Genomic DNA, 57,671 nt, shown 5'->3' with positions numbered 1-57,671 from the left:
GGCCGGACATCATGAGCGTCGCCAACGCCAAGTACGGCGGAGACGAGTTCTCTGAGGCCTCGACCAACGTCATCCAGGGCGCTCAGGTGCCCGTGCCCGACGTGCGTGGCCAGTCGACGGCGGATGCCCAGGCCGCGCTCGAGGGCGCCGGCTTCGAGTTCGCCGACGGCGGCGTGATCGACTCCGAGCTGCCCGCCGGCAGCGTGGCCCGCACCGACCCCGCCTCCGGCGCGTCGGCCGGCAACGGCGCCACGATCACGGTGTTCTCCAGCAACGGCAACCAGATCCTGCTGCCCGACGTGACCGGCCAGAGCCTCGATCAGGCCAGGGGAACGCTCACCGGCTTCACCGTGACGACCACCGACCAGGCCGTCACCGACCCCAACCAGAACAACAAGGTGATCGCGATGACCCCGACCGCCGGCACCCCGGCCTCCCGGGGCAGCTCGGTCGCCCTCGTGGTGGGCAAGATGGGAGCGGCAGGTTGAGCGCCGCACGCGCCATCGTCGCCTCCGCCGCCGCCGTGACCACGGCGGGGCTGGCGGCGTTCGCCTGGGGTTCCCTCGTGGAACGCCGCCGGTTCACCCTGCGTGAGGTGACGGTTCCGGTGCTCGCGCCCGGGTCCGACCCGATCACGGTGCTGCACCTCTCCGATCTGCACATGGCCCCGTGGCAGCGCGACAAGCAGGACTGGGTGCGCGGTCTTGCCGCGCTGAAGCCCGACCTCGTCGTGAATACCGGCGACAACCTGGGTCACGAAGACGGCATCGCGGGCGTTGAGTACGCCCTCGAACCGTTCAAGGGCATCCCGGGCATCTTCGTGAACGGCTCCAACGACTTCTTCGGCCCGCAGCCGAAGAACCCGCTGAAGTACTTCGGCGGCCCGTCGATGCTGCGCAGCCGGCACGTCGAGCTCGACACCGACGACCTGCACCGGGTGTTCGCCGACCTCGGCTGGACCGACCTGAACAACGCCGCGGAAGCGCTGGACATCAACGGCACCCACCTGGAGATCTTCGGGGTCGATGACCCGCACATCCGCCGGGACCGGCTCGACCTGATCACCGGCGCTATCGACGAGATGCGCGGCAACGACCCGCTCACCGAGGAGACCTGGCCGGACCCCGAAGAACCGGCCGGCCGGCGCTCGACGCTGACCGTGGGTGTGGTGCACGCCCCGTACCAGCGGGTACTCAACTCCTTCATCAACCACGGCGCCCAGCTGATGCTGGCCGGGCACACCCACGGTGGTCAGGTGTGCGTGCCGAAGTTCGGCGCTTTGGTAACCAATTGTGATATTCCCCGCCGTCAGGTGAAGGGGCTCAGCCTGTGGAGTGTGGGGCTGCGCACCGCGTACCTCAATGTTTCCGCGGGTTTGGGCACCTCGATCTACGCGCCGGTGCGCTTCGCCTGCCCGCCGGAGGCGACCCTGCTCACCCTCACCGCCGCGTAGCCACGACCCCCTTCTGGGGTGGCTTAGCTCGTCCGGGTCCCCCGGCGATCCCCTAGGCTCGCTCTTATGGGGGAAACCAAAAGAACTTTTTCCGGCGTCATCGGGGGACTCGTCGGATTCGTGGCGATGAGCGCGGTCGCCGGCCTGCTGATTGCTGTCGGGATCACCCCGGCGCTTGCAATCTCGAGTCTGGCCGCAAGCAGCACGATCAACGCCTTCGAAAACCTGCCGAATTACCTCAAGATCGACGAGCTGTCGCAGGTGAGCACCATCTATGCGGTGCCGAACAGCGGAGTCCCCTACGAGCTCGCCTCGTTCTACGACCAGAACCGGGTGGAAGTTCCTCTGGCGGCCATGAACCTGTTCGTGCAGGACGCCGTCGTCGCCGGTGAGGACCCCCGGTTTCGCGAACACGGCGGAATCGACCTGCAGGGCACCATGCGGGCGGCGCTGGCCAAGTTCACCGGCGGGCCCACCTCGGGCGGCTCATCGGTGACCCAGCAGTACGTCAAGAACGTGCTGGTGCAAAAGTGCGAGGTCATGCCCGACCCGGACGAGCTTCAGGCCTGCTTCGAGGAGGCCACCGACCCCACTGAGGAACGCAAACTCAAGGAGATGCGGCTGGCCATCGGGGTGGAGAAGGCGTACAGCAAGGACGAGATCCTGCAGGGCTACCTGAACATCACCGGCTTCGGGGGCACTGTGTACGGCATCCAGGCCGCGGCCGAGTACTACTTCTCGGCCACCGCCGCCACCCTCACCCTGCCGCAGGCCGCGAGCCTCATCGCGATCGTGAACAACCCTGAGAAGTTCCGCCTGGACGAGCCCGAGAGCGAGACCAACGGCGCCGCGAACGGGTACGCCGCCAACAAGGACCGCCGCGACTACATCCTGCGCGAGATGCTCAAGCACAAGAAGATCAACCAAGCCGACTACGACGCCGCCGTCGCCAGCCCGATCGAACCGGCCATCACCGAGCCCAGCACCGGCTGCCAGACCGCCGGCGGCGCCGCATACTTCTGCGACTACGTCACCTACCAGCTCAAGACCGATCCCACCTTCGGCGCAGACGAAGACACCCGCATGACGAACTTCCGTCGCGGCGGCTACCAGATCTACACCACCCTCGACATCGAGCTGCAGTTGGCGTCCGAGGCGGCCATCGCCGAGAACGTGCCGATGACGTTCGAGGACTGGGACGTGGGAGCGGTGGCGACCAGCGTGGAGGTTGGCACCGGCCGGGTGCTCACGATGGCGCAGAACAAGATCTACACCCAGTTGGAGGTTGCTCCTGGCCCGGAGTACACCGGCATCAACTACAACACCGACTTCAACCAGGGCGGCTCCCTGGGCTTCCAGCCCGGCTCCACCTACAAGGTCTTCACCCTGGCCGAATGGCTCAAGGAGGGCCATCCGCTCGGCGAACGGGTCGACTCGGCACGCAAGTCCAACTGGGGCACCTTCCAGGACTACTGCGACGGCCCGCAGAACTTCGGGGCCTACAACCCGCGCAACGACTCCAACGAGGCCGGCCGCAACTACTCGGCCCTGGAATCGACCATCGACTCGATCAACACCGGCTTCATGGGTATGGCCAAGCGCCTGGACCTGTGCAAAATCCGTGACACCGCCGAGTCCTTCGGCGTACACCGGGCCAACGGCGACCCGCTGGAGAAGGGCGCCTCCTCAGTGTTGGGCACCAACGAGATCGCGCCGCTGAGCATGGCCGTGGCCTTCGCCGGCATCGCCAACAAGGGCACCACCTGCACCCCCATCGTGATCGACCGGATCATCGGCGCCGACGGCGTCGAGATCCCAGCGCCGGTGTCGACCTGCACCGCGTCAGTGGAGCCCGAGGTGGCCGCCGGCATGGCGTACGCCATGGAACGGGTGATGACCCAGGGTTCCGCCGGAGTCTCCTATCGCAACACCTCCCCGCGCTCCCCGATGATCGGCAAGACCGGAACCACCGACGGCAGCAAGGACACCTGGATGAGCGGGGCGAGCACCAAGGTCGCCACCGTGGTGGGCGTGGTGAGCGTCACCGGCTTCGACACCAACCAGCGCAACGTGTACTTCGACAGCGGCCAGGCGGCTACCGCCCGGCACCGCATCTGGCCGGAGATCATGAGCGTGGCCAATGCCAAGTACGGCGGCGACGAGTTCGAGCAGGCCGCCAACAACCTCATCCGCGGGGTGCAGGTCACCGTGCCTGACGTGCGCGGCCAGAGCGTGGATGCGGCGCGCGAGACCATTGAGGCCGCCGGCTTCGGCTTCCTCGACGGCGGCGTGACCGACTCGGAGTTGCCGGCCGGTACCGTCTCACGCAGCGACCCAGCTGGCGGCGCCAGCACCAGCACCGGAGCCACCGTCACGGTGTACTCCAGCAATGGCTCCCAGATTCTGCTGCCGAACGTGGTCGGGCAGTCTCTCGACCAGGCAAAGGGCACGCTGAGCGGTTTCGGGGTGGTGGCCAGCGAGCAGCCGGTGACCGACGCGAGCCAGAACGGCAAGGTGCTCTCGATGGCGCCTGCCGCCGGCACCCCCACCGCCCCCGGCGGCACCGTGACCGTCGTCGTCGGCAAGTCCGCCGCCGCCCCGCCCGGCTAACAACCCCACCGCACCACACGTTGATCGAGCCCCACCGCTGATCGAGCTTGTCGAGATCCCGGGTCTCGACAAGCTCGACCGACGAGGTGGCTGAGCCGGACGGTCCGATGGGGTTATACTTGTCGAGGTCCACAGGACCATCGGGGTATGGCGCAGCTTGGTAGCGCGCGTCGTTCGGGACGACGAGGTCGCAGGTTCAAATCCTGTTACCCCGACAGTAATAAACCCCCACTCAAGCGAGTGGGGGTTTTTCTGTTCTCACCAGTTGCCGGCGTTGGAAAGGCCACGACATGACCGACTCCCCCGCATCCGCCCCAGACACCAAGGTGTCCCGCCGCGCCTGGCAGGCCCTCATCGTGCTGATGGCGGGCATGTTCATGGCCCTGCTCGACACCACGATCGTGAACGTGGCGCTGCCCAGCATCCGCACCAGCCTCAACGCCTCCGAGGCGACCTTGTCCTGGATCATCTCCGGCTACGCCCTGGCGTTCGGTCTGGCCCTCATCCCCGCCGGCCGCATCGGCGACCGGATCGGCCACAAGTGGGTATTCTTCACCGGTCTGGCGCTCTTCACCGTCGCCAGCCTGGCCTGCGGGCTCGCCCAGAACGACCTGCAGCTCATCATCGCCCGCGTCGTGCAGGGTCTGGCCGGCGGTATGTTCGTGCCCGCGGTCACGGCCGTCATCCAGCTGATGTTCCCGGCGGCGTCCCGCGGCAAGGCGTTCGCCATCATGGGGTCGGTCATCGGCGTCTCTACCGCGCTCGGCCCCATCGTGGGTGGCCTGATCATCGAGGCGTTCGGCGTGGAAGAGGGCTGGCGCCTGGTGTTCTGGGTGAACCTGCCGATCGGCATCGTCGCGCTGATCGCCGCCGCCATCCTGCTGCCCGCCGGCACCGGCACCGCCTCCGCGCCCGGCGCTCCTGCCGCGGCCCGCGTCGACGGGGTGGGCCTGCTGCTGCTCTCCGGCGGCCTGGTGGCCCTGCTGGTGCCGCTGATCGAGGGCCAGGACCGCGGCTGGCCGCTCTGGACCTACCTGGTGCTCGCCGCCGGGGTGCTGCTCATCGTGGCGTTCGGCGCCTGGGAGGTGGCCCTCACCAAACGCGGCAGCAGCCCGCTCGTGCCGCCGCACCTCTTCTCGCACCCGGCGTTCACCGGCGGCGTCATCCTGGCCCTGGTCTACTTCGCGGCGTTCACGAGCATCTTCTTCACCATCTCGATCCTCTGGCAGGCGGGCCTCGGCCACACCGCGCTGGAATCCGGCCTGGTCTCGATCCCGTTCGCGATCGGCTCGATCCTGGGCGCGTCGCAGAGCAACCGGCTCACCGAGCGCCTGGGGCGCACCGTGCTCGTCGGTGGTGTGGCCCTGGTCACGGTGGGTCTGATCTGGGTGTGGCTGGTGCTGCTGCTCACCGCCCCCGCCGATCTCACCAACTGGACCCTGCTGCCGCCGCTGTTCATCGCTGGCCTGGGCAGCGGTTGCTTCATCGCGCCGAACGTGGCGTTCATCGTCGCCACCGTCGACCCCACCGAGGCCGGCGCGGCCAGTGGTGTGATCGGTGTGATGCAGCGGGTCGGCAGCGCTGCGGGCATCGCCGTGGTGGGCAGTGTGTTCTTCGGCACCCTGGTGGTGGCCGGCCCAGGCGCGGATGCCGTCGCCGCCGGCTTCACCCACAGCGCCACCCTGGCCATGGCCGTCAGTGCCGGACTGAGCGTGGTGGCGCTGCTGCTGGTGTTTCTGCTGCCCAAGCGTGTCGACGTGGTCGACGGCCTCTGAGCCGCTCCGGCGCGTTCCCCGCCCTCCCAGCTTCGCCTCGCTAGGCTGGCAAACTCGGTCCATTACAGGTGATGAATCCCGCGATGAACCCCGCTGGAGGCCGTGCCCATCCGATTAGGGAGGTTACGTGAACGCTCTAGCCCACCACCGCCACGCCGCCCTCCGCCGGATCGCCGGCTGGCTCGCGGCCGCCTACCTGATGGCGCTCGCGCTCATCGCACTCTGGCCCACCCCCGTGGATCGTGCCGCGGCCGGAACCATCACGCGCATTCTGGTGTTTCTGCACGCTCACGGCGTGCCGCAGCGGTTGGACTACCCGCTGATCGAATTCACCGCGAACATCGCCCTGTTCGTGCCTGTGGGGCTACTGGGGGTGCTCCTGATGGGCCGGCGCCGCTGGCTGCTGGCCTTTCTGGTCGGTTTCATTGCGAGCTGCGCCATCGAGTTCGGCCAGTTGGTCCTTCTGCCGGCCCGGGTCGCAACCCCCGTCGACGTCATAGCCAATACCGCCGGCACCGCCCTGGGCGCGCTGCTGGCCTTGGCCCTGCTCGCCATCATCACCGCCCGCTCCCCGGCTCCCCAGGCGCAGCAGCCGTAACGCTCAGCCGGCCGCTTGCAGCTGCGGCACGACATCGACGAGAGTGTCGGTTTGGAACCCCCGCTGTACGAGCGCCAGCTTCTCCTGGTCGATGACTACGATCGACTGCCCGTCGGGTGACGTGCCGGTGCCGGAGCTCGGAAGCGTGAAGAACGTGACGTTGTTCATGCGCACCTCACGCAGCTCCACTCCCAGACCCGCCAGATAGGCAGAGTCAAGCCCTTCATCGACCGAAAGGTACGGCGCCACGGCTCCAACGACTCCGCTAAGCGTGGCCGGGTTGGTGAGCGTCTCAGCGGTCAGAATCTTACCCAGCACTGCCTTGATGAAGGCCTGTTGGTTGCGCACGCGTTGATAGTCGCCATCGGTGAACGCATACCGTTCACGAACGAACGCCAGCGCTTCGACACCGCCGAGGTTGTGGACTCCTGCCGCGAAGGTGTGCCCGGGGAGGTGGCTCGAATCAAAGGCCACCGGGTTGTCGATGTCGACTCCGCCCAGCGCATCGGTGACGCCCTTGAAACCTTCGAAGTCGATGATAGCCACGTGGTCCACGCGCACGCCCAGAAGGCTCTCCACAGTTTGTAGTGCGAGGGGCACGCCCCCGAGTGACAGCGCGGCGTTTATCTTGGCCTTACCCTCACCAGGGATCTCGAGCCAGCTGTCGCGCATGATCGACATAACGCTGATGTTGGCGCGGTCCGCCGGCACATGCACCACCATCATGGTGTCCGACCGCTGCCCGGTGAGATCGTCGATGGAGCCGTCGTTCTCCCCCCTGGTGTCGGACCCGAGGAGCAGAATATTCTGGGCCTGGGCCGCCACACCCTCCAGCACAGGCGGGCGGCTGGCATCGTCAGAGGGGAATATGTCCGGAAGCTTCGTGGTCTGGCTGTCAAAGGAGCTACTTAGGCTCCAGGCGAAAAACCCGGCGGCCCCCGCGACCAGGAGCCCGACACTCCCGACAGCGATAAGCGCGATCCACCAGCCACGCAATCGACGACGAGTCTTGGATCGGGTCTTAGTGGTTTCGTCAGTCATGATTGTGCCTCAGCTCCGGACCTGTGCCTCTAGGAGTCGGTGTGCAGTGTCGGAATGAGCTGATCGAGGAACCTCGCGGTGTCTTCCCAGTTTTCCACGGCGATGCAGTCGACACCGAGTGCCTTCACCGGGTAGTCGTTGCCGTTCTCGTCAAGCCGGTCGCCCACGAAGAGCATGTCCCCCAGCGGGATCCCGGTGAGTTCGGCCAGTCGCTTCATGCCGTACGCCTTGTCAATGCCCCTCCGGGTGATGTCCACCGACGTGGATCCGCCGCTGCGCACCTCGAGGTCGGGCAGCAGTGCCTGCACGGCCTCGCGCAGCGCCGTCTTCTTCGCACCGTCCGGATCCCACTGGGTTTTCGCCGCCACGGGCGCCGCCTGGCCGAGGGCCGAGAAGGTGATCTGCGAGCCTCGGTCTTCCAAGATCGCCCCCCAGGTTTCGCTCTCCCAGTAGCCCAGGTCGCGGGCGGTCGACTCCACGGCCGCCAGTGCATTCTGCTTCTGGTCGTCGCTGAGGTTCTCGGCGTAAACCTGCTCCCACTCCCCCGCCGCGTGGCGGTAGTACTGGGTGCCGCAGGTGGGCATCAGGTGCAGGCGACCAAGTGCGGCATCATCGACCCCGGCGAGGTTGTCTATGACCTGCATGGTGAACTGGGCGAACTGTCCACCCGAAATCACGCAAACTTCGACCGCGCCCAACAGCTGCACGAGAAGCGCGGCCATGCGGGGATCAATGGGCGACTTGGAAGGTGCCAGGGTGTCATCGAGGTCGAAAGCGACCAAACGAGGGTGGTTCAATGCCATTGTTAGGGACGGCCCATTCCGTAGTAGGTCCAGCCGGCGGCGCGCCATGCTGCTGAGTTGAGGGTGTTACGGCCATCGATGATGGTGCGCGTGTTCACCAGGCCGGCAGCCCATTCCGGGTCAATCGACTTGAAATCGGGCCACTCGGTGACAAGAACCACCGCGTCGGCGCCGCGCAACGCTCCCTCGATATCGGGCGAGTACGAGAGCTGGGGGTGGCGCGAACGGGAGTTCTCGATGGCCTGCGGATCGGTGGCCACAACGTCGGCGCCGAGACCGCGCAACTGAACGGCCACGTCGAGAGCCGGCGAATCTCGCACGTCGTCGGAGTGTGGCTTGAAGCTGAGGCCGAGCACGGCCACCTTGGCGGTGTGCACGGGACGGTCGAGCGCCGAAACGGTGAGGTCCACGACCCGCTGTCTACGGCGCAGGTTGATGGCGTCGACCTCTTTTAGGAACGCGACGGACTCACCGCGTCCGAGTTCCTCGGCCCGCGCAGTGAAGGCGCGAATGTCCTTCGGTAAGCACCCACCACCGAAGCCCACTCCGGCGTTCAGAAAGCGACGCCCGATGCGTGCATCGAAGCCGATAGCGTCGGCCAGCTGGGTGACATCAGCGCCGGACACCTCGGCAATCTCCGCCATAGCGTTGATGAAACTTATCTTGGTGGCCAGGAACGCGTTTGCCGCCACCTTCACGAGCTCAGCGGTGGCGTAGTCAGTGACGACGAGTGGCGTTTGAGTAGCCATCGCTGAGGCGTAGACCGAGTTGAGCTGGGCGACGGCACGCTCACCGGCCGGGCCCGCAGGAACTCCGTAGACCAGGCGATCGGGGGCGATGGTGTCCTGCACGGCGAAGCCCTCGCGTAGAAACTCGGGATTCCATGCCAGAGTAGCGCCGCTGCCCGACGCGTCGATGACCGCGGCGAGGCGGGCAGCGGTTCCGACCGGCACTGTGCTCTTTCCCACAACAAGGTCATCTGCGTTCAGATGGGGCAAGAGCGTCTCGACGGCCGCGTCCACATACCGCAGATCGGCGGCATGACTGCCCTTCTTCTGAGGGGTACCCACCGCGATGAAGTGAACCTCGGCGCCCTCAGCATCGGCGATGTCGGTGCTGAAACGCAGCCGCCCCGTCGCCAAAGCTGAGGTGAGCACCTCGGGCAGACCCGGCTCGAAGAACGGGGTGCGCCCGGCACTGAGGGCCGCGATCTTCGCCTCATCAATGTCGATACCGACAACCTCATGGCCAAGCTCGGCCATTGCCGAAGCGTGCACGGCACCGAGGTAGCCACAACCGATTACAGATATCTTCATACGTCATTACCCATGGTCCAGAGTCTATCGGCCATGCCACGAGGGTCCCGTGCGGCGGTGTGCTACCCGCAGCCGGGGGCATCCACAGCGACTGTGGTGGGGTTCAGCATCGGGGTAGTTCGAAGTTCTGGCGGAGCGTAGGTGGCCTCCGGCCCGGAGAAAGTGACCGCAACCTCACTGGTTTGCCCGGGGGCCAGCATGACAGTGAACTTCGCAACAGGCCTGCCCAGGTCGTCGGTAGTGGTGTCCAGGGAGGCTCCCGCGGCGGCGCCGGAGGAAACGTAAGTCGTTCCGGGAGGTCCGTAGACGTAGACCTCGGTGCGGAACAGATCTGCGCCCCAGTAGCCGCTAGCCACATAGGCTGGCAGGGTTTCCCCCACCTCAGGAGTCAGGGTGGAGTGGAGATTCACTGTCGTCGTGAAGGTCGGAGTCGCCGCAGTGCACACGTCGGTGCTGAGCGTCGCACCGGTCTTCAGATAGAAGTCCATCTTCGACGTCGACGTGTCGCGGAAGAAAACGCCTGCCGTTGTGGAGAGCTCGTTTGTCGTGGGCAGGATCCCCGCCAACGTGGTGCCTTCGATAACCTTCTGTTCTTCGGGGTGCGCGCTCCACGCCATGATGCGGTGCTCGTTCACGCCCTGAGTGATCGCGCTCAGCATCTCCTGTGGCTCGGCTGGGGAATTCGTCACGGCCCCGAACATCGTCTTCGCCGCCTCTGCGAAAAATGCGTCGGTTTGGTCTGCTCCGTCTTTGCCCTGGTATCGAAAGTAGATCTCGTTCAGTAGGAGTGCTACGGCGTTATCTTTCGAGAGAACATCACCGGTGCTCATAGTCACCGGACCGGTAGCGCCGAGCATATAGGCGAGGGCGGCGGGATCAATTGAGATGACGCCGTCGACGGTGCCGCCCACGTCGCGCTGCCAGAAGGCCCGGGTGATTTGGGCGGCGGTGGGGAAATCCGGTCTGCTGGTTGCGAGGTTCAGCCGCGTGTAGATCAGCGGCGAATACAGCGCCGCGAGTTTGGGATCTCCTGCCAGAGCCGGGAGGGAGTCGTCGACAAGAAAGGTCTGACTCGATGCCTGCCTGGCAATGCTAATTTTCCCGGCGTCGACAGTGACCTCGGTCAGTGCGGCGGCAGTGCCGCCAAGCGCCGTCGTCTCGGCGAGGTTCTGGAAGATCAGAATGTAGTTCCGCGGACCGGAGGCGCCGAGCATGTCGGGAACCACGGAGCTCATCGAACTCACGTCTCCCACTGTGGTTGCTGCGCTGTCGAGCATAGCGGTGAGCGTTGTTCCGGCGCCATGGACCTGGCCGATGGTTCCGTCGAGTTCGATCTTGCCTACGGATGCCGCCGCAGAGTCCAGTGCGGTGCTCGCCCTGATGAGAGCCGCGTTCAAGTCCACGAGCGGTGCGAGGTCGATTCTTCCGTCGACAGGCTTGAGCGAGGCCGCACTCAACCCAGACGCGACTTCAGCGATAGGCGCGACGGCGTCCTTCGCAACGACATCGACCGCTTCGGCCATTTGCCGCACCGCTGTGAGATTCACCCCGACGACGGGGATGATCTCCGCGGCCCGCCAAACCGGGTCCTGCGTCTGATCGACAGCCTTGCTCGTGGCCGCCGAGAGCTTCGCGGAAGTAGTGCCGACTCCGACAAAGTCCATGGCGGCGGCCTGGGTCTTCAACGTGCCGACGAAGGTCTGCGCCTTCTCCAGTTCCGACTTCGCCGTCAGTGCTCGTGAGGCCACCCATCCTCCGGCGGCACCGACCACGATGACCAAGCCGACGAGTACCGCGATCGTGATCAGCCAGTGGCGTGCGCGGTGCTTCATATGCCGGGGTCGAGAGCGGGCATCAACTTTGCGATCGGCAGCTGAATCAGTCACTTACGAACGCTAACGCATGAACGGCGCTCGCGTTGTTGCCTCCCTGTTCGGGGGGCATAGGGTTGCAACGCCCGCAAACCCGCACGGCGTAAGCTGCACTGTGACCAAAATTCGCCCCGAGCAGATGGGGCACAAAGCACTGCTTCGACGTGGGCGAAGTCACAGGGGACTCCAATACGCGTTTCTTGGTTTCGCCGCCGCCGCCGCCGCGATCGTCGGCTTCGCTGCGATCACCATGACGCTGTAGGGACGCAACGCATGATGAACAGATCCAAAGTCTTGGCAACTGCCATCGTCGCGGCCACAATTGCGCTGCCGCTAGCATCCGAAACGATCGCACCCCCCGTCAGCGCCTGGGCCGAGGAGTCGCCGCCCATATCCGAAACCGAAGAACCCGTCGTGCCGCCGTCTGAGGAGCCAGCTCCCGACCCGACCGAGGAGCCAAGCACCTCCGTGCCCCCGATTCTAGAAGAACCTGTCAACACGCCCGTCGACAATGAGCCACCAGCTGCTCCAGCCCAACCGCCATCAGAAGAACCGGCCATGACAACTGATCCGGCCCAGGAATTCAGTGGAGGCTCCTCACGCTACGTTAGCGGCAGGGAAACGCAGCAAGAAGGGGTGGCGCCGGCAGCGATTCCTTCGCCCGCACCCGAAGGGCCGGCTTCACCTGTAACGCCGACTCCAAACACCGCCACACCAACACCCTCATCGACCCCCAAAGTCGGTCTCGACCTCGAGAAGGTGGAGTACGCGAACCCGTCCGAAGGCTCCGGGTCAGCCCCCCTCGCAGTCGTCGCGCTGATCGGAAGCCTGACCCTCATCCTGATGCTGGGACTTGGGAAGCTTTACTACCGCACCCGCGTTGCCCACCGCACTCGCCCGAGAGCATTTCCGCGGCGCTAGATATCTCTCGTTGTCTCCGCAACGCTCGACCGGCTCCGACAGACAGCGGTCATTGTGACCCGTGATGGGGCCTGCTCCCGACTAGGCAACCATCGCTTCACCGGACGCCTGGGCGGTGTGCCAACCGGCACGAACCACCGCCATTTTGCCCCCCCCTGTTTACCTTCGCCGAGTAGACTAAGGAATGCGATGGGCACCGCAGACCGCTCGTCGCTTCCTCAACCGGCCCCGCATCAGTTGGGGTGTGCCCCCGGAGCGGCGCACCGGCGCCCTGCGTCTGGCCACACGGGTCGAGCCGCTTCCGGTTGGCGAGTTGCCCGCGTAGCGCGCAGGAACATAAAATGCCGCACCCAGTCTCGACACCCAAGATGCGCGGGGTCCGATCACCCTCTCGCTGCCGTAGAACGGAATTTCCCGGTCCAGGGGATATATGGGATTCGCTGGGACAACTCCATGGCATAACCCTTTCTTCGCGCCCCCGATATCCGAGTTCTCCAACCGCCGCTTCTGGCCCACCCGAGACCGCGCAAGCCACGTCATCGCGGGGTGGATCAAACGCCGCGCCAACCGCGCCGCCGCACTCCTCGACCGGGCATGTCACACCCGTGGCCTCCGAGAGGCAATACTCGTCACGGGTCGCGGTAATCCCGCTCTCCGCTTCACCCGCGCCCACCCGCCCTGGACACGGGCACGGGCACGGGACCGCGGTAACCAAGTACGTGCGCCCAAACCGGCCCACAATCGCGCCGAGCAAGTCAATTGTGCGGCCGGCCTAGTCGACGAATAGAGACAGATCAGGCTCGCACTGAAGGGCGCTGAAAAGAATATTCACCCGCAGGTGTTCGCCGAAGAGGCACCGCGCTGCACGTATCCATAGTTCTTTGCTCGCCCGCCCTCGCGGACATTCCTCAGCTAGCCCTGCTGCAACGCGAACCGGCGGGTGGATCCATCGACCTCGGCACCGCGGCGAAGCCCGGCGTTTCATACTCATCGGAAACCGGTTTGCGTCCGTTGGGGAACAAAGCCTGAACGTCAGGTGCGATCACCGACTTAACCGTCCCGGCCTTGATGCTTCTCGCCGCGTTGGTCTTCTTTACCGCCGAAACGTTGCGTCGGGAACAGCCCCGGCCTGAACGAGCTCGCTATTTCTCCGACGCTCGAGCACGAAGTGGCACCCTAATTGGGGGCATAGCCTTGGGCAGCGCCTCACGACTTACAGGTGCACAGTGTGCTCCACGAAGTCGAGATGATCTCGACAGTAGAGCACCCGACGCAGGTCTACATTGCTTTGGCCAAAATGCGAAGGCCGTATGACCCGTTGACTTGGCTTGAGATGGCAGAGCATCGACGAATGGAATGGAGGGAACGCGCGTGCCAACCGGAAAAGACACACGTCTGAGTGATCAAAAGTCCCGTCGAGCATTTCTGAAAGCCGCCGGAGTGGCTGCGGCGGGCGTTACGGGCGGAGCAGTAGCGCAATTCCAAACTCTGGATAGCGCAACGGCCGCCACATTGGTGGAACCGCCGCAAGCGACCCTGACCACTCTCTCTAGCCGGATTACCGAAAGTACTGGGGTTAGCCTCAGAGACTTCGGGGCCGTAGGGGATGGAGTCACAGACGACACTGAGGCGATCGCTGCCGCGTTAGCGTCGGGCGGGCAGATCCTGGTTCCATCGGGGAATTTTCGAATGACGCGGACGATCTCTCGGAGTTTCAGCGGCGTCGACCTGCGCGGAAGGCCCGGTGCCCGGATTTTCTCCGACACAGCGAGTGCTCTCTTCAGAATGCTGGAGACAGATGAAGCGCACTTCGAAGGCATCTACTTCGAAATAACCACCGTAGACGCAGCACCCGACAATGCGGTCGGTATCTTCTACAGCCTAAGCGTCGGTGTGAAGAACGTCGTGTGGACCGATTGCACCTTCAGGGTTGCAAGGAGGGCAGTTAACGCGATCAAAATCGTCGCTGACAATGCCAACGGTGAATTTTGCGTTGAGAACGTCTTTGCGAGGTCATGCGAGTTCATAGAGTGTGCTCGCATGGGTCTCGAGATCCAAGATCACACCGTCAATCCGACAGTCACCCGTGTGCGGAACGTAGGTGCTATTAATTGTCTGTTCGAGTCGTGCGGCGCACTTGCGCACGGGATTGATCTCTCGTTTTCGGGGCCGATCTTGGGCGCGGCCTCAATCCAGAACCGGTTCAGAGGCTCCATCACTATTGCCTTGGAGTGCGCTGGAGGCCATTTATACCCGATTCTGACCGACAATACCTTCGAGGCCCTCGGCGCGAACGCTCAAACCATTTCCTTGACGGGGTCGTCCATGGTTCACGGTCCGGTCATCGAACGAAATAGAAGTCTGGGACGTAGCGGATTTGGCGCTCGATTTTGGAACTTAACTGATGCGCGCTTGTCTCACAACATCCTGCAATTCAATGGATATGTACATGTCCGCGACTGCATTCGCGGGGTAGCCATTGGTGAGAACTACGACTCGGGAGGAGCGTACTCGCTTTTCGTCGAGTCAACGCCTGCGAGAGAATGTGCAGACAACGTGTGGCTCAGATGCCGATTCAGTACCCTGGTGTCCGCAGCACCGTACTCAGTCACGCGATTCTATGGTGCAAAAACGTTCCGCAACACAGTTCAGGAGGGCAGTTACGGGCGCAAGCTCGGCGTGCGGATGGACCAACTCGCTGGGGCGGAGCTAAACGAACTTCGGCGATGCTGCAATCAAGGAACCGCATGGGCACCCATACGGTCGGTTCCTCTGCTTGATTCAAACCGATCTATAAGCATCGACGAAACCGACTGCGACGCTTTTGTGTTCAGTGGTGCGCTTACTCGGGAACGGTTGGTGACGTTCCCGCCATGCAACCGAGCCTGGCAAATGCGAAATGCCACGACACGAGTCGTGTCAGTTACTGCAGGAAGCTCGAGTATCCAGATTCGTCCCGGAGAGTCACGGCTCGTCTCCATTGAGGTGCGAACGATCACATACGCCTAGGAAAAAGCGCGTTGCCGCCGTGAGCTGATCTCCATTGGTCGCATCGCCGCCAGGGACAGCGCCACCTAGACTTCGTAACCGAGAACCGGTGAGGGCCTCCCGTATGGGGGACCCTCTCCGATTCAACGCAAAGACTCGCGTCCCCAATCAAGCCGTCAGGTACAAGACGCAACCTAAGACTTACTGCCGTAAGGACTCAAGATTGTCTCGATACCATTGCACCGTGGATCGAAGGCCAGCTTCTAGCGTGATCCCAGCCGACCAACCTGCGTCTGCCAACAGCGAGACGTCGAGCAGCTTCTGAGGCGTGCCATCCGGCTTGCTCGAGTCCCACTGGGTCTCGCCGCCGAATCCGACTACACGCGCGATTGTCTCTGCAATCTCGCTAATCGTTACGTCACTTCCAGTCCCAACATTGACCTGCGTCGGGCCATCATAGTGCTCGAGCAGGTGCAAACAAGCCGCCGCCATGTCATCCACATGCAGAAACTCGCGTCGGGGACTCCCAGTGCCCCAGTTGGTGACGCTCGCGGCGCCGGATCGGGCTGCTTCATCGTATCGACGGATGAGTGCTGGCAGGACATGCGACCCGGTTGGTGAAAAGTTATCACCCGGACCGTAAAGGTTGGTGGGCATTGCGGAGATCCATGGCAAACCATATTGTCGCCGGACCGCCTGGATGTGCAGAATTCCTGCGATCTTCGCAATCGCGTATGCATCATTCGTTGGTTCGAGATGACCGGTGAGCAGCGAGTCCTCCGTGATGGGTTGGGGTGCCATCCGGGGGTAGATGCACGACGAACCCAGGAAAAGCAGGCGATCAACGCGATACTCGAGCGCAGCGTCGAGGACGTTCACCTGAATACGGAGGTTGTCGCTGAGGAAATCAACCGGGTAAGTGCTGTTTGCCAAGATGCCCCCCACCTTCGCCGCTGCTAACACGACGTAGCGGGGCCGTGTCTCCGCGAAGAAAGCGAAAACGGCGTCTCGATCTTTCAGATCCAGTTCCGACGATGAGCGGCCGTGGAGGTCTGTGAATCCATCTTCTTCAAGTCTCCTCCAGATTGCCGAACCCACGAGACCTCGATGGCCGGCGACATAGAACGGCGCCGTTCGGTTCAAAGGTTGGGGTGTGAACTGGACCTGATCCCGGATGTCTCCCAGATTTTCTGAATCCTCTGAACTCATTTCTACTTCGTCCCCCAGCTGGCCAGCTTTACTTCATCGATCCAGCGGCTGCCTTCGCAGGCCAAGGCCTGAATGTCCGCGTCCACCATAATCCGGGCGAGCTCCGCCGTGTCGACTGTAGCTTTCCATCCGAGCTTCTCTTCGGCCTTCGACGCGTCACCGACAAGTGCATCTACTTCAGTCGGGCGCAGGTACCGCTCGTCGAATTTCACGTGGTCTTCCCAATTCAGGCCTGCGTGGCTGAAGGAAGTCTCGACGAAATCACGCACAGTAAAGTTGCCGCCAGTGGCTAGTACAAAATCGTCAGGATCGTCGGCCTGGAGCATTCGCCACATTCCTTCCACGTACTCCGCTGCGTACCCCCAGTCGCGAATAGAATCTAGGTTGCCCAGATACACGTGGTCTTGTTGGCCTGCTTTGATTGCTGCAACCGCTCGGGTTATCTTACGTGTGACGAAGGTTTCACCGCGGCGGGGGGACTCGTGATTGAAGAGAATCCCATTGACGGCGAACATGTCATACGCCTCGCGGTAGTTCTTTGTGATCCAGTAGCTGTAAACCTTGGCTGCGCCATACGGAGAGCGCGGATAGAAGGGCGTTTCCTCGTTCTGGGGCGGAGGCGTTGCGCCAAACATTTCAGATGATGACGCCTGGTAGAAGCGGGTCTTAATGCCAGACATCCGCACTGCTTCGAGCAGGCGAATCGTCCCCATTCCGGTGGTGTCCCCAGTGTGTTCCGGCTCATCAAAGGAGACACGCACATGAGACTGGGCGGCTAGGTTGTAGACCTCATCTGGCTGGATTTCTGCAAGGAGGGTAACGAGTCGACTTCCATCGCTCAAGTCACCGTAGTGGAGGAACAGTTTCGCCAACGGATCATGGGGATCAACATACAAATGGTCAATCCGAGTGGTGTTGAAAGTAGACGCGCGTCGTATGAGCCCGTGAACTTCGTAGCCCTTGCTGAGGAGGAGTTCCGCCAAATACGACCCGTCTTGGCCCGTGATGCCCGTAATCAGTGCTTTCTTCAAGATGTGTTCCCCTTTATTTGTTTATGTCTGGTGAACGCACAGAGCATTCTCGCTATGCAAGAAAACCCACGCCCGTTCATACACTCAATGGTCTGTTTGTCGGATCCAGCGGACCAGTCGAGACCGCACGATTCGACCGATCACGAACTTGGTCGGTCGCCACAAGTGTGGGAAACCGCGCACACCGGCAAGCTGCGCACACCCGTCGCTTTTATGACTATCTGCTCATTCTTCCTACTGAGGCAAGTTGTGGTTGTTCACTCCTACTGAGGCGAACTGTGGCAGACCCATTTATCCAGCGCCTCGCCTGTCACGGTGAATTTTCATAGACTCCCAATGCTAGCGTCCTGGATTCGGTCTCTCAAAGCTGCATGTGGCGCGCGCCCGATCCACCTAAACGGTGTTCGGATCACCTCGTATTACGGTTGGCGCAGTCAGTACCCCTTGAATTCGGCTTGGAAGTGCCGACGTAGACGGTCGAGAGGCCGCGTCATTGTGCGCCGGGATGTCTCGACGAAGCTTGTTCCATAGAGATGCCCTGTTGTTCCTGACTGTCCAACGACCCAGGGTTTTTCTCTGAAGTTCTGGACTGCGACATCGTCGCTCGCCGCCGAATTATTCACGGACGTCGCGAGTTCATGCTCGTAGTTGATACCTTCCCGGTCGTTCGAGGAAACGCCTACATCGCGAAGCTCACTCTTCCACACGCCGAGACTAGCGCCGAAAAATCTCGAGTCGATCCAACTGAAGTTCTTCCTGGGAATATCTGCAATCAGGGTCCTCTGTTGGACAGGCGCTTGAGAAACGCACCGGTCGAAGTTCCTCACGAAGAGACGACCTGTGCATTTGAACACCATTTCGAGCTCGTTCCCAGAACCCAATGACTGTATGGCCGCGTTCAGCATTTGGGCTTCTGCAGCGCCTTTGCCCATTGAGACAACGGACGGCAGAGGAGGTGAAACAGCCAAATGGCGCATTCGGTTCGCTCGATGGCCCACAGCCGAACGGACTAGGCGTGGAAGGTCCTCGCCACTATTTTCGACGATAAACGGCTGAAGATCCATGTCCTCGCTGAGCTCCACCCATTTTGCTATGGCCGACCGGTATTGCTCTCGTCGCCGCTCGGGGTCGATCAGGTGTATGTGTTCGTCGACCTGTGGAGTGACGGTAGCTGTAAGAATAATGAACAAGATCAGTCCTCCGCTCTTTCATTCTTGCCTTCGATAACGACAACTTTGAGCACCAGAGCAACAAGTATCAACAGGATTACCGCTTGCTGAATCGTCACGCCCCATGCGGCGGCGAGGCCACCAAACTGCGCGCCGAGAAGGAGACACGTTGTCAGACGAAGGACGAGTCCCAGTCCGAGAATCCAAGCAACCTTTCCTTCCTTGCCCCGACTCTGTAGAACCATCGAGAGTGGTTGGGCAAAGAGTGTTGGAATGATCGACAAGGCCAAGACGGTGAATATCGCGGATGAGTCTTCATACTGAGTTCCCAATATCGCCGGCGCAATAGTTCCAGCGAAACCGGCGACTAATAGGCTCGCTATCACTGCAAGCACCAGTATCCAGGCCACGCGCCGTAGGCCCCAAAGCGCTAAACGAGTCGAATCCGCTTTTGGAGCGTGTGCCATGCCGACTTGAGTGAGAGCAGTAGAAGGCAGCAAAAGAGGCGTCGTCCATCGGCTCACAGCCCCGTACGCGCCCGCCGCGGCGGCGCCGCCCGAAAATCCCAAGATAGTCACATCCAACTGCTGCGCAGAACCAAGAACGGCAGCTATCCCGTATCCCCGAGTGCCGCGCCACGCGGTGAACCATACTGATGGCGGGCCCACCCGCACTCGACCGCGAGGTTTCAGTCCCGAAGGAATTCGGCGGACATTAGAGACGAAGCAAAAAGCCGAGTCAAATGCCATTCCGGCGGCAAGTCCAAGCGGTATGGCAAGCTCTCCGCCTACGCCCATCGCAATAAGACCCCAGGTTGCGGAAAGGAAAATGAGTCGATCAAGTACTGTCGCGATGGAGATGAGCCCCAGCATTCCGTGTGCACGCAAGGGCACTTGGGCAGTTTGAAGGACCAACGACGACGCGAAAATCAGTCCTATCCATAGAAGAAACTCCCAATCAGCTGCAACTGAGATGAGGACTAGAACGCCGCTCGTGAGCAGAACAGTTCCGACAAGGCCCGCGGACAGAAGCCTTTGACACAACCGTGAGTACATTGCCGCATTGTCGCACCGGCCACTTGCGACTTCTCGAATGAGGAATGCGCTTAGCCCGAAGTCAACCAACGCTGCGGCCACCGATGCGATCGCGATCGCCGACAGGCTTATCCCGAGGGCGGACGGCACTGTGGCTCGAGCCCCAATCGCATAGGCGACGGCAACGAGCAACTGGGAGAACGCGAGAACCATGGTGACCTGGATGGCCTGGCTGGTCAATCCTCGGAATCTGCGAGATGCCAATGCCGGCTGGACTGACTCGGTGAGCGGGAGCACACTACCGATCTGATGCAGGTCTTCCAGAGAACTCTTGCTTCCGCGTGCTCGCTTCACTTCCCCACCACCATTGTGCTTGTCAGATTGAGTGGAGGCGACATCTTGGGTCTATCGGCCAATCTCTGGGCACGGTACGCCGTCGTCAGAGCCCATCCGGCAGGGACACTGAAGGTCCACGAAAAGCCATAAGACCAGCAGAAGACCATGACGGCGACAAGGATTGAAAGTGCCGCTGCTGACTTCTGGGTGGAAAGGAGCTTCAGGATTGCGTAGCCCGCAGCAGTGGAGTACGCAATAAGGCCCACGAGCCCAGTGCGGAGAAACAAAAGCAGGTACCAGTTGTGCGGCGAGAACGTGGCAATGAGGCCGTTTGGCTCCAACCGCACGTATCCGGAACCGAACGGCTGACCAAACCACACTGCTACTGGGCCGCTGGCCACCGATTGATTAATCAACTGCGCCCAGCTTGCAAGCCGCGCGTCGTACGTGGTCTGATCTGCGAAGGACTTCATGAGGTCAGCCACCAAGGGAAGCGATGGAGCAAAGAGCACAGTGACAACTACAACCACAGCGCCGAGAAGTAGCACTCTCCTCAAGCGTGGCCATCCAAAGAGCATCAATACTCCCAGGGCAGCGGCTACCGCAGACCAGACCGTGCGCTGCTGACTAACGGCAACAACAGCGATGAACGCTACGAAAGTCAGAAGGTACCTGCGGTTTCCGGTCGTATCCCATTGCCTTAGAGCGAGAAGCGCGGCTATTCCAAGTACAAGCGCCTGATTCTGCATGAGTACACGGCCAGATTGTGCCACTCCGTCGATATCGATGAAGTTCGAGCTCGCTGTGCCAAGGCCGTATCGAAGAGCGTGGTATCCAGCCAGGACCACTAAGAGCCAACCAACTACCTGAAGAGGCCTAATAAGAACCCTGTGCGCTGTTTCGTCTGTCCAGTCGATGGACATCGCCCATCCCGTCGCAACTAGCGGCAGCAACAAAGAGCGCCCCTCGTTGATAGCGAGACCGAGTCCGTATTCACTGATCCCACGGGCTACACCCACGAAGATGCATAGCGCAAATAGCGCCCATGGCAGGGTTACCCATCCAAGATTCCTGAATAGTGTTCTCGAGTTATTAAGCATCACCAAGGTGAGAATGATCGCGACCAGATCGGGAAAGAAAATATTGTTGCCACCGAGCGTGATTACCGGCAGCTGCACGGGAAAATCCCATTGGAGGAGCACCATGATGTAGGAAGCGAACGCGCCATACGCTGGATGCCTCTGCACGAGGGTTGCGAGCAACAGCAACCCGACGACCGCGACCGGTGCGACGAGAAGCAAAGCTAGAGGACCCATAAGGAAGACTCTCCGTTCACGCTCGTCAGGTTGGAGTTCCAGGTGGCACCTGAATGAAGTGTTCGCGCAACGAGAGTCATTGGGTGGCACGCCGTACGCGCGGGAGCTTTCGAATCGATCGGGTCCTGGATCGGATGTTCGGTCCTTGGATGAAGAGCACGCTTTCTCTTTCGGCGGCCCCGTAATGGCTCAGCAAGGCTTGAAATCTGAGCGTCTCTGCCGGCGATTTGAGCGCCCTGGTCGAACCAGCTTCGAGAGGCGAATCGAATCTGATCGGCAGGTAGGCAGCGAGAAGGCGCTTCTCGATCCTGGCTCTCAGGATTAGGTCATGATCGTCATTCCCGAGGAAGAATGCGGAAGTGTCGAATCCCCCGAGGGATGAGTAATTGTCTCGAGAGAAGGCGAGCGGACCACGCATGACTGTCTCGTGAACGTAAAGGTAATTGGACTTAGTCACCGGAGCCGGGAGGTCGACGAGATCCCCGACACGCCCGATACTGTCTGACAGCAAGTACTCCGCCAAGGTGGGAATGTAGGTGCCTCTTCGACCGTTCCGCCACTTTGCAATGCGCATGACCAAGGCAGCCATCATTCGCGCGAGACGAGTCGAGTTGAGTCTGAAGTGAGGAAGTCGAGAGAGTCGATGGGCCCCGCGGCCACTTATCGCGAAGACATCCGGGTTCAATGCAAGAGCCTCGGAGAGTTCCTCGTCGAATCCTGGGTGTTGAATCGACATGTCCGCCTGGATCTCAATGATGAGAGGTGAAAACGATAGGTGGATGCCGATTGAGTCGGAGAGCGTCTCGAATACGCCTTCCCGGATGTCCACGACAACAACGCGCACCGTTCGCGCAGGGTGATCTCGGACCTTCGCGAACCAGCCCATGATCTTTTCGAGCGAGCCGTCAGTACAACCGTCAGCGATTACGACAATCTCGTGATCAAGCGCCGCGTGTTCTCGAATCAGCTCCAGATTTCCAACAATCATGGACTCTTGATTATGAACGGGGATGATGAAGGATGCCACGGGATCGATTGAGTCGCCGTAGGTCTCCTCGTGTACCTGAATTTTCATCTCATCGTCGAACGCGCCCGATGGGAATGGGAAGGATTTGAGTAGGAATTCGGTCGTTTGCATTTAACGCACACTGCTTCCAACGTCGGCTGCCTGGCGGTACAAGTGAACGTATTCAGCAACACCTCTTGCTGCGCTGAAGTCAGGCGGAGCCTCGCCAGCTTGGATCCGCAGTTTCTCAAGCGAAGTTTCGTCAAGCGCTGCCGACCAAGAGTCCAGATTGTTGCTGACTAGTCGCACTCGACGGACCGTCGCTGCCCAACGCAAGCCCGCTACGTCGCTCACCAGCGCTGGCAGGCCCGCAGTCATTGCTTCCGCGAGCGAAACGGGCATTCCTTCTTGAGTGGAGGGCATAACAAAAAGGGAGGCTTGCTTCAAGCTCTCGGTTGGGGCGGCGGTACCCCGGGAACGCAGCCGTCCGGCAGCGCTAAACCGATCAAGCCATTCACGTTCGTCCGCGCTGGCGTGAGATTCGTCTCCATGGTGATAGAGATCGAAGCCACCACTAAAGAGGAGCCCGAGAACCAGGTCATGGTTCTTTATCGCGGAACAGTTGCCTACAATCAACGCGCTCTGGGTTTCATCCGCGACCGGCTGCGGGAGATTCTGCGGGGTAACACTAATGTCGTCAGCTACCCAGTTATAGATCAGCGTAGTTTCGCGCCCGTATTGGGCCTCGTTTTCCTGAACATCTGGCGAAGGAACCACTACAAAGCGAGCTACGGCGTCTCCTATTGCGGATTGAATCCGCCGCGATAGCCGTGTACGCCCAATCGGTGTAAACACATTGTGCACGGTTCGAATCACTGCTGGACCACGCGAGCAAAATACGGTCGAGAGGGTAGAGATCGCGTACCCTCCCTCACTATGTATATGGAGCACATCCGGCGATGTTCTTCTAATGAGCCGGCGGAGGGCTACCGCCCCTTTCAGGGTACGGACCGAGGGTATGGACACTACCTCGTATCCAGCTGCACTCAATTCGTTTAAATAGGGATGGTCTTCACCCTGGCCGACAACGAGAGCCTCAACTCCATGGTGCGCGAAGTGTTCGGCACCAGAGACCAGCATCCGTTCCATACCGCTGGGGTTGAGAGCCCCAAGCAAGTGAATTACCCTTATTTTTCGCACGTTGTTGCTCTTATCTCGCCTAGCATCTCCGCCGTCAGCCCTATTCTTGACATTGTCAGTCATCGCAAAGAACCAATGACTTGCATCCTTCGCGCCCACCAGAGTATGTAGGTGGCAGCAACGACCAGCCTCCACGAACGCTTGTGACTCTTTCCAAGAATTCGGCGCAGCGACGGGTAATTGCCGCCGCCCTTTGGGCCCCGGAAAGCAGCCCAATCATCCCTTACCGTCCCGCGAGACGGAATCGCATTGCGCGCACATGCACCGTAGGTCCCGGGTGCCAGCACAATGGGGATGTTGAGACGCGCGGATCGCAACCCGTAATCGATATCCGCGAATGCATGGGAAAACCCACCGTCGATCCCGCCAATGAGGCGCGCCGTTTCGTGAGGGACAGCAACTAGGTTGCCATTGAATGTATCAGCGGGCCGGCAGGCATCCTGAGGGGTTATGACCGAGAACTTCAGCGGATGCCTCCCGCTTTTTTTCAGCCCGGAGTAGGTCACGTCGCCAGATAGCGGGTCTCGCATTGCCCCAACAATCACTGCTCCGGGATTCCGAGTAATGGCATCCGCTAGGGCGAGGAACGCGCCGAGATCAAGTTCGACATCGTCATTCAGCCACAGCAGGAAGCTGTCTGTCGAAGTCTCCGGAGATCTCAGTGTCACCTCTTCGGCAACGGCCATGCTCTTCGCCCAAAAAGCACTTCCGTCACCGCGCAAGATCTGGATGGATTGAGGCATCGCCTCGAGCGCCGCGCCAGTTCCATCGGTGGACCCGTCGTCGAAAACCGTGAACGAGATCTGAATTCCAGCGAAATCCGCCGCGTCCTGCGCACGCTCGATCGCACGAACGGTGAGAGGCTTCCTGTTGTGGCAAGCCATCAGCACAATAAAATTCATTGTTGGCCCACCTCCAAAGCCCGGCGGATGCCGCGCAAGAAGTTCTGGACCATGACCTCGACGCTGTATGTCTCGCCCGCCAACGCGCAGTTCGCCTTCAGGGAAGACAGCCGGGCGTGGTCCCGAAGCACCGCATCAAGTGCGGTCGCGTACGTGTGCGCGTTGTCCTTTGTCACAACAGCGTTCACCCCATCCTCTAGATACTCGAATTCTGGCGCGTGCCACGGCCAGTCAGTCGTTATAACTGGCAGTCGGGCGGCGAAGGCATCAACTGCGACGAGGCCAACTCGACCGGGCATCGCCATCACTTGTGAAGCCGCCATGGCAACTGCCTTTGAGGCACCAAAAACTGGTCCTAAGAAGATCAACCATGGACGCTCGACCTGAAAACGCTCCACGATCTCCCGCTCATCGCCATCCCCTGCGATGACGAGCCGGAAGTCGCTGTCCATCGTGTGTGCGATTTCTCCGGCTTCGAGTAGGAACTGAATTCGTTTTGAGCCGTCTAAGCCGCCGACGAAAAGTGCCGTTTTGCCCTTTAGATCGTGCGAGTTGTTGAATGCACTAATGTCCTCGGCGCGGATGTCATCGATTGATCGTTTCAGCACCGTCGTATCAATGGAGTTCTGAACAACTGTCACGCGATCACTTGGAAAGCCTGCCGCCACGACGGCTTTTGCGCCGCCGTCCGTATAGGCGAAAAACCAGCGCCCACGTCGTGTCAGCCATTGTTTCAGATGCTCCTGGCTACGGCTCACGCGAACCGTGAAAGTGCGCCCGTGACCCCAGAAAGCGACGGGCGTCTTGCGCCGCCCAGCCACAAGAAAATACGTTTCGATATTTCGGACAGCCTGCTCGACGACAATTAGGTCGTACGGTCCGCCATCTCGAAGTTGTCGTACGTCCTTGTAGGAAACGTCCCGTCCTCGGATCGAAAGAAACCGAGTTCTTAGGAGCCGAGCCGACGGGGACGAGACTGAGTCATTTCGAGCGCGCCATTCCCTCGGAGTTTCGCCGTAGTAGACGTGCACCTCGACTCCTACACGGTGCGCTTCGTGGACCAGCAGCTCGAAAAAGTGCTTTCGATACTGCGGCAGCCACGGGTGAATGATTGCGATCCTCAAGACTCTTCCTCTACTTGACCCACGAGAATTCGATGGCCGGCCGCAGTCAGGGCTGCCCAGTGAAGGGCAAGATCGTCTTCGCTAAATCGCTGCCCCACAACCCTTGCCGGATTGCCGACAACTATGGAGTTGGAGGGAACATCCCCTACTACAACCGCTCCAGAGCCAATAACTGAGCTGTCGCCAATAGATACCCCGGACAGGACTATGGCGCCGTACCCGAGCCACACATCCGAGCCAATTACCGTCTCGCGGCTCAAGGACTCTGGGAAATCACCAACCCATCGACTTCGCCTGACACTGGAACCCAGGTCGTGAAGATCATGGTCACTTCGCCCAACGAGTCCCGCAAGGTTCGCGAAGAGTACGCCGTCACCAATCTTGCCATCAACCTCAATCGTGACGTTCTTCCCCACGTACACGTCTTTGCCGATGGCGAGCGATTGCGGTGCCCAGATGGTTGACCCCGGCCCGACGTGGAACCCAGAACCGATGGTCACATTGGCACGTACAGCGATCCGGCGCATGATGCAGTTAACGAGTCGACGCAGCACCTATTACTCCAACCGCGTGGGCGCGAAAATTGCCGCCTTCAGGAATCGGGCGTTTCCGAACAAGTAACGTCTCCAGAGCCGTTTAGGCTCTCTGATCAAGCGGTAGGACCACTCAAGACCGAGTGTGGTCATCCAACGGGGTGCCTCCCGGAGTGTGCCCGCTGCAAAGTCGAAAGCAGCACCGATTGCGATTGCCACGACCGGAAGGCTTTCTGCCAAACGCATCGCTTCAAAATCTTGTTTCGGAGTGCCCAGGCCAACCCAAACGATGTCCGCTCCGCTGTGCCGAATTCGATCGTCTTGCTCTGCATACTCCGTTTTCGACAAGGGACGAAAGTGTGGGCTCTCGGTACCGACTATCTCGACACCCGGGTGGAGCTCTCGTAGGCGGCGCTCCAGCTGAGACAGTACATCTGGAGTAGAACCCAGTAGATAGTGCCGCACACCGCTTGACCGTCCCTGATCGAAAACATCTAGGAACAGCTGGGGACCACGGACCTGCCTGAGCCTGGGTGAGTGTCGCTTTAAGCGCGATACCCATCCGATCGGTTTCCCGTCGGGAAAGTTCACGGCCGGCCTTGCCAGAACCTGCCTATACTCGGCTGACTTGTCCGCAAGCGCGATCGTGTAGGCGTTAGCGAGATGTACGTGCCGGCCTTGCCCTTCTTGCACCAAATCGAGAATTCGTCGGCAGGCGAGTTGGGGGTCACTGACTGCGAACGAGACGGGGCCAACCCGTTGCAGGTCGGCGCTCTCTGCCTGTTGTATTACGTCTGACTTCAAAACTGGCTCATATCTGTTGGTTCAGGGCGGTCGCACTTTTCGGATGTCTGATGGCTTCCAGCGCGGAACAGAAAGGTCAATACGCTCCGGCTGGACGAAGGATCGCTCGGATAGTGCGGTAAAGAATGATCACGTCGCCGGTGGGAGACCAGTTCTCGACGTAATACAAGTCGAGTCTGATGCTGTCCTCCCAGGAGAGGTCCGAACGCCCGCTCACTTGCCAAAGCCCCGTGATGCCTGGCTTAACGAGCAGTCGTCGACGTGCCGAACCGTCGTAAGACTCGACCTCGCGAGCGAGAGGAGGGCGCGGCCCCACGAGCGCCATGTCGCCTCGGAACACGTTGATAAGCTGCGGGAGCTCATCAAGGCTGTAGCGGCGCAGCACGGATCCGACCTTGGTAACTCTGGGGTCTGCCCTAAGTTTGAACAACACACCGTTGCCGTCGGACTGATCCAGCAGAGTCGGCAGCTGGGCCTCAGCATCTGCAACCATTGAGCGAAATTTGATCATTCTGAAGACGTTGCCGTTCAACCCCACACGTTCCTGATGAAACCAGACCGGGCCGGCACTGTCTCGACGCACCGCGACAATAATCCACAAGAAAATAGGACTAAGGACCAGGAGGCCTAGGCCAGAGGCGATGAGGTCGAAGGCCCGTTTTGCGGAGTGCCGGGCCCCCTCGAATGAAGGAAAGTCAACCTGAATGAGGGGCAACCCGGAAACCTGACGTGCATGGATTCGTGGGCCAGCTATGTCGGTCAGTGCCGGTGCCATAATGAGGTCTACCTTGAGCACTTCAAGTTCCCAGCCGAGCTCGCGCAGCTTCCTCGGTCCGAAATTATCGGCTCCAGTGAAGATAACTGTATCGGCGCCGACCCGCTGAATCGACTCGAGAATCTGGCTGAAGTCCCCCAGGACTGGAACACCGTCGACAAGATTCTGCGCGACACTTCCGTTCTCCGTTACGGCTCCGACTACGGAAAGTCCCGCTGCCATATCACGGCGGATGCCAACAACGACATGGACACATTTGTCCCGTTCCCCCACAACGATGGTCCGATGTACAAAGCGACCCTCGCGGCGCCGCGCGACGAGCCATTGCCGCCATCCCCAACGGCCGAGTAGAAGCAAGATGAGCCCGATCGGTAGCGCCGTGAGGAAGTACCCACGAGCCAAGTCCACCTTGAGCAAGAACACGACTATCGCGGTAATACCAAATATCCGAGCGCTCGCGTCCAGAATGCGTTTGTACTCGGTACTCCCGGTTCCAATGGTCTTGTGATCACGAGTGGCGTAGTACTCGAGTGCCAGCATCCAGAACACAATCAGACCTAAGGAGACGAGAGTGTAGCCGAACGTGAAATCGGCAATATTCTCGATTGGAATGCGCAATTCCGAGCGTCGCGAACCAAACCACAGGACTTGGCTACCCAAGACCACCCCGATGATGACTGCGAGGTCCGTGAAGAAAAGCCGGGCCGCGTAGGCACGCTGCCAGCTCAACGTGTAGCTCTTCACCCCCACGTCGCACCGCCATCTGCAGACCGTGCGAACCTGTCGCCTGCCCAGAGCCACAGCATGCCGTCGTCGCTTGCAGAGAGAGCTGTCTCACCCGTGCCGACAATCGCATCAACGCAGGGCCGGGGCGTGGCGTCGACTGCACCGTCTTGGGACACGCCAACCAGCGAGATACCGACACAACCCGCCGGATTTGCAACTGCGACCTGGAATCCCTCGTTCGTTGCCGCAATGGCCGCCGCGCCCGGAACAGCGGCCGGGGCAGACCATGTAGCGCCAGCGTCCTGGGTGGTGACTACCGAAGCGTCAATGCATAGCACGGCAGCACTGGAGTTATCCGCGGCCGCTAGGGTGGCCACCGAAACACACGGAGCGACCACATCGCCCACCGGGGTATGCACTGTGTTTGAGGTAGCCGGGTCCACGTACCACTCCGCCGTGACGCGATCTGGGTAGGCCTTCCATGCATCACCCGCGACGAAGGTCGTGACGAGTTGGGGTGCGCAGTCCACAGCGTCGAGGGTCACCATTGACATCTCCGCGGCGTCGGCGACATAAATCGCCAAGATGGACGACGCGCTCGCTTCGGTCGAAGCATTGAAGCTCTCCCAGGTCGCGCCGGAGTCCGTAGTGAGTTCAAGATTGGCTGCGGCAGACGGGCAGGTTCCGGTTGAAGCACGCCAAGCTGTTGACGCGTCAAGGGCGCCGAGGATTCGGGATGGTACGCCTGTCGCTGTGGCAGTGATCTCAACAGGCTCAACCTCCGGGGCTGGCGTGGCCTCGGGGGTCGCAACCTGTGGAGGACTAGCGGTCGGCACAGCCGCCACCGTTCCTGCGCTGGGCGCGGGCTTAGGAGCCGTCAGGGCGAACGCGACCAGGCCGGCGTCGACAAGCAGGAAAACGGCCAGACCGGCGACAAGAAAGCCTCGGCGGGTGCGGTTGTTGCGGTTCTTGCGGCTGCTGGGTTTGCTTGCGCCCATGGTGCCCCCCTAGGGCTGATGAACTCTGGTGGATCTGTGGAACAGTGACACGACTTCGTTCACAGCTGGGACAAGCTGGCGGGCGGATTCGGCGTAGACCTCATCGCTGCGGCGGTAAGGGTCTACGACGTCGTCATCGTCGGGTGATTCGGGCGGATTCACGGCCCCGCGCTGTGACGCCGCGAAACCCACCAGTGTGGAGAACCGACCGACAACGTCATGCAACGGAAGCGCCGCGGCCTCTTCGAGGTCTTCGTCGGTGACTCCATTGACGAGTCTCGCGAATTCACGAATGGTGAACGTGTACCGAATGGCGCGCGGGTAGAGTTCCACGATCGCGCGCCGATGTTCCCTCGACATGGCGAAGACCAGATCAGCCTCGCTGAGATGCTCCGCTGTGAGGACTCGTGCAACGTGCAGCGACGGGTCGCCGCCGAAGTGCCGGGACAGGTCGGCGGCTTCGTAGGGCATCGCCTGGCCGGTTAAGCCGATCGTGCCGGCGCTCCCGAGCGCAACCTCGGGCCACCGTACTAGACCTACCCGGAGCAATTGCTCGGCGAGAGGCGACCGACAGATGTTTCCGGAGCATACCGTGAGGATAGTGAAGCTAGCCACTACGCAGTCCTCCGTCGCGTCTTGCCGAAGCTGCGACGGCCAGGCACGTCGCGCACCTCCACGGATTTCTCTTCTTCGAGGGCCGTGCCATAGCTGTACTGGCCGTACCCATAGGAATCGGGGCCCTTGGTGGGGAGCATCGTGATGACCATGCCCACCAGTCGACTACCGGCCCGTTCGAGGGCCTTCAGCGCACTCGACAGTTCGTTGCGCTTGGTGCGCCCTGAAGCTACAACCATGATTGCGCCACCGCAAAGCTTGCTGAGTACAGCCGCATCCGTGACCAGAAGCAAGGGCGGGGCGTCAATGAGCACAACGTCAAACTCTTCAGTGAGCACCGCTAGCAAATTGGCCATGGCAGCGGAACCAAGCAACTCGCTCGGGTTCGGGGGCACACGCCCGCTGGGCAATACGAACAACTTGTTCTTGCCCCATTTTTGCATGACGTCGGCGAGTTCGGCCCGGCCGATCAGTACGTCGGTGAGGCCGACCCCACCCTCGATGCCCATGTACTCAGCCACGCGAGGCAGCCGAAGGTCGCCGTCGACGAGAACAACGCGGGCCCCGGTCTCGGCCAGGGCGATGGCGAGGTTGGCAGTGGTGGTGCTCTTGCCCTCGCCCGGGATGGAGCTCGTGACAACGAAGCTGCGAGGGCCGCCCTCGATGTTGACGAACTGGAGGTTGGTGCGCAGGCTGCGGAAGGACTCTGCACGCGGGTTTTTTGGATCGGAGTGGACGACGAGCGGTCGGAGTCGCGCGTCAGGGTCGTTCGTGATGCCACCGAGCATTGGCGCATCTGTTACAAGATCGATGTCGTGCAAGGAATGGATGCGAGTGTCGAGAACGCTGCGAAGCACGGCGAACCCGATACCCAATGCAAGACCGACTAGTAGACCAAGCACAATATTCAGCGGTACGTTCGGACTTGCCGGGGAGCCTGGGACGAGTGCGGGCTGGATGGTTTCGATCTTCACCGGGCTCACGGCCTCGCCGTCGGGTTTCTCAAGCTGATCGACCACGATCTGGCTGAAGTTCTGACCCACAGCGTTTGCGATCTTGGCAGCGAGTACCGGATCGTCGTTGGTGACGGAGACGTCGATCAGCACCGTGTTCAACGGCGAAGATGCAGCAACCATTCCGGCAAGCTGCGCGGCGCTGATGTCGAGGTCAAGGTCGGTGATGACTTCGTCCAGAACGATGGCACTGTTCACGACGTCGACATATGAGGTCACGGCCTGACGGGCGAAACTGGTTCCAGCAACAAGCTCGCCACTTCCCGCGTCCCCGGAGGACTTGACGGACACGTAGAGCTGAGTGCTAGCGACGTAAGTGGGAGTCGTAGCAATCGCAGCGCCGGCTGCGGCCGCCACGCCGACCAGAGTCAGAGCCAGAATCAGGATCCAACTCTTGTGGAAAATCCTCAGGTAGTCCTTTAGTTCCACGCGCGTTCCTTCGGTAAGTGCCTAGTCGAGAGGAACCGCTCGTTTGCATTATCCCCAGGGCCATCTTTGCACATCGCTCAACGGTGGCTTGTCTCAGCAGGGAGGAATCAGGCACAGGGAATCACCGGCGTAGACAGAAATTCCCGATCAAGTGCCTAGTTCTGGGGGTGAATCGCACTACTCAGGGGCGCGCAGGGTGCCGTCGGGGCCGACGGTGAGGATGCAGGGGGCGCCGGACTCGATCACGACGGTGGCAACATCCGCTCGGCGGGCCGGCAGCACCCGTACGGTGACGCGGCCGTGTTCGATGGTGTCGAGCACGTCGGCGACGGTGCGGGCGAGGGTCTCGAGCTGCTCGGGCGGGGTGTCGGCGCTGTCGTCGAGCACGGTGACCTCCACGCCGCGCTGCCGGGCCGCCTGGACGGCGTGGATGACCGGGGGCACGAACAGGCAGCGGCCGCGGATGGCGTCGCGGAGGCTGGCCTCGACGAGCAGGCACTGGGCGCGCTCCTCGGCCGTGAGGGCGTGTGGCTCGGCCAGCCGCAGCAGGGTGGGCCGGGCGAGGGCGTTGACCCGGCGCAGCTGGGCCTTGCGCTCGCGGATGGCCGCCACGGTAGTGGCGTCCTGCCGGGCGCGGGCCAGGTCGTCTTGGGTGAGCACCCGCAGGTCGCGTTCGGACCGGCCGAGCCCGACGACGAAGAGGCTGCCGGCGAGCAGGGTGCCGGCGTGCCGGCTGACCAGGTCCACCCCGACCATGGCCGACTGGCCGGTCTCGACCGCCCAGCCCACCGTGAGGAGGGCCAGCACCGCGTAGCCCATCCAGGCCGACCGGATCTGGCCGCGCGCGGCGAGCACCACCAGGATCAGGGTGATCGCGCCGAGGTGCCAGTGCGCGAACGGGGCCTCGTCGTGGGCGGGCAGGTAGCCGAACATCAGAATGGCGCCGACGCCGCTGAGGGTGAGGGCCACGGCCACCTGCGTGCGGGGGAAGGGGCGGTTCATGGGGCGCATCAGGGTGATGGCGGAGAGCACGATCGCGAGGTAGGCACCGAGCATCAGGGCCAGCGGCCGGCCGGGGACGATGTTGATGACGGCGAGCAGGCCGTGCACGAAGACGAAGAGGGCCAGGATGAGGCGGGCCATGGGGGTGGTGAGGTCGAGGGAGCGGGAGAGGAAGGTGGGGGTCTCGACAGGCTCGACCGACGGATGGGGCTCGACCGATGGGGTCTCGACAGGCTCGACCGACGGGGGTGGCATTGGTCGGATTGGCGTGCGATTCGCGGGCTCGCGGTCGGGGGCCCAGGCCACGACTACGTCGGTGCCGCGGCCGGGGGTGGAGCGCACGTGGGCGGCGCCGTCGGGCAACCGGGTCATGCGACCCAGGATGGACTCGGCGATGCCCAGCCGCTCCGGCGGAACCAGGGCCGGGTCGAAACCGACGCCGTCGTCGCTGACGGTGACCTGGAAGCCGTCGGTGGTGGAGAGCATCGTGACACGGCGGTGCACCGGTCGGGCGGGGTCCTGCCCCGCGGCCGAGTTGACCGAGTTGCGCAGGGCCTCGCCGACCGCGCCGAGGATGGCCGTCACCGCTGCCGACGGCACGGTGCGTTCGATGCCCGCCTCCTGGCCGGCGCGGGCCGGGTTGTCGACGCGCACCACGGCATCCGGAGCGATCTGCTGCGCTAGCGTGCCGATGCGGCGCGCGGCGTCGGAGACCAGCAGCACCGGCTGCGGCGGCGGGGAGCGCAGCGCATCGAGCTGGGTGAGGGTCTTGGACGCGTGGCCGGACACCACGGACGGCGGGGTGCGGCCCAGGCCCGCCATCAGCAGGGTGGAGATGACGCTGTCGTGCACCAGCGCGTCGATGCTCAGCCGCTCCTGCCGGCGGGCCACCCGCGCCGCCCGGTGCGCCTCGGCCTGCCGGGTGAGCAGGGTGGCCTCGTCGACGCGGGCCGAGGCGCGCCGGGCGGCCAGGGTGAACGCGACGAACACGCTGACCAGCAGCAGCGAGTAGAGGCCGTCGGCCAGGCCGATGAGGGCCGGGTTGGCCTCGGCGGAAGTGGTGAAACGCACAAAGCCGCTGAGCGTGGAGGTGAGCACCGTGAACGCCCACACCAGACGCGGCTGGGCGAAGACGGCCACGGCCACGCACGGCACCCCGGTGAAGGTGATCACCCAGGGGATGTCGGCGCCGGCGGGCAGGGGTGTGCCGCGAACGATGAGCCAGAAGCCGAGGATCCCGACGAAGCTGAGCGCCTCGGCCGCGACAATGCCCCGCCGGATGCGCGCCGACCCCCACCGGGCGCTCAGGCCCAGGGCGATCGGCAGGCCGAACGAGGCGGCCCAGGCGGCCGCAGCCAACGCGGAGTTCGGCCAGGCCTGCGCCAGGAACGACGGCAGTGAGAGCAGTCCGAAGATGCCGGCCGCGGCCGCCACGGCGATGCAGAGCAGCCGGGTGAGGTTGGCGGTGGCCGTGTGGGCCGGGCGCTCGGCGACCATGGGAATCGGGACGGTCGAGTCGGTGGCCTGCAGCGTGCCGGGGCTGCCCGTGCTGCCCGTCAGCGCGGTCATGAGCGGCCGGGCACCGGCAGGATGCCGTCCTCCAGCGCACGCTTGTACAGGTCGATTTTGGTGTTCGCCGGCCGGCCGACCCGCTCGTACTTCGACCGCACCCGGCGGATGTAGTCGACCACGGTGAGCTCGGACAGTCCGGTGTGCGAGGCCACCAGCGGGGCCTTGGCGCCGGCGGCGTAGAGCGAGAGCACCTCCCGCTCGCGGGGGCTCAGGCCGGCATCGGAGAGGTCGGGGTCGCCATCCAGCGCTGCCGCCCACTCGGTGGAGGCGATGGTGTCGCCGGCCGCTGCCCGGGTGACGGCGTCGAGCAAGACGTCGGTGGGTTCGGATTTGCGCACCACGCCGAGCACGCCGCTGCGGGCGGCGGCGCGCATGAGACCCGCGTCGTCACCGCCGGTGAACGCGAGCACGGCCGCGCCGGTGGCCCGTAGCCGGTCGACGTTGCCGGTGACGGTGGAGCCGTCGGAGAGGCGCAGGTCGAGGATCACCAGGTCGACCGGGGTCTCCCCTACCTCGGCCAGCAGCTCGGCGACCGTGGCGACGGTGGCCACCACCTCGATGTCGGGCAGGGTGGCGAACAGGCCGGCGAACCCGCGTGCCACGATCTCGTGGTCGTCGATCAGCGCAACGCGGAACCTGTGCATATCTGCCTCTTCTGCCGTGCGGAATCGAGTGCCCTGATAAATGACGGCTTTTGCCGCCGCGGATGCTTCCCTAGGGTGATGATGGGGAACTTGCCGGGGGGCAAGCTGGGGCGCTCTCGGTGGCCGGACTCGCTTCGTGCGAATCCACGCCGATTGAGCGCCCTCGCTCCGCCGGCTCCCGGCGTCGGTTGTTGAGCACGCCGTGGCTTTCCTCGAGGTAGCAGGAGCCGCAGAGCGACTCGTAGGTGACCTCGACGCCGTCGATGGCCACCTGGTCGCCGTCGAAGACGAACGCGCCGTCGACCTTGCGCCCGTTGAAGACGGCCTTTCGACCGCACCGGCAGATGGTCTTGAGTTCTTCGAGGCTGTGCGACACCTCGAGCAGCCGGCGGCTGCCGGGGAAGGCCACGGTCTGGAAGTCGGTGCGGATGCCGTAGGCGAGCACCGGGATGTTCTCGAGGATCGCGATGCGCAGCAGGTCGTCGACTTGGGTTTCGGTGAGGAACTGTGCCTCGTCGACGAGCAGGGCGCTGACGTCGAGCCCGGTGGTGGCCTCGGTCTCGTGCCGGTGCTGCTGGAACAGGGCGTAGGCATCCGTCTCGGGGGTCAGCAGAAAGTCGACGCCGCGGGTGACGCCCAGGCGGGAGAGGATGCCGCGGTCGCCCTTGGTGTCGACCGACGGCTTGGCCAGCAGCACCCGGTGGCCGCGCTCCTCATAGTTGTAGGCGGCCTGGAGCATCGAGGTGCTCTTGCCGCTGTTCATCGCCCCGTATCGGAAATACAGTTTCGCCATTACCGCCGGTACCGCCCTCTTATACGTCTTGTACGTCTTGTACGTCTTGTACGTCTTGTACGTCTAGTTTCTTGAGGTTCAGCGTACTTGGCGGGGCGGTTGCTTGGCGCGCACCCCGGCGGGGGTAGCCGGGGTGGCCAGGGCCTCCCGGGGCGGCCCGACCTGGTGCGGGTCGCGGGCGCCGTCGAACTCGATGGTGAGCGAGGGGCGCCGCACGGTGACCCGCACGTTGGCGAAGACCACCCGGATGACACCGAGGTAGGGGCGCAGCAGCGCGCGCACCTTGCGGGGCGGCAGGTCGAGGGCGGCCTGGATGGTGATGGTGTCGACCGGGACGGATGTCGGCGGTGCCGTTTTGATGAGGGTGGGCCGGGGGGCGGTGAGGGTGGCCGGGGCGGGCCGGGGCGGCGTGGGGGTGCTCGAGCCGGTGATCTGCACGACGAGGCTGTGCGGGTCGAAGCCGGGCGCGGCGCAGAGGGCCCCGATCAGGGCGGCGGTGGCGGCACGCTGTTCGGCGCGGAACGCCGTGGCCCGGTGCTCGGGGTCGGCCACGACGAGCAGGCCCGGCGTGCCGCGCTCGGCCAGGGCGGCACGTTCCCGGGTGGCCACGGAGTCCAGCCAGGTTCGGTCGATCTCGGCGACCAGGGTGCGGCGCACCTCGGCGGCGAGCTGGCCGGCCTGCGCCACGTCCAGGGCGGTGACGGTGCCACGCTCGAGAAGCTCGGCGAGGAACGGGATGACGCCGGACTTCAGGGCGGAGACCTGCTGCTCCACCACGGCCCGGGCCATCTGGCCGCGGGCTTCTTCGGTGCGGGCGACGATGGCCCGGCGGGCATCCGTCTGCCAGGCCAGGATCGAGCGCACGATGCGGCGCGAGTACGCGGCGCCGGCGGCGGTGGGCGCGAGGATCTGGGTAACCGAGACGATCGCGTACACGGCGACGGGGACATGCACTTCATAGGAGCCGGCTTGCGGGAGCGTGATTAGGATGGCGACGATGCTGGCGACGGCGCCGGAGAGGGCGATCTCCCGCCACGGCCGGTAGGGGGCCAGCGCCAGGAGGAGGAAGCCGATGCAGACCGGGCCGAAGTCGTCTTGGACGAGCAGGTTGTCGCCCCACCGGCTGAGCTGCTCGCAGACGTACCCGAGCAGGGCGAAGCCGGCCATGATCAGGTGGATCCGGCGGCCGAACGGCGACCGCGCCGGTTGGGTGCCGATCACCAGGGTGGCCGCTGCGGCGGCCATGGCCAGCACGGCGAGGGTGGCCATCAGGGGGTTTCGGATCTGGTCCTGTTGCAGGACCGTGGCGATCACCGAGTAGCAGAGCACGATCGAGGCGATCGCGGGCGACAGCGGCCAGGCGGCGAGGGTGCCCAGCGGGTCGAGGCGCTGCTGGGTGGCGCGGTGGGCGGTCACGGGGTGGCCTTGTCGGTGGGGGTGGTGGCTGGGGCGGTCTCGGTGGTCGAGGCGGGGGCTGTTTCGGCGGCGGCCGCAGCCGCGGCGGGGGCGGTTTCGGCAGCGACTTCGGCGGCCGCGGCGATGGTGCTCGGCACGATGGGCGGGGCGGGCAGGGTGAGTAACACCGAGGTGCCGGCGCCGGGACGGGACCAGATCACCACGGAGCCGCCGAGCCGTTCGATGCGTTTGCGTACCGACTGGCGCAGCCCGAGCCTGTCGTTGCCGGTCTCGGACTCCATGAAGCCGCGGCCGGCGTCGAGCACCATCACCGAAACGTTCTGACCGTCGGCGTCGATGACCACTTCGGCGGTGACGATGCCGGCGTGCAGAAGCACGTTGACCAGGCATTGCTGAACCGCCAGGCCCAGTTCCTTGTCGCTCTGCGGGTCCAGGCGCGCCAGGGCCTCTTTGTCGCCGGTGATGTCGACGACGAGGCCACGGTCGCGCATGCGGTCGATGGCGCGGAACACGGCGCTGGACAGCCATCCGTCGTTGCCCGCCGCGGCGGCGGTGCGCTCGTCGACGTGGGTGAGCCAGTCGCGCTCGGCGAGGGTCTGCAGGGTTTCGCGGACGCCGGCCTCGAGGCCGCGGCTGAGCGGGCCGGGTTTGGCGCGGGCCACCGACACCAGCTGGTTAAGGGTGGTGTCGTGCATGAGGGCGATGGCGCGCACGTCGAAGTCGTGGCGCAGGATGCGGGACTCGTCGTCTTGCACGGCGCGGTGGATGGCGGGCTGGGCGGCGCGTCCGGTGCGGCGGGCGAGGCCGTCGAGCAGCATCACGCCGACCAGGAACAGGTAGGTGACGACGGTGAACACGTCGGGGCGGTCGGGTACGGGGGTCTGCGAGATGGCGAGGGTGGCGGCGGCCTCGGCGAGGAGGAAGCCCAGGGTGCTCCACAGCACGCCGACGAGCGCGCCGGTGCCGGCGCCGCCGACCATGATCAGGGCCATCTTGGGCAGCGAGATCAGGAACATGTCCGAGGACGGGAAGACGCCGGGCATGCCCAGCACCGCGCTGGTGAACAGGTAGGTGCACAGGGCGCCGACCAGCAGGTAGGCGATGGTCAGCGGCACCGTGCGCCAGCGGGCGAGGATCGCCAGCAGGGCGCCCATGCCGAGGATCGCGGCGACGGTGATCTGCAGCCGGTCGGTGACCGGGAACACGCTCAGCGCCAGGACCGAGAACAGGGCGCCGGCCAGGCAGACCAGGCCGAACCAGTGCGACGCCCGGGCCAGGGCACGGCTGAGCGTGGCCTTGACCAGGTGGTCGGGTAACCCAAGTGACATTGCGCCCTCTCCGCGTCTGATTATCTCAGGTGTGCGGGGGTTGGCGGGCAGCCGGTTCGACGGTGGTGTGCGCTCGGTGAGGGTCAAAACAGGGTGGGTGAGAATTCGGGCGGGAGTTCGGCGGCGATGAGGGACGACGGCGGAGAGTTGGGGTTGCTGTTGATCGAGCCCGTAGAGATCCCGTGAGCTAGCTCGCGAACGCATCCGCTCGCTCATTGAGCCTGTTCGTGGTCCTGATTGGAGGGTTTATTAGGATAAAGGTCGAAAAATAGGACCCTGTGTCCGATCCCGTCCTTGTAATCGCATTTTTTCCTTATACCGATGCGCGGTTGCGGACAGTGGCGGGTCAGCTAGACAGAAATGCGGCGTGCGCTACTCAGGCGCACTGCAGGGCCCGCGCTCGCGAGTTTCGGTCGCGGGGTTACGACAAGCTCGGCCTACAGAATGGTGGGCATGCGCTGGGGCTCCGGAAACAACAAGAACCCCGCCCGTGGGCGAGGTCCTTGAGGGACAAAGCGGGTCAGTCGTTCAGGTGCAGGATGGCGTAGTCGGCTTCTTCGACGGTGAACTTCGCGCCGTACTCGCTGATCAGCTGATCGTGGATAGCCGCGGGTGACATGGCCATCTCGTCCTGATAGAGCTTCGCGCTGGCCAGAGCATTCGCCGACCAGTCAGCGTCTACGTTGTCGACCGCGTACTGAGCCGACTCGGGCGAAAACTGTCCGCCGTACTCGGACGTGAGCTGATCGTAGATTCCAGCTTTGCTCATATCCATCATGCTCGCGTAAGTTGCGGCTGAAATCAGCGCGGATCCGTACTCGGCCGGCACGTCTGCAGCCTCAGGTTCGGAGTCTGCGGCTACTTCGGCCGGCTCTGCTTCGGCGGGCTCGAGTTCTGTCGATTCGACCGGCTCGGCTGTGGCCGACTCGGTGAGTTCTGTCGTCGACGTGTCGTCTGAGGCGAGGTTCACAAGCGCCACGGCTCCGAACGTCACGGCGATCGAGGCTACGATAGCGACGCCACCGAGAATAACGCCGGTGAGAGCCATCGCTTTGGGCTGCTTTTTGCGCATGGCCAGGATGCCGAGCACGACGGCCACGACTCCGACAATTGCCCCGAAGACGGGGATGAGCCCGAAGAGGAATGCTCCGATGCCGACGAGCAACGCGGCGAGGGCGAGGCCCTTCGCCGATGTCAGTGGCGGTTGCGGCGGCAGCGTCGCCGTCCCGTACGGGTAGGTAGGTGCGGCTGGCGGCTGTGAGGCATTAGGTCGGGGCTCATTCGAGCCGTCCCCCAACGGTGTCGGTGTGGTCATGCCCTGAGTATGGCAGCGATCGCAGACGTCCCGATTGGGGGCCACGACCGGCGAGCAGGGTGAAACTAGCCGATGAGACCAAAAATCGCTGTCGTACCGAGATGCGGGGTCGGCGGCAACCCAGAATCAGGTGGAGCATGCCGGAGCACCCACAGCTTGACGTTCAGAACAGCGTCGGTGTCAGGTCCAGGGGCAGCTCGGCGGCGATCAGGGAGGGCGGGACGGCCGGGCTGCCGGGCGAGGCGGTGCGGGCGCCGGCGGGCGAGGCGGTCAGCGCCTTGGAGAGGATGCCGCCCGTCGCCGGGTCCTCCCGGCGGCGCTGCAGGCCGTGCGCACGGATCAGCGGCTGGATGCGCTCGGCGAGCCACTGACGGTACTCCTTAGGCGCGTAGGTCCCGCGTTTGTAAAGCTCGCGATACTGGGGCATCAGCTCGGGATGATCCTGCTCGAGCCACTGGAAGTACCACTCCTTGACCCCGGGCTTGAGGTAGAGGGCGCTGTAGAGCACCCCGGTGGCGCCGGCGGCCTTGGCCTGGCGCATGGCCTCGTCGAGGTGCGCCTTGGTGTCGGTGAGGAACGGCAGGATCGGCATCAGGAACACCGAGCAGTCCATGCCCTTGTCGCGGATCGCGCTGACCGTGGCCAGGCGCGCCTTGGTGCTCGGGGTACCCGGCTCAACGGCCTGCTGCAGGGCGTCGTCGTAGATGGCGATGGACATGGCGAGATCCACCGGCACCTGTTGGCTGGCCTCGTGGAGCAGGTCGAGGTCCCGGCGCAACAGGGTGCCCTTGGTGAGGATCGAGAACGGGGTGCCGGAGTCGGCGAGCGCGGCGATGATGCCGGGCATCAGCCGGTAGCGGCCCTCGGCCCGCTGGTACGGGTCGGTGTTGGTGCCCAGCGCCACCGGATGCTTGCCCCAGGTGGGTTTGGCGAGTTCTTTACTGAGCACTTCGGCCACGTTGACCTTCACGATGATCTCGTTGTCGAAGTCCTTGCCCGCGTCAAGGTCGAGGTAGTTGTGGGTGGGGCGGGCGAAGCAATAGGTACACGCATGAGAGCAGCCGCGGTACGGGTTGATGGTCCAGCCGAAGGGCATCGCACTCTGGCCGGGCACCCGGTTGAGGGCGGACTTGGCGAGCACCTCGTGGAAGGTGATCCCGTCGAACTCGGGGGTGCGGACGCTGCGCACCAGGTTGTTCAGCCGGGCCAGGCCGGGCAGCGCGCCGGCCTGCTCGGTCGTTAGTTCCTGTCCACTCCAGCGCATACATCCAGTCGAACACATGTTCGAGTGGGATGCAAGGTGGGTGTCATGCGGGGTGGCTCACCCGGCGGGGCGCTGCATCCGCCGGTCTTGACGTTATGCGGGGTAGGCGCCGTTATGCGGGTGGCACGCCACCCGCACAGCGGCGCCTGACCCGCATAGCTCGCGGTCGGGCAGCGGATGCGGGGCGCAGGCGCAGCGCAGGCTGGCCGGCCGCGCCTACGCGGTGAGGTGCAGGGTCTTGGCGGTGGCGGCCAGGGAGGCGGCGGCCGCAGCGGGGTCGTCGGAGAGTTTGGTGCCCAGGCTCGGGACCATCTCGCGCAGCTGCGGCTCCCAGCGGGAGTACTCGCCCGGGAAGCAGCGCTTGAGCAGGTCGACCATGATCGGCGCGGCGGTGGAGGCTCCGGGCGAGGCGCCGAGGAGCCCGGCGATGCTGCCGTCGGCGGAGGTGATGACCTCGGTGCCGAACTGCAGGATGCCGCCGGCCTTGGCGTCCTTCTTCATGACCTGCACCCGCTGGCCGGCGGTGATCAGTTCCCAGTCCTCGGCCTTGGCCGTGGGCATGAACTCGCGCAGTGCGTTGAGCTTGGCCGTGCGGGAGGCAAAGACCTCGCCGACCAGGTACTTCATCAGGCCGAAGTTGTTCTTGGCCACGGCGAGCATCGGCACGAGGTTGTGCGCGCGCACGGAGAAAGGCAGGTCGAACCAGGTGCTGGTCTTGAGGAACTTGGGGCTGAATCCGGCGAACGGGCCGAAGAGCAGCGAGGTCTCGCCATCCACTACCCGGGTGTCGAGGTGCGGCACCGACATCGGCGGCGCGCCCACGGCGGCCTTGCCGTAGACCTTGGCCTGGTGCTGTTTGACGATGGCGGGATTGTTGGTGCGCAGGAACTGGCCGCTGATCGGGAAGCCGCCGAAGCCCTTGATTTCGGGGATGCCGCTCTTCTGCAGCAGCGCGAGGGCGCCGCCGCCGGCACCGACGAAGACAAAACGGGCCTCGACGGTGTTCGTGTAACGACCCACCAGGCTGAGCAGTTTGAGCTTCCAGGAGCCATCGTCCTGCTGCTTGAGCGCGGTGACCTGCTGGTTGAGGTGCACGTCGGTGCCGCGCTTCTTGAGCGAGGCGAACAGGTAGCGGGTGAGGGCGCCGAAGTCCACGTCGGTGCCGGACTCGATGCGGGTCGCCGCGATCTTCTGCTTGGCGGCGCGCTTCTTGGTCAGCAGCGGGGTCCACTTTTCGATGACGGCGGGGTCTTCGCTGTATTCCATCCCGGCGAACAGCGGCTCATCGGCGAGCACGGCCATGCGCTTGCGCAGGTAGTCCACGTTGGCGGTGCCGTGCACGAAGGTCATGTGCGGGGTGGAGTTGATGAACTTCTCCGGCTCGGGCAGCACCCCGGTCTCCACCAGGTGCGACCAGAGCTGGCGGCTGATCTGGAACTGCTCGTTGATGGCGACGGCCTTCTCGGCCGTGACGGTGCCGTCGGCAGCCTGGGGCATGTAGTTGAGTTCGCAGAGCGCGGCGTGGCCGGTCCCGGCGTTGTTCCACGGGTTGGAGCTCTCCTGCGCGAGCTCACCGAGGCGCTCGTAGACCTGGATGTTCCAGTCCGGCTGCAGTTCGGCGAGCAGGGTGGCCAGGGTGGCGCTCATGATTCCCCCGCCAATCAGGGCGACATCGACCTTTTCTGAATTCACGCTCTAACTCTAACCCGCCGCGCGGGCCGCTCCGCCGGGGCGCAGCAGCCCCCGGCTGCGAACGCCGGATGCGGGCGATAAGGTTGCAAAATGGACTCGACCGGTAGTCGTCTCGGCCTTTCCCTGGGCATCATCACCCTCGCTGCGCCCATCGTGGCGCTCGGCCTGTTCATCGGCAGCTTCGCGGTCACTGCAACTAGCGCCGCCGCCGGTAACCCTCTCGCCGGCCGCTCCTTCTATACCAACCCGAACTCGACTGCGCAGGTGGCTGCCACCGCCGCCGCGGTCGCCGACCCGGACTCCGCCGCGGCCGCCACCCTCGGCAAGCTGGCCGAGCAGCCCTCCGCGATCTGGCTGATGCCGGAGAAGTACCCGCTGAACACAGTGCAGGCCGACGTCACCGCCATCGCGGATGCCGCCGAAGAGGTCGGGCAGACGCCGGTGTTCGTGGTCTACGGCATCCCCGACCGCGACTGCGGCAACTTCTCGGCCGGCGGCCTCTCGGAGAGCGACTATCCCACCTGGGTGGCCTCCATCGCGACGGCGCTGACGCTGAAGGCATCCGTGGTTATTCTCGAACCGGATGCGCTGGCGCTGGCCACCGAGTGCGGCAATGTCGAGCAGAGGGTGGCGCAGATTCAGCAGGGCGTGGCCGCTTTTGCGCCCACGGTCGCCACGGTCTACCTCGACGCCGGCCACTCCGACTGGCTCACCCCGGCCACCGCCGCCGATCTACTCAACCGCGCCGGCGTCGCGCAGGTGCGCGGTTTCGCGACCAACGTCTCCAACTACAACGACTCGGCGGCCGAGCAGGCCTTCGGTGAGGCGGTCTCCGCGCTTACCGGCGGGGCCCACTTCGTCGTCGACACCTCGCGCAACGGCCGGGGCGGCAACGGCGAATGGTGCAACCCTGCCGGCCAAGCTTTGGGCGGCACTCCCGAGGCCACAACGGATGGGGCCTCGCGCGACGCGAATCTGTGGGTGAAGGAGCCCGGCGAGAGCGACGGCACCTGCAACGGCGGTCCGGCCGCCGGCGAATGGTGGAACGAGAGGGCCCTCGAGCTCGCGGCCGCTGCCGGCTGGTAGCCGGGCGGCGGGCCGAATCGGGTCTATCTGATGGATGCTCGACCCGCGTAATATACTCAGGTATGTCGACGACCGGGGAAATACGCAGGGTAGCGGTCATTATTGAGGACGACGCAGACATCCGCCATCTGCTTGAAGCCGTACTCACCCAGGCCGGGTTCAAGACCATCGCCACGAGCAACGGGCTCGACGGGGTGCGCGCGGTTCGCGCGTACGACCCGATCGTCACCACGCTCGACGTGAGCATGCCGGGCATGGACGGGTTCGAGACCGCCAAGCGGATTCGCGCGTTCAGCGCCACCTACCTCGTGATGCTCACCGCCCGCGACGAAGAGATCGACACGCTGCAGGGCCTGGAGTCCGGCGCCGACGACTACCTCACCAAGCCGTTCCGGCCGCGCGAACTGCGCGCCCGCATCGACGCCATGCTGCGCCGCCCCCGGCTGGCGCTGCCGCCGGAGGGTACCGAGGTCATCACAGAGCCCGCCGCCCCCGCGTTCGCACCGACCGCCGGCGCACAGCTCGCCGCGGAACCCGAATACACCCCCGCGTACGTTCCGCCGGTCACCGCGCCCGCTCCCCCGGCGGCCGACCTGCCGCCGAGCCTGGCCCCGGTAGCGATGAGCGGGCAGCACGTCGCGACCGTGCCGCTTCCCCAGGCCGGCACCGCCGCATCCGCCAGCAGCGACGCACGCGCCGACGACTGGATCGAGCACAACGGGCTGCGGCTGAGCAACGACATGCGCCTGGCCATGCTCGGCACCACTGAGCTGGACCTGACCCGCACCGAGTTCGACCTGCTGGCCGCACTGCTCGAGTCGAAGCGGCGGGTGCGCAGCAAGGCCGACCTGGCGCTGCTGCTGCGCGGCGAGAGCTACGTGACGTCGTACTACGTGAACGAGGCCGACAAGCGTGCCGTCGAGGCGCACCTGAGCAACCTGCGGCGCAAGCTCGGTGACAGCCTCACCGCCCCGCGCTGGCTCGAGACCGTGCGCGGCGTGGGCTACCGGCTGGCGGCGTCGGATCAGGCTGGGCGCGACTCGTACTAGGGGTCGTTTTCGGGTCGCGGGGTCTCGACAGGCTCGACCGACGAGGTGGGCTCGACCGACGAGGCGGGGCTAGCGCTGTAGGGCGAACATGGTGGCCAGGTCGGAGCAGGCTAGCTCGCCGACCTCGTTGAGCCTGGTCATGTGACTCACCGAACCCGCGATATCACCGTCGCGCAGGGCGTCGTGCATCATCGCGGCGGTGGCCTCCACCGTGACCGCCCCCACCATGGTGCTGCTCGAGCGGATGCTCAGCAACACCACGTGGGCTTCCTCGGCATCCGGGAATCGTTGGGTCAGCGCCACGGCCAGCCGCTTGGACCGGCTGTGCCACAGGTGCACGAAGTCGTGCACAAAGCGGCGCTGCATATTCTGGTCGCCGCCCATCTGGGCGAGCAGTTTGCGCAGGGCGAGGGCCTCGATGTGGGCGCTCACACCCGGTAGCCGCGGTGGCGCTTGATCAGTGTGAAGAACATAGTCAAAGTCTGCAGCACTGTGGTCACTCCAAGGATCGGCCATCCGATCCACAGGATGGTGGACTGGACCATGATGGGTAGCTGCAACCAGATGAACACCATCGCGGCCGCCGCGGCGAGTCCCACTAGGAGGGGTACCAGGTAGGCGTTACCGGAGCCGCGCTCGGCCTTGGCCTGCTCGGCCCAGTTGTCGACCTGCTTGTTGCTGGCGAATTTGGTCCAGGCGCGCACGAAGTGGCCGATCCGCACCCACATATAGATCTCGGCGGGGAGGAACCCGATTGCGAAGACGATGTCCTTCCAGGTGCGGCTCTTCATCGACATGGCGGTGCGGAAGTTGAGCAGGATGGCGATGAGCGGCGGGATCAGCCAGATCGGGCTGAATACGAACGCGTCGATCGAGAGCGAGGCGAACAGCAGGATGAAGAACATCACCCGGGTGATGACGTTGACGATCATCGAGAAGTTCTCGAGCCAGCGCAGGCGAAGGTTGGGGTGGAACGGCTGCCCCTTGGTGTCGCCGCGCTGACCGGGCCACATGAGCTCGATGGCGCCGAAGTTCCACTTGACCTGCTGGGCATCCAGGCCGCGCAGCGTGGTCATGCCGCCCACGTTGGCGCGGGCCTGGGCGCTGATCTTGGTGAGGTAGCCGGCGCTCTTGATCTGCAGCGAGAGCAGGGAGTCCTCCACCTCGCTGTCCTTGACCCACGGGGTGGCCTGGTGACTGTCGACCATGACCTCGCGCAGGGCCTTGATGGAGAAGATCGAGAACTGGCCGCCGAGCACGGCCATGTTGCGGCCGCGGAGCATGTTCTGCATGTTGAACGCGGCGAACTGGGCGCGCTGGCCGGCGATGAGGAAGCTGGGGACGAGGCCCTGGATCACGGTGTCGTCGATGCTGTAGATCGCGGAGATGCCGCCGACGCGCGTGTCCGAGGAGATCTCGGCCTCGAGCTGCTCCACGGCGTTGGGCGACGCCGTGGTGTCGCCGTCGACGCCGAGCAGGAAATCGCAGCCCTCGATGAGCGAGAAGCCGTAGTTGAGCGCGCCGACCTTCTTGTCGGGGTTGACCCCGATGTCGTGCACGAACACCTCGGTGAACTGCATCACGCCGTCGGTGACGACCTCGTGCGGGCCGGCGTACTGGCTGGCGATCTTCACGGTGTCGTCGGTGGTGTTGTTGACCACCACGTGGATGACGTCGGGCAGCCGGGTCTGGGCCAGCAGCGAGTCGAGCACGCCGGCGATGGAGTCGGCCTCGTTGTACGCGGGAACGATGCAGCCCACGGTGGACCGGTACGTCGGCAGGCCCTCCACCATCGAATTGAACTCGTTGGCGTGGGCATCCGGGCTGGGCGCGGTCTGGGTGGCGTTGTTGCTGTCATTCACAGTCCCCACTGTGTCAGGGCAAAACACGGTCTGACCCCCGGCCGGGGGCAAGGTTCTCACAAGATATGCTCAAGACCAGCGCAGCACCCGCGCGCACCAGTGCACCCCCGGGGGATCCCATGACGACGTCAACCCGTACCCGCCTCGCGGCGCTGGCCTGTGCGGCCGGCCTCACGATTACTCTCTCCGCCTGCGGTCAGGCCCCCTGGGCCGGCCTCGAGGCGAGCCCGTCCGCGACCCCGAAGACCAAGGCCACCCTCACGGCGATCGAGAACGATTTGGCCACGGGATCGACCCGGCACCAGATCACGGCCGGGGATGCGGCGCTCACCGTGGACTACTCCTCGAGCCTGAACATGGGCGAGTGGACCGCGGCCGCGAACAAGCCCGTGAGCCTCTCGCTCAGCGCCACGCTCGGCACCGACGACGGCCAGGACGTGTTCCTGTCCAAGATGACCGTCATTACGGCCGTCACCGGGCCCACGGGCGCGCTGGAGCCGCCCGCACCCTTCGTGGACCAGACCACCTTGGTGCCCGGCTACCTCATGAAGGCGCCGTACAGCTACGGACAGACCTACGTGCTGTCGGCCCTCGACCCGACGGCCACCAGCGTCACACTGTCGTTCACCTACGAGCTGCTCATCCAGACCACGCCCACCTCGGCCTCGTTCGCGAAGCAGACCGCCAGCGACCAGATCACCGTCGCGATCGTGCCCTAGCCGCCCGCCGGCTGTTTCGCGGTCAGGGGTCGCGGGTGACGGCGGCTTCGGTGGTCACGGCGATGTCGTTGCCGCCGCGGCGCTTGACCACGTCGATGGCCCGGCCGGACGCGGCGGTGAGGGCCGCGAGGTCGTACCCGTGGTCGAAGGTGTCCCCGATGCCGAAGCTCGCGGTGAGCCGGATTTTGTAGGACTCCCCCATCGGTCCGTCGACGAGGGCGTTCTGCATCCGCTGCACGATGGTGAGAGCCTCGGTGGCGGATCCGACGGCGGCCAGCACGTAGAAGCGGCCGGCAGCCGGGTGTCCGATCTGCGCCAACAGTGGCGCGCTGCCGCGGAGGGTGTCCGCAAAGCGGGCGATGGCCTCGTCACCGGTGACGCGCCCGAACGCCGTGTTGATCTCGGGGAGGTTGTCGATGTCCGCGCCGATCAGGGCCAGGCCCAGCTCGGCCCGTTCGGCCCGCTCCAGATGGTCGGTGGCGGCCTGCTGGAACGCGGTGCCGGACAGCACGCCCGCGGCCGAATGGATGCCCACGGTGATGTCGCCGACGGCGTTGCTGCCGACCCGCTCCGCGCGCAGGATCGACGTGGCGACGCAGGCCGTCACGATGAGCGCCATGTTGAGGATCGAGGTGGTGCCTGAGTCGAAGTAGGTGATGAAGGTGGCGCTGTCGACGCCGTCCACGGTGAAGACGATGGCGCGGCCGGAGTAGAAGAGGGCGACGACGAAGAGCACGAGCGCGAAGATCCGCCCGTTGACGTTGCGGCGGAGCCGGCCGCGCAGGGCCTCGGTGCCACCCAAGGCGCCCATCAGCGCCACGACGAGCCAGAGCGGGGCAGCCCCGGCCCACTCGCCGCCGTCAGCGCCGGGGAGGAGGCTGATGACGCCCACGACCAGGGCCAGGCCGCCCACCACGGCGAAGCCGGAGCCGCGGCCGTTGTAGACCCTGCTGCCCGACCAGAGCGCGCCGACGGCGATGACCAGGGACACGTTGGCGAAGGTGATCGACCACCATGCCTCGGCGCTGACAATGTAGACGCCGTAACCGACGGCCACCATAATGCCCGCCACGAACGCGAGGCTCCACAGACGGCCGGGCGGGTCGTTGCGGTTCAGCGCGGTGTTGAAGATGAATGAGACCCCGCACAGGATCGTGATCAACCCACTGATCATCTGCAGGGTGGGTCCGTCTAGGTGCATGTTGTCCCCCGTTGAGCGTGGCGTGCCACGCTCAACCTCTGTTTACCGGGAGCGTGGCGATTGCCGTCGTCCCCTTGCCTTTGGTCGACTCCAGGCGCAGATCGCCGCCGTGTTCGCGCATGATGTCCCGGCTGATGCTCAGGCCCAGTCCCGTGCCGTGCACGCTGGAGCCCCGCACCGAGTCGGCCCGGTAAAACCTGTCGAAGAGGTTGCCCTGTTCGTCTTCGCTCATGCCCCGGCCGGTGTCGGCGACGCGCACCTCGATGCCGCAGGACACCTCCAGCACCTCGACGCTGACCTTGCCGGACTCCACGTTGTACTTGATCGCGTTGGAGAAGATGTTGTCGATCACCTGGCGCAGCCGAAAGGCGTCCGCGGTGACCGTGATCGGCGCCAGCTCGGCCAGTTCGAACCGGATGCCGCGTTGCGCGGCGAGCGGCTCGGCCGACTCGACGGCCTCCGTGATGATCGCGGACAGGTCGCAGGGCGCGACGGTGAGCGCGAGACCCTCTTTGGACTCGCTGGCCGCGGTGAGCAGGCCGGAGACGATTTCGAGGAGCCGGTCGGAGTTCTTCGACGCGATCTCGAGCATCCGGCGGGTGTCGGGGTCGATCGTTTCGTCGTCGAGGGCGAGTTCGAGGTAGCCCAGGATCGAGGTGAGCGGGGTGCGCAGCTCGTGGGAGACCGAGGCGACGAGGTCGTCCCTGGCCTGCACGGCCCGCACCTCGGCGGTGACGTCGCGGGTCACGATCACGCCGCCGTCGTACCGGCCGGTGTGGTCGTGGATGGGCCGGGCCGACACGAGCACGGCGGCCTGCGGCTGGTCGGGGGAACCCAGCCACACAGTGACCCTGTCAACGGTTTCACCGCGGATGGCGCGCTGGGTGGGCCGGTCGGGACCGTCGAAGGGCGTGACACCGTCTTCCTTGTAGACGATGGTGGCCAGGCCGATGCCGTCGCTGACGCCGAACCGGGTCAGCATGGACCGCTGGGCCCGGTTGACGAAGTTGACCCGTCCGTCGCTGTCGTAGCCGACCACACCGAAGTCGACGGTGTTGAAGATCTCGTCGAGGGTCTGCTCCTGGCGCCGGGAGCGCTGCAGGGCCGCCTCGAACAGACCGGCCTGTTGGGTGAGCAGCACCCGCTGGGCCAGCGCCCGCCGGTTGGTGGTGTAGGTGACGGAGGCCACGAACGCGAGCATGATCGTCACGACGGCCAGCAGCGGCGCCTGCGAGGTGGCGTAGCCGGTGGCGTTGTTCGGGTCGGTGAGAAGCTTCAACGGCAGACCGGCCCAGAGCAGCACGCTGGCGAAGATGACACTGCCGGCGGCGCCGGCCTGACCGAAGTGGGTCGACAGCCAGATCACCGGGAACACCAGCAGGAAGCTGACACCGAGCTGCGGCTGCGCCTCGCGCGCCAGGGTGAGCCCGACGATGTCGAGCAGCGGCAGGACGATGATCCAGATCTTGGGCAGCCGGCGCCAGGGCACGGCGGCGGCCAGCCCGGTGGTGGCGAAGATGACCATGACGCCGAGGAAGTAGAGCGGCTCCACGAACATGGACGCGTCCTTGGCGACCGTGACCGCGACGAGCAGCAGGGTGGCCGCGGCCAGGAGCAGCTGGGAGAGGAAAACGGACCGCTCAACGCGCTCCCGCACGCCGACGTGCGGCAACCTCAAACTCTGCTCGACCATACTGCGACCCTAGCGTTCAGAGGGGAAGCTCAGACGCGGCGCGCACGGGCAGTACCGCGGCGGCCCCGAACTCTTCGAGGCGGGCGAGGGTCTTTTCAAAACTGCGCGGCACGCCGTAGTGGAAACCCTGGGCGCTGCGGATGCCCAACGCGGAGAGATGGGTGGCCATCGCCTCGTTCTCGACACCCTCCACGATCATCGAATACTCGAGGTTGTCACCGAAACCTTGCAGGGCCGTGAGCACCTCACGCTGGCGCACATCGTCGAGGTCGTCGACGAGGCTCTTGTCGATCTTGAGGATGTCCATCGGCATCCGCACCAGCGCGTCGACCGAGGAATCCTGGGAGCCGTAGTCGTCCAGGGCGATCATGATGCCGATGTCGCGGAGGTGGTCGGCCTGGGCGCGCACCGCGGTGGACACCCGGGCGACGGAGCGTTCGTTGAGCTCGAGGCAGAGCGAGATGCCCGGGTAGCGGTCGGCCAGTTCTTCGACGAAGCTGCCGACCCGCTGCGGCAGGATCTGGCCGGCCTCGACGTTGATGGTCATGCAGACGATGCGCGGTTCGATCAGCCGGAAGTCCGCGGCGGCGGCCATCGCCTTCAGGGCCACCTGGCGGGTGAGCGCGTCGAGCCGGCCGAGGCTCTTGGCCTTCTCCACCAGCGACGGCGGCGACAACGGGCCGAGCTCGGGGTCGGAGTACCGCACCAGCGCCTCGAAGGCCCAGATCTGGCCGGTGACCAGGCTCACGATCGGCTGGAAGGCCAGTTCGAGCAGGTCCTCGTCGATGGCGCGAGCGACGATGTCGTTCATCTGCGACGAGCGGTGCCCGGAGATGTTGATGCTGCTCTCGTTGGCCGGGCCGCCGCGGCGGCGGGACTTCTTGATCGCGAGCATGCTGCGGTCGGCATCGCGCAGCAGCTGGTTGACATCCGTCTCGCGGTGCGCGGAGTAGGCCAGGCCGATGCTGAGGATCGGGTTGAGCACGGTGCCGCTGACGGCGAGGGGTTCGCCGGTGGCCTCCATGATGTTCTCGGCCAGCAGCTTCGCCTCGGCCAGCGACGACAGCCGGGTGAGGATGACGACGAACTCGTCACCGCCGACGCGGGCGACGACGTCGTAGGGGCGGATGACGGCGCTGAGTCGACGACCGATCTCACTGAGGATCTCGTCGCCGGCCTGGTGGCCGTAGCGGTCGTTCATCCGTTTGAAGTCGTCGAGGTCGATGAACAGCACGGCCAGCGCCTCGGAGTAGTCGCGGTGGTCGTTGATGTTGGCCAGAGCATCCTGGAAGGCGCCGTAGTTGGGCAGCCCGGTGAGCGGGTCGGTGTTGGCGCGGATGGTGAGTCCGCCGATGCTCTCCCGGGCGGCGTAGACCACGTCGGCGGTGTGCGCGAGGGCCTGCAGGGCGCGGCGGTCATCCCCGGTGAACGGGTAGTCCATCACGTCGCGGCGGGCCACCAGGTACTGGCCGAGCGGTCCGATCGACAGCGGGGCGTCGATCTCGCCCAGGCCGGCCGGCTCGTGCCGGATGCCGGCGGATTCGACGCCCACGGTGGCGATGGCGGCGCGACGCAGCACGCTGGCGAGGTCGACGCTGCTGCTGGCCGGGCTGATGGTGATGGGGGTGGCCTGCCCGCCGGACTTGACGAAGTGGTTCGTGGCGTTGAGATCGATGACCCCGTCGACCACGCCGGCCAGACGGCGGCGCATCGACATGGCGCGCACGAGCAGGATCGTGCCGCCGCCGACGATCGCGAGCGGCACCAGGGTGACGGCGGTGGCCAGTGTATCGGTGCGCGTGTCGAAGAACGGATGCGTCCACTGGCTGATCAGGGCGCAGAGCCCGGCGAACCCGCCGCCGATCAGGACCAGACGGGGCACCGAGTACTGTCGTCCGGGGCCGAGGTCGAGGCCGGTCCGGTCGAACCGCCGGCGGACAGCCTCCAGCGCCACCACCGTGGTGAAGTAGGCGAGCGCCGCTGCGGCGGCGACGCCGGCGGCCGTCACGTCGAGGGACGCGAGCAGAGCGAGGACGCCGGCGAACGCGGCACCGCCCAGACCCGTGAGCCCGGCCGCGTACAACGCCAATTCGGGCCGTCGGGCGCGGACCCAAACCACGATCAGAACACCCAGGCAGACCAGGCCCACCGACATCAGCGGCGCGAAGACCGGGTCGACGGCCAGCACGACCACGATGGGCAGGCTGACGACCGGGCTGCGGTGCGGCACCGTGCCCAGCCGGAGCCGGGGGATGTCGAGGATGCCCGTGATGGCCACGGCCGTCAGGGCGATGAACAGGTGTTCAGCGTTGCCGCCGAGAACGAGCTGGATGAGCGCGGAGCCGATGAGCGCCAGCGCGGTCGCCGCGAATACGGCGAAAGCCACCCGGCTCCCGGTTCCTGCTGCCCTGATCGTCTCCACAAGCTCTGACACTAGCGGAGCGGACCTCGACCGCGTGCCTATCCGATGTCGACGTGGGTCGCGAGTTTCGCGGCGATGAGCTCGGCGATCTGCACCGCGTTCAGCGCGGCACCCTTGCGCAGGTTGTCGTTGCTGATGAACAGCGCCAGGCCGCGACCGTTGGGCACACCGGGGTCCTGACGGATGCGGCCCACGAAGCTCGGGTCGGCGCCGGCGGCTTCCAGCGGCGTGGGGATGTCGCTCAGCTGCACGCCGGGCGCGTCACTGAGCAGTTCGGTGGCGCGGGCGACGGAGATCGGCTTGCTGAATTCGACGTTGATCGACAGCGAGTGGCCGGTGAAGACCGGCACCCGCACGCAGGTGCCGCTGACGAGAAGTTCGGGCAGCTGGAGGATCTTGCGGCTTTCGTTGCGGAGCTTCTTCTCCTCGTCGGTCTCGAACAGGCCGTCGTCGACGATCGACCCGGCCAGCGGGATGACGTCGAACGCGATCGGCCGCTTGTAGATGGTGGGCTCGGGCATGCTCACCGAGGAGCCGTCGTGCACCAGCTGGAGGAGGTTGTCGTCGCTGGCCGCGGCGCGGATCTGGCTGGCCAGCTCCTGGGCGCCGGCCAGGCCGCTGCCGGAGACCGCCTGGTAGGTGCTCACGATGAGCCGTTCGAGGCCGGCCTCGTCGTGCAGCACCTTGAGCACCGGCATGGCGGCCATGGTGGTGCAGTTCGGGTTGGCGATGATGCCCTTGACGGCCTGGTCGATGGCTTCCGGGTTGACCTCGCTGACCACCAACGGCACGTCGGGGTCCATCCGCCAGCCCGACGAGTTGTCGACCACGGTTACGCCGGCCGCGGCGAACCGGGGCGCCTGGCTCTTGGACAGGGTGGCGCCGGCGGAGAAGATCGCGACGTCGAGTCCGGTGGGGTCGGCGGTGGAGGCGTCTTCCACGACGATCCGCTCACCCTTGTAGGGCAGCACGGTGCCGGCGGAGCGCGCGGACGCGAAGTAGCGGATGCTGGCGACCGGGAAGTCGCGCTCCTCGAGCAGGCGCCGCACGACGGCGCCGACCTGGCCGGTGGCGCCGACGACGCCGATGTTGATCCCGGCGCGGCGGGGTGCTGCGGTGCTGGTGGCTGCGGTGCTGGTCACTGTGTGGTCCTTACTCAGTCAAGTCTGGTGCGGGTCGGTCTCGTGCCGGTGATCTTGTGCCGGGATGCGCATAACTCCTGCAATTCTCCCCGGTTGGAGCCCAAACGGGACAAAACGGGGGTTTTTGGCAGAAATTGCAGGAGTTATGCCGGGGTGCGCGGGTTTTGGCATCCGATGGGCCGGCGGAGGCCGGCGGGTGACCGCGGGGTTCAACTGTTACCGATGCGGACAAATGGTGCCGGCGTACCGGGCGCAGATGTCCGCACGGGCAACAGTTGGCTGCCGAGCGGGCGGGACGGGGCCTTAGCGGCCGGTGCCGCCGTGCACGACGGCTTCGTCGTCGCTGTCGAGCCCGAAGGCCGTGTGCACCACGCGCAGGGCCTGGTTGATGGTGTCGGCCCGGGTGACGACGGAGATTCGGATCTCGCTGGTGGAGATCATCTCGATGTTGATGCCGGCCTCGAACAGCGACTCGAACAGCTTCGCGGATACCCCGGTGTTGGTGCGCATCCCGGCGCCGACCAGGGCGAGCTTGCCGATCTGGTCGTCGTACTGCAGGCCGGCGAAACCGACGTTGGCCTGCTCGTTGGTGAGCGCGGTGAGTACCTGCTGACCCTCCGACTTGGGCAGGGTGAACGAGATGTCGGTCAGACCGGTGGATGCGGCCGACACGTTCTGCACGATCATGTCGACGTTGGCGTTGGTCTTGGCGACGATCTTGAAGATCTGCGCGGCCTTGCCGGGGATGTCGGGGACACCGACGACGGTGACCTTGGCCTCACTGAGGTCGGCGGCGACCCCCGCGATGATGGGCTCTTCCACGGGCTCTCCATTCAATATTTCGGTGGCGTACGGGCTAGTGGCGCCCGGGTTGTAGACAATGGTGCCGGTGTTGTTGTTGAACGACGACCGTACGTGCAGCGTGACCCCGTGCCGGCGGGCATATTCCACGGCCCGAATGTAGAGCACCTTGGCGCCGGCGGCGGCGAGCTCGAGCATCTCTTCACTGGAGACCCGCTCGAGCTTGTGCGCCTTGGGGACCACGCGAGGGTCGGCGCTGAAGATGCCGTCGACATCCGTGTAGATCTCGCAGATGTCAGCGCCGAGCGCGGCGGCGAGGGCGACGGCGGTGGTGTCGGAGCCGCCGCGGCCGAGGGTGGTGATGTCCTTGGTGTCGCGGTTGAAGCCCTGGAAACCGGCGACGATGGCGATGGCGCCCTCGTCGAGGGCATCCCGCAGCCGTCCGGGGGTGACGTCGACGATGCGCGCGGCGCCGTGCTGGGCATCCGTGATCATGCCGGCCTGGCTGCCGGTGAACGAGCGGGCGTCGTAGCCCATGCTCTTGATCGCCATGGCGAGCAGGGCCATGGAGATGCGCTCGCCGGCGGTGAGCAGCATGTCGAGCTCGCGGGGCGCCGGGATCGGGGTGACCTCGTGGGCGAGGTCGAGCAGCTCGTCGGTGGAGTCGCCCATCGCGGAGACGGCCACGACGATGTCGTTACCGGCTTTCTTGGTGTCGACAATGCGTTTGGCAACGCGTTTGATGCTCTCGGCGTCGGCAACGGATGATCCGCCGAACTTCTGCACGATCAGGCTCACGTGGGCACTCCTGGCTTCCGGGTACGCGGCGACATCCCGCGCTCCCATCCTAAATGCGTTCGTATTCTCGGGCGTTCATGTGACGCCGTGTGCGAGGCGGGGTGGCGTGGGGCTCCCGGGGCGCGGCGGAGCCCGGCAGACCGGGCGGAGCGGGCGGAGCGGGCGGAGCGGGCGGAGCGCTAGCTGGTGACGGTGCGGCGGCCCTCGAAGGCACGGCCCAGGGTGACCTCGTCGGCGTACTCGAGGTCGCCGCCGACGGGCAGGCCAGAGGCCAGGCGGCTGACCTTGATGTCGAGGGTGGTCAGCAGGCGGGAGAGGTAGGTGGCGGTGGCCTCGCCCTCGAGGTTGGGGTCGGTGGCGATGATCACCTCCTGCACGGTGTTGTCGGCGAGGCGCGTCATCAGCTGACGGATGCGCAGGTCGTCTGGGCCGATGCCGTCGATGGGGCTGATCGCCCCGCCGAGCACGTGGTACAGGCCCTTGAACTCGCGGGTGCGCTCGATGGCGACGACGTCCTTGGCCTCTTCGACCACGCAGATCGAGGTGGGGTTGCGGCGCGGGTCGCGGCAGATCATGCAGGTGTCCTGCTCGGACACATTGCCGCAGATCTCGCAGAACTTCACCTTGTCGCGCACCTCGAGCAGCACGTTGGCCAGGTGGGTCACGTCGAAGTTCTTGGTCTGCAGGATGTGGAACGCGATGCGCTGCGCCGACTTGGGGCCGATGCCGGGCAGCCGGCCGAGCTCGTCGATGAGTTCCTGAACGATGCCTTCGTACATTTAGTTATCGTTCCTCTGTCGCGAGATCGGGTCGTGCGGCTGTTCCTCGATGAAGGTGGCGCCGAGGATCTCGCGCACCACGGCCTCGCCGTAGCGCTGCTTCTCGGCGAACGCGGGCGAACGCCGGCCGGGGGCTTGCTGGCGGGGAGCCTGTTGGACTGGGGCCGGCTGGGTGGCCGGCCGGGCGCCGCGGGGCGGTTCCGGGGGTGCGGCGAACTGTTGCGGGTCCGGCGGGAGGTCGTCGTATGGCGGCGGCTCCTCGTCGAAGGGCGGCTCGATGTCGGGCTCGGGCGCGTAGTCGTAGGCCGGGGCGGACTGCGGTGCAGACTGCGACGCGGCAGATTTAGGTGCGGCGGCGGATGTTGACGACGGTGCGGTGTCGGCCGGGGCGCTCGTGGCGTCTGGGGTGCCGGCGGGGGCGGAGCGTGTGTCGGCGGGGGCGCTAGTTGGCGCGCTGGCGGGTGCACCGGTGGATGCACTGCCGGGTGCCCCGAGGACAGGCGGGACAACGATGGGTTCACCGGCCGCGGTCTCGGCAGCGGCCAGGGCGGCAGCGGATCCGGGGATGACCACGGTGGCCCAGCCTGTGGAGGTGGCCGGCGGTGCGAGGGTCGCCGTCGCGGTTCCGGTGGTCGCGGCCGATGCCGGGCCGGTACCGGAGGTGGAGCCGGAGGTGGCATCGCCGGACGGGCCACCGAAGACGGCGGGACCGGCCGAAGGCAGATCGACAGCGGCAGAGGTCGGCGCGGTGCTCGTCGACGGAACGCTCGGCGCGGAGGCAGCGGGCGCTGACCCTGTCGTCGAGGCGGTCGGCGTCGTGCCTGCCGGGGAGGCCCCCTCCGCGCCTTGCCCTGCTGCGGACGAGTTGCCCTGGCGCACCGGGGCAGCTGGTCCGGAGGTGGGCACCTCGGCAGAGGACGCGGGTGCGGAAGTGGGTGCAGGCGCGAAGGTTTCGGAGTCGGCGCGGGCGATGAACTTCACCCGCAGGCCGAGCACCTTCACGATGGCGCCGCGGAGGAACTCGCTGACGCCCTGGCCTGGAGCCTGCTGGGCCTTGAAGCCCTGCATGTCCTGCTCGCTGGGGAAGGACAGCACGAGAATGTCTTCGCCGCGCAGATCGAGCACACGGGCGGTGTAGACCACGAGCCAGGCGCTGAGCTTGACCTCCTTGACGGCCTCGAGGATCTGGGGCCAGGCGTCCTTGATCTGGGCCAGGGTGACCGGGCCGACGGGCACGACGGGGGCCGCGGGCGGCACCGTCTCGGCGGTCGGATCGGGACGGTCGGCTTGCGGGCTGGCGGGGCTGACATCGGCAGCCGGGCTGGTGGCGACCGCCGCGGCGGGCTCGACCGGCACGGCAGCGGGGGTGCCCGGCGTCCGGGTGGCCCAGCCTGGGGCGGCTGGAGGGACGGTCGTCGCAGCCGGCGGGGTCGCGAGCGGAGGGGAAACCTGTGCGGCGGGGGTGCGGGGGGCCGATGCCGCGGCCGGGGTGCGCGG

At 64.8% G+C, this 57,671-nt stretch carries 46 protein-coding genes and 1 tRNA gene (1 of these 47 running past the window's edge); 11 read left to right on the top strand and 36 right to left on the bottom strand.

What is annotated here, in order from left to right; translation table 11 throughout:
* The 6 genes from C3B61_RS19335 to C3B61_RS19310 all read left to right on the top strand — a co-directional run.
* Nucleotides 1–488, top strand: the end of a protein-coding gene (locus C3B61_RS19335) for a transglycosylase domain-containing protein (protein ID WP_244286014.1). It extends 1,996 nt beyond the left edge of the window; only the last 488 of its 2,484 coding nucleotides appear in the window; its start codon lies off the left edge, out of view; the stop codon is at nt 486–488.
* Entirely contained in the window at nt 485–1,453 is a 969-nt protein-coding gene (locus C3B61_RS19330) for a metallophosphoesterase (RefSeq protein ID WP_103462074.1), read from the top strand. The genes C3B61_RS19335 and C3B61_RS19330 overlap by 4 nt, the downstream gene beginning before the upstream one ends.
* A 66-nt stretch (nt 1,454–1,519) precedes the next feature.
* Complete coding sequence (locus C3B61_RS19325) at nt 1,520–4,063, top strand: transglycosylase domain-containing protein (RefSeq protein WP_103462073.1); 2,544 nt, start codon at nt 1,520–1,522, stop codon at nt 4,061–4,063.
* Between the two features lie 141 nt (nt 4,064–4,204).
* Nucleotides 4,205–4,278, top strand: a tRNA-Pro gene (locus C3B61_RS19320).
* A 75-nt stretch (nt 4,279–4,353) separates the two neighbouring features.
* Nucleotides 4,354–5,838, top strand: coding sequence for an MFS transporter (locus C3B61_RS19315; RefSeq protein WP_103462072.1), 1,485 nt, complete (start codon nt 4,354–4,356; stop codon nt 5,836–5,838).
* Nucleotides 5,839–5,965: 127 nt separating this feature from the next.
* Nucleotides 5,966–6,436, top strand: coding sequence for a VanZ family protein (locus tag C3B61_RS19310; RefSeq protein WP_103462071.1), 471 nt, complete (start codon nt 5,966–5,968; stop codon nt 6,434–6,436).
* A gap of 3 nt (nt 6,437–6,439) precedes the next feature.
* On the opposite strand, the gene C3B61_RS19305 is transcribed toward C3B61_RS19310, so the two are convergent.
* From C3B61_RS19305 to C3B61_RS19290, 4 genes are all read right to left on the bottom strand, one after another.
* Nucleotides 6,440–7,477 carry an LCP family protein gene (locus tag C3B61_RS19305; RefSeq protein ID WP_103462070.1) on the bottom strand — a complete coding sequence of 346 codons (1,038 nt, stop codon included), beginning with the start codon at nt 7,475–7,477 and terminating at the stop codon, nt 6,440–6,442.
* Between the two features lie 29 nt (nt 7,478–7,506).
* Nucleotides 7,507–8,274 carry an HAD-IIB family hydrolase gene (locus tag C3B61_RS19300; protein ID WP_103462082.1) on the bottom strand — a complete coding sequence of 256 codons (768 nt, stop codon included), beginning with the start codon at nt 8,272–8,274 and terminating at the stop codon, nt 7,507–7,509.
* Nucleotides 8,275–8,282: 8 nt separating this feature from the next.
* Nucleotides 8,283–9,596: a UDP-glucose dehydrogenase family protein gene (locus C3B61_RS19295; RefSeq protein ID WP_103462069.1), complete on the bottom strand. Its 1,314-nt coding sequence runs from the start codon at nt 9,594–9,596 to the stop codon at nt 8,283–8,285.
* A gap of 62 nt (nt 9,597–9,658) precedes the next feature.
* Entirely contained in the window at nt 9,659–11,482 is a 1,824-nt protein-coding gene (locus C3B61_RS19290) for a DUF4012 domain-containing protein (protein ID WP_133160374.1), read from the bottom strand.
* 100 nt (nt 11,483–11,582) lie between these two features.
* On the opposite strand from C3B61_RS19290, the gene C3B61_RS19835 reads away from it, so the two are divergent.
* Both C3B61_RS19835 and C3B61_RS20365 read left to right on the top strand, forming a co-directional pair.
* The gene (locus tag C3B61_RS19835; RefSeq protein ID WP_165787875.1) at nt 11,583–11,729 is read left to right on the top strand and encodes a hypothetical protein; all 147 of its coding nucleotides are present in this window, start codon (nt 11,583–11,585) and stop codon (nt 11,727–11,729) included.
* Nucleotides 11,730–13,744: 2,015 nt separating this feature from the next.
* Nucleotides 13,745–15,397 carry a glycosyl hydrolase family 28-related protein gene (locus C3B61_RS20365; protein WP_103462067.1) on the top strand — a complete coding sequence of 551 codons (1,653 nt, stop codon included), beginning with the start codon at nt 13,745–13,747 and terminating at the stop codon, nt 15,395–15,397.
* Between the two features lie 180 nt (nt 15,398–15,577).
* On the opposite strand, the gene C3B61_RS19280 is transcribed toward C3B61_RS20365, so the two are convergent.
* The 23 genes from C3B61_RS19280 to C3B61_RS19180 form a co-directional block, all read right to left on the bottom strand.
* The gene (locus tag C3B61_RS19280) at nt 15,578–16,585 is read right to left on the bottom strand and encodes a GDP-L-fucose synthase family protein (protein ID WP_103462066.1); all 1,008 of its coding nucleotides are present in this window, start codon (nt 16,583–16,585) and stop codon (nt 15,578–15,580) included.
* A gap of 2 nt (nt 16,586–16,587) precedes the next feature.
* Complete coding sequence (gene gmd / locus C3B61_RS19275) at nt 16,588–17,619, bottom strand: GDP-mannose 4,6-dehydratase (RefSeq protein WP_103462065.1); 1,032 nt, start codon at nt 17,617–17,619, stop codon at nt 16,588–16,590.
* Between the two features lie 431 nt (nt 17,620–18,050).
* Complete coding sequence (locus C3B61_RS19595; protein WP_133160373.1) at nt 18,051–18,806, bottom strand: hypothetical protein; 756 nt, start codon at nt 18,804–18,806, stop codon at nt 18,051–18,053.
* A 2-nt stretch (nt 18,807–18,808) separates the two neighbouring features.
* On the bottom strand, nt 18,809–20,059 hold the full coding sequence (locus C3B61_RS19270; RefSeq protein WP_103462064.1) for an MATE family efflux transporter: 1,251 nt from the start codon (nt 20,057–20,059) through the stop codon (nt 18,809–18,811).
* Nucleotides 20,060–20,169: 110 nt separating this feature from the next.
* Nucleotides 20,170–21,471, bottom strand: coding sequence for an O-antigen ligase family protein (locus C3B61_RS19265; RefSeq protein ID WP_103462063.1), 1,302 nt, complete (start codon nt 21,469–21,471; stop codon nt 20,170–20,172).
* Nucleotides 21,472–21,547: 76 nt separating this feature from the next.
* The gene (locus C3B61_RS19260; RefSeq protein ID WP_103462062.1) at nt 21,548–22,609 is read right to left on the bottom strand and encodes a glycosyltransferase family A protein; all 1,062 of its coding nucleotides are present in this window, start codon (nt 22,607–22,609) and stop codon (nt 21,548–21,550) included.
* On the bottom strand, nt 22,610–23,740 hold the full coding sequence (locus tag C3B61_RS19255; protein WP_103462061.1) for a glycosyltransferase: 1,131 nt from the start codon (nt 23,738–23,740) through the stop codon (nt 22,610–22,612).
* Nucleotides 23,737–24,579, bottom strand: coding sequence for a glycosyltransferase family 2 protein (locus C3B61_RS19250; RefSeq protein ID WP_103462060.1), 843 nt, complete (start codon nt 24,577–24,579; stop codon nt 23,737–23,739). Before C3B61_RS19250 ends, C3B61_RS19255 begins: the two co-directional genes overlap by 4 nt.
* Nucleotides 24,576–25,703, bottom strand: coding sequence for a glycosyltransferase family 4 protein (locus tag C3B61_RS19245; protein WP_103462059.1), 1,128 nt, complete (start codon nt 25,701–25,703; stop codon nt 24,576–24,578). The genes C3B61_RS19250 and C3B61_RS19245 overlap by 4 nt, the downstream gene beginning before the upstream one ends.
* Complete coding sequence (locus C3B61_RS19240) at nt 25,700–26,257, bottom strand: acyltransferase (RefSeq protein ID WP_241990487.1); 558 nt, start codon at nt 26,255–26,257, stop codon at nt 25,700–25,702. The genes C3B61_RS19245 and C3B61_RS19240 overlap by 4 nt, the downstream gene beginning before the upstream one ends.
* 3 nt (nt 26,258–26,260) lie before the next feature.
* Nucleotides 26,261–26,827: a WecB/TagA/CpsF family glycosyltransferase gene (locus C3B61_RS20360; RefSeq protein ID WP_165787873.1), complete on the bottom strand. Its 567-nt coding sequence runs from the start codon at nt 26,825–26,827 to the stop codon at nt 26,261–26,263.
* 289 nt (nt 26,828–27,116) lie between these two features.
* Complete coding sequence (locus C3B61_RS19230; protein ID WP_103462056.1) at nt 27,117–28,565, bottom strand: sugar transferase; 1,449 nt, start codon at nt 28,563–28,565, stop codon at nt 27,117–27,119.
* Nucleotides 28,556–29,539, bottom strand: coding sequence for a beta propeller repeat protein (locus C3B61_RS19590; protein WP_133159718.1), 984 nt, complete (start codon nt 29,537–29,539; stop codon nt 28,556–28,558). The genes C3B61_RS19230 and C3B61_RS19590 overlap by 10 nt, the downstream gene beginning before the upstream one ends.
* Nucleotides 29,540–29,548: 9 nt before the next feature.
* Nucleotides 29,549–30,154, bottom strand: a complete 606-nt coding sequence (locus C3B61_RS19225) for an arsenate reductase/protein-tyrosine-phosphatase family protein (protein WP_165787872.1) — start codon at nt 30,152–30,154, stop codon at nt 29,549–29,551.
* Complete coding sequence (locus tag C3B61_RS19220; protein ID WP_103462054.1) at nt 30,154–31,596, bottom strand: tyrosine-protein kinase domain-containing protein; 1,443 nt, start codon at nt 31,594–31,596, stop codon at nt 30,154–30,156. The genes C3B61_RS19225 and C3B61_RS19220 overlap by 1 nt, the downstream gene beginning before the upstream one ends.
* Nucleotides 31,597–31,773: 177 nt before the next feature.
* Entirely contained in the window at nt 31,774–34,167 is a 2,394-nt protein-coding gene (locus C3B61_RS19215) for an ATP-binding protein (RefSeq protein ID WP_103462053.1), read from the bottom strand.
* Complete coding sequence (locus C3B61_RS19210) at nt 34,164–34,814, bottom strand: response regulator transcription factor (protein WP_103431518.1); 651 nt, start codon at nt 34,812–34,814, stop codon at nt 34,164–34,166. Before C3B61_RS19210 ends, C3B61_RS19215 begins: the two co-directional genes overlap by 4 nt.
* 70 nt (nt 34,815–34,884) lie before the next feature.
* Nucleotides 34,885–35,607, bottom strand: coding sequence for a thymidine kinase (locus C3B61_RS19205; RefSeq protein ID WP_088455154.1), 723 nt, complete (start codon nt 35,605–35,607; stop codon nt 34,885–34,887).
* A gap of 78 nt (nt 35,608–35,685) precedes the next feature.
* Nucleotides 35,686–37,023, bottom strand: coding sequence for a hypothetical protein (locus C3B61_RS19200; protein WP_103462052.1), 1,338 nt, complete (start codon nt 37,021–37,023; stop codon nt 35,686–35,688).
* The gene (locus tag C3B61_RS19830) at nt 37,020–38,351 is read right to left on the bottom strand and encodes a sensor histidine kinase (RefSeq protein ID WP_165787871.1); all 1,332 of its coding nucleotides are present in this window, start codon (nt 38,349–38,351) and stop codon (nt 37,020–37,022) included. The genes C3B61_RS19200 and C3B61_RS19830 overlap by 4 nt, the downstream gene beginning before the upstream one ends.
* A gap of 520 nt (nt 38,352–38,871) precedes the next feature.
* On the bottom strand, nt 38,872–39,666 hold the full coding sequence (locus tag C3B61_RS19190; RefSeq protein ID WP_244286013.1) for an Ltp family lipoprotein: 795 nt from the start codon (nt 39,664–39,666) through the stop codon (nt 38,872–38,874).
* Nucleotides 39,667–39,829: 163 nt separating this feature from the next.
* On the bottom strand, nt 39,830–40,930 hold the full coding sequence (locus tag C3B61_RS19185) for an Rv2578c family radical SAM protein (protein ID WP_103462051.1): 1,101 nt from the start codon (nt 40,928–40,930) through the stop codon (nt 39,830–39,832).
* Between the two features lie 216 nt (nt 40,931–41,146).
* Nucleotides 41,147–42,622 (bottom strand): malate:quinone oxidoreductase, encoded by a 1,476-nt coding sequence (locus C3B61_RS19180; protein ID WP_103462050.1) that lies wholly within the window; start codon nt 42,620–42,622, stop codon nt 41,147–41,149.
* Between the two features lie 90 nt (nt 42,623–42,712).
* On the opposite strand from C3B61_RS19180, the gene C3B61_RS19175 reads away from it, so the two are divergent.
* Together C3B61_RS19175 and C3B61_RS19170 are read left to right on the top strand one after the other, a co-directional pair.
* Nucleotides 42,713–43,708 (top strand): glycoside hydrolase family 6 protein, encoded by a 996-nt coding sequence (locus C3B61_RS19175; RefSeq protein ID WP_103462049.1) that lies wholly within the window; start codon nt 42,713–42,715, stop codon nt 43,706–43,708.
* 62 nt (nt 43,709–43,770) lie between these two features.
* Nucleotides 43,771–44,757, top strand: a complete 987-nt coding sequence (locus C3B61_RS19170) for a response regulator transcription factor (protein ID WP_208858867.1) — start codon at nt 43,771–43,773, stop codon at nt 44,755–44,757.
* A gap of 69 nt (nt 44,758–44,826) precedes the next feature.
* On the opposite strand, the gene C3B61_RS19165 is transcribed toward C3B61_RS19170, so the two are convergent.
* Both C3B61_RS19165 and C3B61_RS19160 read right to left on the bottom strand, forming a co-directional pair.
* Nucleotides 44,827–45,189: a hypothetical protein gene (locus C3B61_RS19165; protein ID WP_103462048.1), complete on the bottom strand. Its 363-nt coding sequence runs from the start codon at nt 45,187–45,189 to the stop codon at nt 44,827–44,829.
* Nucleotides 45,186–46,619, bottom strand: a complete 1,434-nt coding sequence (locus tag C3B61_RS19160; protein WP_244286012.1) for a glycosyltransferase family 2 protein — start codon at nt 46,617–46,619, stop codon at nt 45,186–45,188. Before C3B61_RS19160 ends, C3B61_RS19165 begins: the two co-directional genes overlap by 4 nt.
* Nucleotides 46,620–46,738: 119 nt before the next feature.
* Here C3B61_RS19160 and C3B61_RS19155 point away from each other — a divergent pair, with 119 nt between their 5' ends.
* A complete protein-coding gene (locus tag C3B61_RS19155; protein ID WP_103462047.1) occupies nt 46,739–47,338 on the top strand; it encodes a hypothetical protein in 600 nt (199 codons plus the stop codon).
* A gap of 22 nt (nt 47,339–47,360) precedes the next feature.
* Here C3B61_RS19155 and C3B61_RS19150 read toward each other — a convergent pair whose 3' ends face one another.
* The 7 genes from C3B61_RS19150 to C3B61_RS19825 form a co-directional block, all read right to left on the bottom strand.
* On the bottom strand, nt 47,361–48,539 hold the full coding sequence (locus C3B61_RS19150) for a diguanylate cyclase (RefSeq protein WP_103462046.1): 1,179 nt from the start codon (nt 48,537–48,539) through the stop codon (nt 47,361–47,363).
* A gap of 31 nt (nt 48,540–48,570) precedes the next feature.
* Nucleotides 48,571–50,232, bottom strand: coding sequence for a sensor histidine kinase (locus tag C3B61_RS19145; RefSeq protein WP_103462045.1), 1,662 nt, complete (start codon nt 50,230–50,232; stop codon nt 48,571–48,573).
* Between the two features lie 16 nt (nt 50,233–50,248).
* Nucleotides 50,249–52,618: a putative bifunctional diguanylate cyclase/phosphodiesterase gene (locus tag C3B61_RS19140; protein WP_103462044.1), complete on the bottom strand. Its 2,370-nt coding sequence runs from the start codon at nt 52,616–52,618 to the stop codon at nt 50,249–50,251.
* 74 nt (nt 52,619–52,692) lie between these two features.
* Nucleotides 52,693–53,796, bottom strand: coding sequence for an aspartate-semialdehyde dehydrogenase (locus C3B61_RS19135; protein ID WP_103462043.1), 1,104 nt, complete (start codon nt 53,794–53,796; stop codon nt 52,693–52,695).
* Between the two features lie 303 nt (nt 53,797–54,099).
* The gene (locus C3B61_RS19130; protein ID WP_103432718.1) at nt 54,100–55,395 is read right to left on the bottom strand and encodes an aspartate kinase; all 1,296 of its coding nucleotides are present in this window, start codon (nt 55,393–55,395) and stop codon (nt 54,100–54,102) included.
* Nucleotides 55,396–55,574: 179 nt separating this feature from the next.
* The gene (gene recR / locus C3B61_RS19125) at nt 55,575–56,174 is read right to left on the bottom strand and encodes a recombination mediator RecR (protein WP_088455142.1); all 600 of its coding nucleotides are present in this window, start codon (nt 56,172–56,174) and stop codon (nt 55,575–55,577) included.
* A partial coding sequence (locus C3B61_RS19825) for a DNA polymerase III subunit gamma/tau domain-containing protein (RefSeq protein WP_482764190.1) occupies nt 56,175–57,671 on the bottom strand: 1,497 nt, incomplete at its 5' end. It abuts the gene before it with no gap.

The organism is Cryobacterium zongtaii, assembly GCF_002909375.1.
Lineage (GTDB): Bacteria > Actinomycetota > Actinomycetes > Actinomycetales > Microbacteriaceae > Cryobacterium > Cryobacterium zongtaii.
The sequence above is the reverse complement of the archived record's forward strand: the minus strand, read 5'-3'. Positions and strand labels throughout refer to the sequence as shown.

Coding starts and splice junctions, on each gene's coding strand:
- C3B61_RS19325 (WP_103462073.1), top strand. CDS start 1,520: ATGGGGGAAACCAAAAGAACTTTTTCCGGCGTCATCGGGGGACTCGTC.
- C3B61_RS19315 (WP_103462072.1), top strand. CDS start 4,354: ATGACCGACTCCCCCGCATCCGCCCCAGACACCAAGGTGTCCCGCCGC.
- C3B61_RS19305 (WP_103462070.1), bottom strand. CDS start 7,477: ATGACTGACGAAACCACTAAGACCCGATCCAAGACTCGTCGTCGATTG.
- C3B61_RS19295 (WP_103462069.1), bottom strand. CDS start 9,596: ATGAAGATATCTGTAATCGGTTGTGGCTACCTCGGTGCCGTGCACGCT.
- C3B61_RS20365 (WP_103462067.1), top strand. CDS start 13,745: ATGGAGGGAACGCGCGTGCCAACCGGAAAAGACACACGTCTGAGTGAT.
- C3B61_RS19280 (WP_103462066.1), bottom strand. CDS start 16,585: ATGAGTTCAGAGGATTCAGAAAATCTGGGAGACATCCGGGATCAGGTC.
- C3B61_RS19265 (WP_103462063.1), bottom strand. CDS start 21,471: ATGGGTCCTCTAGCTTTGCTTCTCGTCGCACCGGTCGCGGTCGTCGGG.
- C3B61_RS19260 (WP_103462062.1), bottom strand. CDS start 22,609: ATGCAAACGACCGAATTCCTACTCAAATCCTTCCCATTCCCATCGGGC.
- C3B61_RS19255 (WP_103462061.1), bottom strand. CDS start 23,740: ATGACTGACAATGTCAAGAATAGGGCTGACGGCGGAGATGCTAGGCGA.
- C3B61_RS19250 (WP_103462060.1), bottom strand. CDS start 24,579: ATGAATTTTATTGTGCTGATGGCTTGCCACAACAGGAAGCCTCTCACC.
- C3B61_RS19590 (WP_133159718.1), bottom strand. CDS start 29,539: ATGGGCGCAAGCAAACCCAGCAGCCGCAAGAACCGCAACAACCGCACC.
- C3B61_RS19215 (WP_103462053.1), bottom strand. CDS start 34,167: ATGACCGCGCTGACGGGCAGCACGGGCAGCCCCGGCACGCTGCAGGCC.
- C3B61_RS19210 (WP_103431518.1), bottom strand. CDS start 34,814: ATGCACAGGTTCCGCGTTGCGCTGATCGACGACCACGAGATCGTGGCA.
- C3B61_RS19205 (WP_088455154.1), bottom strand. CDS start 35,607: ATGGCGAAACTGTATTTCCGATACGGGGCGATGAACAGCGGCAAGAGC.
- C3B61_RS19830 (WP_165787871.1), bottom strand. CDS start 38,351: ATGTCACTTGGGTTACCCGACCACCTGGTCAAGGCCACGCTCAGCCGT.
- C3B61_RS19190 (WP_244286013.1), bottom strand. CDS start 39,666: ATGACCACACCGACACCGTTGGGGGACGGCTCGAATGAGCCCCGACCT.
- C3B61_RS19185 (WP_103462051.1), bottom strand. CDS start 40,930: ATGCGCTGGAGTGGACAGGAACTAACGACCGAGCAGGCCGGCGCGCTG.
- C3B61_RS19175 (WP_103462049.1), top strand. CDS start 42,713: ATGGACTCGACCGGTAGTCGTCTCGGCCTTTCCCTGGGCATCATCACC.
- C3B61_RS19170 (WP_208858867.1), top strand. CDS start 43,771: ATGTCGACGACCGGGGAAATACGCAGGGTAGCGGTCATTATTGAGGAC.
- C3B61_RS19155 (WP_103462047.1), top strand. CDS start 46,739: ATGACGACGTCAACCCGTACCCGCCTCGCGGCGCTGGCCTGTGCGGCC.
- C3B61_RS19150 (WP_103462046.1), bottom strand. CDS start 48,539: ATGCACCTAGACGGACCCACCCTGCAGATGATCAGTGGGTTGATCACG.
- C3B61_RS19145 (WP_103462045.1), bottom strand. CDS start 50,232: ATGGTCGAGCAGAGTTTGAGGTTGCCGCACGTCGGCGTGCGGGAGCGC.
- recR (WP_088455142.1), bottom strand. CDS start 56,174: ATGTACGAAGGCATCGTTCAGGAACTCATCGACGAGCTCGGCCGGCTG.